At 70.9% G+C, this 42,527-nt stretch carries 39 protein-coding genes; 21 read left to right on the top strand and 18 right to left on the bottom strand.

Annotated features, from left to right (window positions below):
- Positions 1-459: 459 nt before the first annotated feature.
- Positions 460-2,148, top strand: a complete 1,689-nt coding sequence (locus tag Aau02nite_RS43435; protein WP_307857984.1) for an alpha/beta hydrolase — start codon at positions 460-462, stop codon at positions 2,146-2,148.
- An 88-nt stretch (positions 2,149-2,236) separates the two neighbouring features.
- Here Aau02nite_RS43435 and Aau02nite_RS43440 read toward each other — a convergent pair whose 3' ends face one another.
- Both Aau02nite_RS43440 and Aau02nite_RS43445 read right to left on the bottom strand, forming a co-directional pair.
- A complete protein-coding gene (locus tag Aau02nite_RS43440; RefSeq protein ID WP_246595883.1) occupies positions 2,237-3,595 on the bottom strand; it encodes a hypothetical protein in 1,359 nt (452 codons plus the stop codon).
- Positions 3,595-4,641 carry an NAD-dependent epimerase/dehydratase family protein gene (locus Aau02nite_RS43445; RefSeq protein WP_246595877.1) on the bottom strand — a complete coding sequence of 349 codons (1,047 nt, stop codon included), beginning with the start codon at positions 4,639-4,641 and terminating at the stop codon, positions 3,595-3,597. The genes Aau02nite_RS43440 and Aau02nite_RS43445 overlap by 1 nt, the downstream gene beginning before the upstream one ends.
- A 132-nt stretch (positions 4,642-4,773) precedes the next feature.
- Between Aau02nite_RS43445 and Aau02nite_RS43450 the strand changes: the two genes are divergently transcribed.
- From Aau02nite_RS43450 to Aau02nite_RS43490, 9 genes are all read left to right on the top strand, one after another.
- A complete protein-coding gene (locus Aau02nite_RS43450; protein WP_212994539.1) occupies positions 4,774-5,433 on the top strand; it encodes a glycosyltransferase family 2 protein in 660 nt (219 codons plus the stop codon).
- Entirely contained in the window at positions 5,430-6,044 is a 615-nt protein-coding gene (locus Aau02nite_RS43455; protein WP_212994540.1) for a TIGR04282 family arsenosugar biosynthesis glycosyltransferase, read from the top strand. The genes Aau02nite_RS43450 and Aau02nite_RS43455 overlap by 4 nt, the downstream gene beginning before the upstream one ends.
- A complete protein-coding gene (locus tag Aau02nite_RS43460; RefSeq protein WP_212994541.1) occupies positions 6,041-6,709 on the top strand; it encodes a methyltransferase domain-containing protein in 669 nt (222 codons plus the stop codon). The genes Aau02nite_RS43455 and Aau02nite_RS43460 overlap by 4 nt, the downstream gene beginning before the upstream one ends.
- The gene (locus Aau02nite_RS43465) at positions 6,682-7,905 is read left to right on the top strand and encodes a molybdopterin-dependent oxidoreductase (RefSeq protein ID WP_246595878.1); all 1,224 of its coding nucleotides are present in this window, start codon (positions 6,682-6,684) and stop codon (positions 7,903-7,905) included. Before Aau02nite_RS43460 ends, Aau02nite_RS43465 begins: the two co-directional genes overlap by 28 nt.
- Positions 7,902-8,501: a hypothetical protein gene (locus tag Aau02nite_RS43470; protein ID WP_212994542.1), complete on the top strand. Its 600-nt coding sequence runs from the start codon at positions 7,902-7,904 to the stop codon at positions 8,499-8,501. The genes Aau02nite_RS43465 and Aau02nite_RS43470 overlap by 4 nt, the downstream gene beginning before the upstream one ends.
- Before the next feature lie 167 nt (positions 8,502-8,668).
- On the top strand, positions 8,669-9,388 hold the full coding sequence (locus tag Aau02nite_RS43475) for a response regulator transcription factor (protein ID WP_212994543.1): 720 nt from the start codon (positions 8,669-8,671) through the stop codon (positions 9,386-9,388).
- Positions 9,381-10,430, top strand: a complete 1,050-nt coding sequence (locus Aau02nite_RS43480) for a sensor histidine kinase (RefSeq protein WP_212994544.1) — start codon at positions 9,381-9,383, stop codon at positions 10,428-10,430. The genes Aau02nite_RS43475 and Aau02nite_RS43480 overlap by 8 nt, the downstream gene beginning before the upstream one ends.
- Positions 10,431-10,444: 14 nt before the next feature.
- Positions 10,445-10,963 carry a hypothetical protein gene (locus Aau02nite_RS43485; protein ID WP_212994545.1) on the top strand — a complete coding sequence of 173 codons (519 nt, stop codon included), beginning with the start codon at positions 10,445-10,447 and terminating at the stop codon, positions 10,961-10,963.
- Positions 10,960-12,120: an MAB_1171c family putative transporter gene (locus Aau02nite_RS43490; protein ID WP_212994546.1), complete on the top strand. Its 1,161-nt coding sequence runs from the start codon at positions 10,960-10,962 to the stop codon at positions 12,118-12,120. The genes Aau02nite_RS43485 and Aau02nite_RS43490 overlap by 4 nt, the downstream gene beginning before the upstream one ends.
- 160 nt (positions 12,121-12,280) lie before the next feature.
- Here the strand turns inward: Aau02nite_RS43490 and Aau02nite_RS43495 are convergent, their stop codons facing one another.
- Positions 12,281-12,778, bottom strand: coding sequence for a helix-turn-helix domain-containing protein (locus tag Aau02nite_RS43495; protein ID WP_246595879.1), 498 nt, complete (start codon positions 12,776-12,778; stop codon positions 12,281-12,283).
- 129 nt (positions 12,779-12,907) lie between these two features.
- Between Aau02nite_RS43495 and Aau02nite_RS43500 the strand changes: the two genes are divergently transcribed.
- Positions 12,908-14,119 (top strand): cytochrome P450, encoded by a 1,212-nt coding sequence (locus Aau02nite_RS43500; RefSeq protein ID WP_212994547.1) that lies wholly within the window; start codon positions 12,908-12,910, stop codon positions 14,117-14,119.
- A 1,023-nt stretch (positions 14,120-15,142) separates the two neighbouring features.
- Here the strand turns inward: Aau02nite_RS43500 and def are convergent.
- Entirely contained in the window at positions 15,143-15,679 is a 537-nt protein-coding gene (gene def / locus Aau02nite_RS43505) for a peptide deformylase (RefSeq protein WP_212994548.1), read from the bottom strand.
- A gap of 115 nt (positions 15,680-15,794) precedes the next feature.
- The gene (locus Aau02nite_RS43510) at positions 15,795-16,910 is read right to left on the bottom strand and encodes a M48 family metallopeptidase (protein WP_212994549.1); all 1,116 of its coding nucleotides are present in this window, start codon (positions 16,908-16,910) and stop codon (positions 15,795-15,797) included.
- 225 nt (positions 16,911-17,135) lie between these two features.
- Here Aau02nite_RS43510 and Aau02nite_RS43515 point away from each other — a divergent pair, with 225 nt between their 5' ends.
- Positions 17,136-17,969 (top strand): TIM barrel protein, encoded by an 834-nt coding sequence (locus Aau02nite_RS43515; protein ID WP_212994550.1) that lies wholly within the window; start codon positions 17,136-17,138, stop codon positions 17,967-17,969.
- Here the strand turns inward: Aau02nite_RS43515 and Aau02nite_RS43520 are convergent.
- The 4 genes from Aau02nite_RS43520 to Aau02nite_RS43535 form a co-directional block, all read right to left on the bottom strand.
- A complete protein-coding gene (locus Aau02nite_RS43520; RefSeq protein ID WP_212994552.1) occupies positions 17,949-18,467 on the bottom strand; it encodes a pyridoxamine 5'-phosphate oxidase family protein in 519 nt (172 codons plus the stop codon). The genes Aau02nite_RS43515 and Aau02nite_RS43520 overlap by 21 nt on opposite strands.
- Positions 18,464-19,669: an RNA polymerase sigma factor gene (locus Aau02nite_RS43525; protein ID WP_212994553.1), complete on the bottom strand. Its 1,206-nt coding sequence runs from the start codon at positions 19,667-19,669 to the stop codon at positions 18,464-18,466. The genes Aau02nite_RS43520 and Aau02nite_RS43525 overlap by 4 nt, the downstream gene beginning before the upstream one ends.
- Entirely contained in the window at positions 19,670-20,005 is a 336-nt protein-coding gene (locus tag Aau02nite_RS43530; protein WP_212994555.1) for a YciI family protein, read from the bottom strand.
- Positions 20,006-20,086: 81 nt separating this feature from the next.
- Positions 20,087-21,124 carry a LacI family DNA-binding transcriptional regulator gene (locus Aau02nite_RS43535; protein WP_212994556.1) on the bottom strand — a complete coding sequence of 346 codons (1,038 nt, stop codon included), beginning with the start codon at positions 21,122-21,124 and terminating at the stop codon, positions 20,087-20,089.
- A gap of 72 nt (positions 21,125-21,196) precedes the next feature.
- Here Aau02nite_RS43535 and Aau02nite_RS43540 point away from each other — a divergent pair, with 72 nt between their 5' ends.
- The 3 genes from Aau02nite_RS43540 (at position 21,197) to Aau02nite_RS43550 (ending at position 25,697) form a co-directional block, all read left to right on the top strand.
- Positions 21,197-22,312, top strand: coding sequence for a phytanoyl-CoA dioxygenase family protein (locus Aau02nite_RS43540; protein WP_212994557.1), 1,116 nt, complete (start codon positions 21,197-21,199; stop codon positions 22,310-22,312).
- A 176-nt stretch (positions 22,313-22,488) separates the two neighbouring features.
- On the top strand, positions 22,489-23,949 hold the full coding sequence (ahcY, locus tag Aau02nite_RS43545) for an adenosylhomocysteinase (RefSeq protein ID WP_212994558.1): 1,461 nt from the start codon (positions 22,489-22,491) through the stop codon (positions 23,947-23,949).
- Between the two features lie 86 nt (positions 23,950-24,035).
- Entirely contained in the window at positions 24,036-25,697 is a 1,662-nt protein-coding gene (locus Aau02nite_RS43550; RefSeq protein WP_212994559.1) for a Na+/H+ antiporter, read from the top strand.
- Positions 25,698-25,818: 121 nt separating this feature from the next.
- Here the strand turns inward: Aau02nite_RS43550 and Aau02nite_RS43555 are convergent, their stop codons facing one another.
- The 9 genes from Aau02nite_RS43555 to Aau02nite_RS43595 form a co-directional block, all read right to left on the bottom strand.
- On the bottom strand, positions 25,819-26,463 hold the full coding sequence (locus tag Aau02nite_RS43555; protein WP_212994560.1) for an aspartate/glutamate racemase family protein: 645 nt from the start codon (positions 26,461-26,463) through the stop codon (positions 25,819-25,821).
- Between the two features lie 28 nt (positions 26,464-26,491).
- On the bottom strand, positions 26,492-27,358 hold the full coding sequence (locus Aau02nite_RS43560; protein ID WP_212994561.1) for an NmrA family NAD(P)-binding protein: 867 nt from the start codon (positions 27,356-27,358) through the stop codon (positions 26,492-26,494).
- 36 nt (positions 27,359-27,394) lie between these two features.
- On the bottom strand, positions 27,395-28,816 hold the full coding sequence (locus Aau02nite_RS43565) for an L-fucose/L-arabinose isomerase family protein (protein WP_212994562.1): 1,422 nt from the start codon (positions 28,814-28,816) through the stop codon (positions 27,395-27,397).
- Positions 28,813-29,406 (bottom strand): LutC/YkgG family protein, encoded by a 594-nt coding sequence (locus Aau02nite_RS43570; RefSeq protein ID WP_246595880.1) that lies wholly within the window; start codon positions 29,404-29,406, stop codon positions 28,813-28,815. The genes Aau02nite_RS43565 and Aau02nite_RS43570 overlap by 4 nt, the downstream gene beginning before the upstream one ends.
- Complete coding sequence (locus Aau02nite_RS43575; protein WP_212994563.1) at positions 29,403-30,821, bottom strand: lactate utilization protein B; 1,419 nt, start codon at positions 30,819-30,821, stop codon at positions 29,403-29,405. Before Aau02nite_RS43575 ends, Aau02nite_RS43570 begins: the two co-directional genes overlap by 4 nt.
- On the bottom strand, positions 30,818-31,552 hold the full coding sequence (locus tag Aau02nite_RS43580; protein WP_212994564.1) for a (Fe-S)-binding protein: 735 nt from the start codon (positions 31,550-31,552) through the stop codon (positions 30,818-30,820). The genes Aau02nite_RS43575 and Aau02nite_RS43580 overlap by 4 nt, the downstream gene beginning before the upstream one ends.
- Before the next feature lies 1 nt (position 31,553).
- On the bottom strand, positions 31,554-32,966 hold the full coding sequence (locus Aau02nite_RS43585) for a rhamnulokinase (RefSeq protein WP_246595881.1): 1,413 nt from the start codon (positions 32,964-32,966) through the stop codon (positions 31,554-31,556).
- Positions 32,963-34,993, bottom strand: coding sequence for a bifunctional aldolase/short-chain dehydrogenase (locus tag Aau02nite_RS43590; RefSeq protein WP_212994565.1), 2,031 nt, complete (start codon positions 34,991-34,993; stop codon positions 32,963-32,965). Before Aau02nite_RS43590 ends, Aau02nite_RS43585 begins: the two co-directional genes overlap by 4 nt.
- A 114-nt stretch (positions 34,994-35,107) precedes the next feature.
- Entirely contained in the window at positions 35,108-36,142 is a 1,035-nt protein-coding gene (locus Aau02nite_RS43595) for a LacI family DNA-binding transcriptional regulator (protein ID WP_246595882.1), read from the bottom strand.
- Between the two features lie 166 nt (positions 36,143-36,308).
- Here Aau02nite_RS43595 and Aau02nite_RS43600 point away from each other — a divergent pair, with 166 nt between their 5' ends.
- From Aau02nite_RS43600 to rhaI, 6 genes are read left to right on the top strand one after another with little or no spacing between them, the layout of a single operon-like run.
- A complete protein-coding gene (locus tag Aau02nite_RS43600; RefSeq protein ID WP_212994567.1) occupies positions 36,309-37,835 on the top strand; it encodes a sugar ABC transporter ATP-binding protein in 1,527 nt (508 codons plus the stop codon).
- On the top strand, positions 37,832-38,842 hold the full coding sequence (locus Aau02nite_RS43605) for an ABC transporter permease (protein ID WP_212994568.1): 1,011 nt from the start codon (positions 37,832-37,834) through the stop codon (positions 38,840-38,842). The genes Aau02nite_RS43600 and Aau02nite_RS43605 overlap by 4 nt, the downstream gene beginning before the upstream one ends.
- On the top strand, positions 38,835-39,824 hold the full coding sequence (locus Aau02nite_RS43610; protein ID WP_212994569.1) for an ABC transporter permease: 990 nt from the start codon (positions 38,835-38,837) through the stop codon (positions 39,822-39,824). The genes Aau02nite_RS43605 and Aau02nite_RS43610 overlap by 8 nt, the downstream gene beginning before the upstream one ends.
- 27 nt (positions 39,825-39,851) lie before the next feature.
- Positions 39,852-40,925, top strand: coding sequence for a rhamnose ABC transporter substrate-binding protein (gene rhaS / locus Aau02nite_RS43615; protein ID WP_212994570.1), 1,074 nt, complete (start codon positions 39,852-39,854; stop codon positions 40,923-40,925).
- A 4-nt stretch (positions 40,926-40,929) separates the two neighbouring features.
- Positions 40,930-41,256, top strand: a complete 327-nt coding sequence (locus Aau02nite_RS43620; protein ID WP_212994571.1) for an L-rhamnose mutarotase — start codon at positions 40,930-40,932, stop codon at positions 41,254-41,256.
- Positions 41,257-41,261: 5 nt separating this feature from the next.
- Positions 41,262-42,428: an L-rhamnose isomerase gene (gene rhaI / locus Aau02nite_RS43625; RefSeq protein WP_212994572.1), complete on the top strand. Its 1,167-nt coding sequence runs from the start codon at positions 41,262-41,264 to the stop codon at positions 42,426-42,428.
- Positions 42,429-42,527 lie beyond the last annotated feature (99 nt).

Consider the following 42,527-nt stretch of genomic DNA (forward strand, 5'->3'; position numbering starts at 1 on the left):
TTCGGCCGCAGCGGGTTCGGCGGCGGCGGGTTCGGCGGCGGCGGGTTCGGCGGCCGCTGAAGCTAGCGCTCCGGCAGCCCGCCAGGTCACTGACGGCCAGGCCGGCCGTCGTGCTGCGGCCTGCCGGGCCGCGGCCGAAATCGACACGCGCGAGCAGATTTCCGCCGAACTATGAACTGCACGAACGATCCCCGCGCCATTAGCAAGCCTGAATAGACAACGGCCGAATATGAACTGGTGACTACCGGCCGGACCAACGGCAATCGGGCGCACACAAAGGTGGCATCGAGTTCCTACGATCCACCCGACCGCAGCACCCTCGCTGCGGTCACCGTCCGAAAGGCAGTTCGTATGCCCTCTTCTGCCAGTCGTTTGGCGATCGCCGGAATCACCGGCGTTGTCCTTGCAGCCGGTGCCGTGGTGCCCGCAGCGGCCGCCACCCCGTCCACAGTCGCCCCGGTGTCCGCCGTCCTCTCGGCTACGGCCAAGAAGGCCGCGACCACGAGCGCCAAGGAACGCAAGCGAGTCGACAGCGTCAAGACGCCCAAGCTGGGTTGGTACAAGTGTTATACGACAGCGGAGTGCGCCACCGTGCGCCTGCCGCTGGACTATGACAAGCCCAAGGGCCCGACGACCGAGATCGCGGTCCTGCGAGTCAAGGCCCGCGACCAGAAACGCAAGATCGGCAGCCTGTTCCTGAACCCCGGTGGTCCCGGCGGCTCGGGCACGTCCATCGCGCTCAACGCGCCGCTGTTCCTGAGCGACTCGGTGCTCGACCGCTTCGACATCGTCGGCGTCGACCCGCGAGGCATCGCCAGCAGCGAGAACGTCAAATGCTTCAAGTCCACGAAGGACCAGACCCAGGCGTACGCCGGCCTGAACGTCGCTTTCCCGTACGGCAAGGCGGAGGAGCAGGCGTACATCAAGTCGGCCAAGGCCGTGGCGAAGGGCTGCTCGACGACCGGCAAGAAGATCGCCGGCGCCATGTCGACCGCCGAGGTCGTGCGGGACATGGACGTGCTGCGTCGTGCCGTGGGCGACAAGAAGCTGACCTACCTGGGCTTCAGCTACGGCACCGCCATCGGCCAGTACTACGCCAACATGTTCCCGGACCGCTTCCGCGCGCTGGTCGTCGACGGTGTCATCGACCCGGTGTCGTGGACCGGCACCAGCAAGACGAAGAACCAGATCCAGGACGAGCGGATGCACTCGGCCGACGGCGCGTACAAGGCGCTGCGCGAGATCCTCAAGCGCTGCGACAAGGCCGGTGAGAAGTACTGCAGCTTCGCGGCCGGTGACCCGGTCAAGAACTTCGAGACGATCGCGCAGAAGCTGCGGGCGAAGCCGCTCGTCATCACCGACGAGTTCGGCACCTTCACGATCACCTACGCCGACTTCGTCGGCGGCGTCCTCGGCTCGCTCTACGACATGTACGCGGGCGAGGCCGTCACCGATCTGGCGTCCCAGCTGTGGACGCTGCTGGCCGCGCCTGCCGCGACCAACGCCGACAAGGCGACCGCTAAGAAGGCGGTCATCGAGCGGATCAAGGAAGCCCGCGACCGCAGGCCGGCTCGCGACTTCCCGTACAACAACGACTTCGAAGCCTTCAGCGGCGTGATGTGCACCGACGGTCTGCACCCGAAGGACGCGGCCTCCTGGCCGGCGGCGACGGCCAAGGCTGACAAGCGCGCTCCGTATTTCGGCCGCGCCTGGGCCTGGGGCAGCGTGCAGTGTGCCCGTAACTCGTGGACCGTCCGGGACGAGGACGCCTACACCGGCCCGTTCAACCGTCGCTCGGCGGCGCCGGTGCTGGTTGTCGGCAACTACTGGGACCCGGCCACGAATTACCAGGAGGCTGTCTCCTCGGCCAAGCTCCTGCCGAACAGCCGCCTGCTGTCCAGCACGAACTGGGGTCACACCGCCTACGGCACCTCGGCGTGCGCGACCACCGCGATCGACAACTACCTGCTCAAAGCCACGCTGCCCGCCAAGGGCAAGGTGTGTCAGGGTGACGTCCAGCCGTTCACCGAGCCGCTGGTGAGCCCGGACAAGCCCGAGGAGATGTCGACGATGCGCGCGGACCAGTCCAAGCAGCTGCCGCCGGTCGACGACCTGATTCCGGCGTCGGTTCTCAACGGCACCAGGTAATACCGCAGCGGCGCTGCCGCCGGCTGCCGGCTCTTCGGAGCTGCCAGCCGACCGGCAGCGCCGCACCGCGGCCATCATCACGGACCTCCTACCAGCTCGTGAGAAGCAAGTGATTGACCAGGAGCGCCGTCAAGGCCTGCACGACGAGCCAGCCACGGCGACTCCGCAGCGGCAGTAGCGCAGCACCGGCGGCGAACCAGACCGCGAAGGGCAGCCAGATCCGCTCGACCTCGGCCTTACTGAGCCCTGACAAGTCAGCGGCGACGACGGCCACCAGAGCAGCGATCGGAAGCAGCCGCTCCGCAGTGACCGGCCGAGCGAGGACCGCACGCCGCAGGATGGGTGCCACCGCCAGGCCCGCCGAAGCCGACAGCGCCGCGAGATTCGCCCAGACCCAGTAGCCGTACGAGCGGTCGCTCGCCACACCCTGGTAGTACCTCTCCACCACAAGGTGGTAGCCGTCCCACCACCAGAAGCCGGATGCGGTGAAGAGAGCGACGACCACCCCACCGCCGAGCGCCGCGAGAACAAGCGGCCGCCAACGGCGGGCCAGGAAGACGACAGCCAGCACGATCGGGGCCAGCAGCGCGAGACCGTACGAAAGATAGAGCGCGAACGCCAGCAGAACGCCACCGATGAACGCGGCCACCGGCGCGCGCCGGGTCAGCCCCCGCGCCAGCAGCATCACTCCCACCGCGGCCACCCCGGCGAACAAACCGTCGGCGGAGGCGCCCACCCACACCGCTCCCGGAAACAACACGGCGAACGGCACAGCGGCCCGGGCGGCCTCCGTGGCCTCGGAATGCCTGACGGCGGCCAATAGACGCACTGTTTCCGGCACTGCCACCGCCGCGGCCGCACCGACCAGCACGCAAACGACGGCTGCCCATCCCCCGCCGCCGAGCCCGATGCGGTCCAGCCCGACGAAGACGAGAAGCGCGCCCGGCGGATGTCCCGAGACGTGGGTGGTCCAGGATTCCGGCTGGAAGTCGAGGATCCGAGCCGCGAACCCCCGCACCATCTCCGATACGTCAGTGACACCGGACACCTCGTGCAGATACTCCGGCTCGGTGGTGAGGCGACCCGCGAGCCCTCGCTGCCAGCCGTCCACGAGCGCCAGACTCAGCGTCCAGGCGACCGCCGTGCCGTACGCCGCAGCGAGCAGAGAACGCCACGACAACCGTGCAGCCAGCGCCTGCCCGTGCCACACGACGAGGCCGGCGACCGTCAGCGCCAACGGCGTCCCCGGGCCCAGGTGTGGCAACCAGTGGGCGTAGAAGGGCGCGGCGCTCGCCTGCACCGGACGACCCGCCAGATACAGCAGGCCGCCTACCAGGGCCGCGACGCCGATCAGAGCCAGAGCCACCAGAGCCGCTACGATGTCCGCCCGCGAAGCGCTGGACAGCCACCCTCGCGCGCGGGATACCCGGATGCGCTGCAGGGTCATCACGCCCGCAACTCCGCGGCGGCGAAGTCAGCCATCCCGGTCCGCAGGTCGATTCCGGCGGAGAAGCCCAGCTCCCTGGCTGCCCGGTCGGGAGACGCGACGACGTGCCGGACGTCGCCGAGCCGAAACTCCCCGGTCACCACCGGGGCGGGACCGGCCATCACGTCGGCCAACGCCCGCGCCATGTCTCCCACCGTCGCCGGTCGCCCGGACGCGATGTTGTACGCCGAGAAGCCCGGGGTCCCGGTCGCTTCGAGAGCCGCCACGTTGGCCCGGGCCACGTCGGTGACGTGCACGAAGTCGCGGCGCTGTCTGCCGTCCTCGAAGACCCGCGGTGCGCGGCCGGCCTCCAGGGCCGAGCGGAAGATCGCTGCCACTCCGCTGTAGGGGGTGTCGCGGGGCATTCCCGGCCCGTACACGTTGTGGTAGCGCAACGCGACCACCGAACCGCCGCTCTGCCGCGCCCAGGCCGCTGAGAGGTGCTCCTGGGCGAGCTTGGTCGCCGCGTACACACTGCGTGGCTCGAGTCTCGCGTCCTCGCCGATGGTGACCGGGACCAGCGGAACCCGGCACACGGGGCACGGCGGCTCGAACTGGCCGGCCTCGAGATCCACGGTGGTGCGTACCGGCGGGCGCTGCGGCCCGTGATCCGGGCAGGCGTACGAGCCCTCGCCGTAGACGACCATGGAGCTGGCCAGCACGAGGCGACGCACCTGCGCCTGCGCCATCTCGGCAAGCAAGACGGCGGTGGCGAGGTCGTTGCTGCCGACGTAGTCCGGGAGGTCCGCGAGGTCCACGCCCATGCCGACCATGGCAGCCTGATGCACGACGACGTCCACGCCTCGAAGCGCATCGACGACGGCGTCGCGGTCGCGGAGATCCGCGATCCGGACGGTGGCCCCCGCAACGGTCGCCGGTAGTGGCTCCCGGTGCGCCGCGGGATGGCCGCTGTCCAGGATGGTCACCGAGTGGCCCGCCGCGAGCAGCGCAGCGGTCACGTGGGTTCCGATGAAGCCGGCGCCGCCGGTCACAAGCACATGGGTCACGGCGGCCACGTTAGGCCCGCGCGACGGGCTGCGGGGTGGTTCGGCCCGAGGCGTCAGCGGTTCGTAAGAACTGCCCTGGACGTCACGATCTCGTAAGGGTTTCCGCAGCTCTTCCCTCGCTAGTTTGCGGACATGACCGATGTGGTGCTGCCCTGCCTGAACGAAGCGCCCGCCCTGCCGTGGCTGCTCACCCGGCTACCTCCGGGCTACCGGGCGATCGTCGCCGACAACGGCTCGACGGATGGTTCGGCGGATGTCGCACGCGCCCATGGCGCCGAGGTGGTCTCCGTCCCCGAGCCCGGTTACGGCGCCGCCGTGCACGCCGGGCTCCTGGCAACGGACCCGGCCGACGGGGTCGTCTGCATGCTGGATGCCGACGGCTCGTTCGATCCCGCCGACCTGCCCCGGCTGGCCGACCCTGTCCGTGCGGGCACCGCGGAGCTGGTCGTCGGCCGACGTCGGCCGACGACCCGGAACGCGTGGCCGGCGCACGCCCGGCTCGGCAACGCCGTCCTGTCACATCGCCTGCGCCGCACCACCGGGTTGGCCGTGCACGACATCGGTCCGGTTCGTGCCGCGCGCAGAGCCGATCTGCTGGCGCTCGGCTTGCGTGACCGCCGTTTCGGCTACCCCCTCGAGCTGCTGATCGCGGCGGGCCGGGCCGGCTGGCGCGTCGTCGAGATCGACATCGCCTACCACCCGCGCGCCGCGGGCACCCGGTCCAAGGTCACCGGGACCGTCCGGGGCACCGCACGCGCGATCCGGGACATGAGTGCGGTGCTGGCCCGATGACCCGGATTCTCGTCCTGGCGAAGACACCTGTTCCCGGCCGGGTGAAGACGCGACTCTGCCCGCCATGGACGCACGAGCAGGCCGCCGCAGTGGCAGCAGCCGCACTGAACGACACGCTGGAGACCGTGGGCGCGGGAGTGCTGGTGGTGGACGGCGACCACCCCGCACCAACCGGCTGGGACCGGATCGCCCAGCGTGGTGATCAGCTACCGTCCCGGCTGGCCAACGCCTTCGCCGACGCCGGAGCGGGTCCCGCGGTGCTGATCGGCATGGATACCCCGCAAGTGACGCGCGGCCTGCTCGCCGATGCCGCCGCACGGCTCGCGAATGTGGACGCCGTGCTGGGCCGGGCCGAGGACGGCGGGTGGTGGGCACTCGGGTTGCGTGACCCCGCCCATGCCGCGATGCTGCGCGCGATTCCCACCTCGCGTGCTGACACCGGCGCCCGCACGCTTCGGGCGCTTCAAGACCTGGGCCTGCGCGTGGGTCTCCTGCCGGTCCTCCGCGACGTCGACACAGTCGGGGATGCCCGGGCGGTCGCTGCTCTGTGCCCCGATGAGAGTCAGTTCCGGCGTGTCGTGACCACGCTTGATGCAGGGGTGCCGGCATGACCACCACGACCGTTGCCGGCCTCGGGATCCTTGATGTCTACGAGGAGGCGTTGCGCCGAGCCGAGGCCGGCGAGAGTGCCGAGCTCGTCCTGCGCAGCCCGCACGGCACCGAGCGGATCATCGACGCGGCGTCCTGGTGCCGGGCCCGCATCCCCGGCGATTCCGGCCTGCTCAGGCGCTGTTCCGGCCCGACACTCGACATCGGCTGCGGCCCCGGCCGCCTGATCAACGCACTGAACCGCTGGGGTTGTCCCGCTCTCGGCGTCGACATCAGCGCTACCGCTGTTCGCATCGCTCGGGCGCGGGGAGCGACAGTCCTGCGGCGAGACGTCTTCGGGCAGCTGCCGGGACACGGCCGCTGGCGACATCTGCTGCTGGCCGACGGAAACATCGGTATCGGGGGTGATCCGGTGACGCTGCTACGCCGCTGCCGGGAGCTGCTCGGCGCCGATGGGCGCCTGCATGCCGAGCTCTCGGCCGCTGGCACTCGCAGCTGGGCCGGCGCGGCGAGCATCCGCGCCGCCGGCGACCCGGCTGCCGCGACGTTCCGATGGGCGGAAGTGGCGCCGGAAGATCTGGCTGCCCTCGCCGAAGTCTCCGCGCTGCGGGTGACTGAGACCTGGAGGGAGGCAGGACGATGGTTCGCGACCCTCGCCCCGGTCTGACCTCGATGCGACTGCCCAATCTGCTCCGGCAGCCACTCCCTTCGCCTCCGGAGGTGCTACGCCGCGGCCCGTTGCAGGAAGGTGCGTTCCCCTCACCCCTGAGGTCGACGCGACTGACCAGTCAGCTCGGGATCGCCCTCGCGGTCGCCTTCACCATCTGCTTCCTGACCGGGCTGATCAGCCACTTCATCCAGCACCCACCGTCCTGGTTCTGGTGGCCGTCACGCCCCGTCGGGCTGTACAGGTTCACTCAGGGTCTGCACGTGATCACCGGGCTGGCGTCCATCCCCCTGCTGGGAGCGAAGCTCTGGTCCGTCTACCCCCGGCTCTTCGAGTGGCCACCAGCTCGGAGCATCGCGCACGCCATCGAGCGCGGAAGTATCGCGGTCCTCGTCGCTTCTGCTCTGTTCCAGCTGATCGGCGGTGTGCTCAACATCGCCCACTGGTACGGACCCCTGCCGTTCTTCTTCACGACCGGCCACTACTGGGTGGCGTGGCTGACCGTCGGTGCGCTGCTGGTGCACATCGGCGTCAAGCTTCCGGTCGTCCGTGAGGCCTTCGCCCGGCCCGTTCCCGACGTACGTGGTCGAGGACTCAGCCGGCGGGGACTGCTCGGCACAGTCGGTGCCGCGGCCGGCGTGATCACCATCGCTACGGCGGGACAAACCGTTCCCCCGCTGGCGTCGGTCTCCGTGCTGGCGCCGCGACGGCCCACGTCCGGCCCTCAGCACCTTCCGGTCAACAAGACGGCGGCCGGTGCCGGCGTACGGGACCGTGCCCTGGACCCGGCGTATCGACTGGTGGTCGCGGGTCCGACCGGCGAAGTCAGCCTCTCCCTGGACGACCTCGCGGCGCTGGCACAGCACACAGCCGTCCTGCCGATCGCGTGCGTGGAGGGCTGGAGCGCAACGGGCACCTGGACCGGAGTACGGCTCCGGGATCTCATGGCCCTCACCGGCGGCGATCCGGATACCGCATCCGCCGAGGTGGAGTCGCTGGAGCAGGGCGGCCGGTACCGGACGTCGATCGTCGCGTCTCCGCACGTGCGGGACCCCTGGACCCTGATCGCGCTACGGCTCAACGGTGCCCCACTGCATCTCGACCACGGATATCCGGCGAGGCTCATCGCCCCGAACCGACCCGGGGTGCTGCAGACCAAATGGATCGCCCGGATCACCGTTCGGGAGGCGTCATGAGGGGCGCGCTGATCGCGGTGGGCGCCATCCTGATGGGGTACGCGCTGCTCGGTGCGGTTACAGATCCGGATCTCAAGCCCGGCGGCGTCCTGCTCTTCCTGGCTGCGGTTCTCGTGGCGCACGACGCTGTCCTCCTGCCGGTAACGATGGCCGGAGGCGCGCTCCTCGGGCGGTTCGCCCCGCGCTGGGCCCTGCCCAGCATCCGGGCGGCGGGGATCGTCAGCGTCGCCGTGGGGGTGGTGAGTCTCCCGCTCGTGCTCGGCTACGGCCGGTCCGCCGACAACCCGTCGATCCTCCCCCTCGCCTATGGTCGGGGTCTGCTCCTGGTCCTTGCCACGACATGGGCCGCCGCGCTTGCCGCCGCGGTGCTCGTGCGCCGCCGCGCCGAGCCCACCGCGGACTCACCCGCGCTCAGGTCGAAGCCGGCCGAAAGCTCGCGTCCGCTGCCAGCCCCATCGACGGAAAAGCAGCCACGCCCATCGACGGGAGCGATGCCACCCCCGTCGACGGAAGAACAGCCACGCCCATCGACGGGAGGGACGCCACCCCCGTCGACGGAAGAACAGCCACCCTCATCGAGGGAGGGACAGCGATGACTGACGCCGACCGCGAGCGATCCCGCCTCCCGGCAAATCGGACGCGGACCGGAAGGGGCATCGTGACCGGCTCCCACGCCGAGCCGGCTCAACCCCTGCGGCCACAGCCACGACCGGCATCCCGCGGCAACACCGTAAGAGGATTGCAAGGTCTCTCGGCGCCCCGCATGGGTAGCGTCGCAGCCGTGAGCCACCGCGTACTCGTCGTCGATGACGACCCGACCGTCAGCGACGTCGTTCGCCGCTACCTCGAGCAGGAAGGCTGCCAGGTCCGGCTCGTCGGCGACGGCCTTGCCGCCCTCGCCGCCGTGGAGACCGAGATGCCCGACATCGTGGTCCTCGATCTCATGATGCCCGGCATCGACGGCCTCGAGGTCTGCCGGCGCCTGCGCCGAGGGGCACCCGACCTACCTGTCGTGATGCTGACGGCGTTGGGCGAGGAGTCCGACCGGGTGCTGGGCCTCGAGGTCGGCGCCGATGACTACGTCACCAAGCCGTTCTCGCCCCGTGAGCTTGTGTTGCGCATCCGCTCGGTGCTGCGCCGGACGGTGGCACCTGTTCCTCCGGCCGCCTCGGCGACTGTCGTCGACGGCGACCTGACCGCCGACACCGGGCGCAGGATCGCTCGCCTCGGTGGCGAGATCCTGCCGTTGACCACGCGGGAGTTCGACCTGCTGGAGTTCCTCATGCGTCATCCCGCTCGCGCCTGGTCGCGGGCCGAGCTGCTCGACAAGGTGTGGGGCTGGCAGTTCGGCGACCACTCGACGGTGACGGTCCACGTGCGGCGGCTGCGGGAGAAGATCGAGGCTGACCCGGCTTCTCCGCGGCGCATCCTCACCGCTTGGGGCGTCGGCTACCGCTACGAGAGGGTGTCCGGCGATGTCTGATCTGGTCCTGATCGGTGTCTACGCTCTCGGTGCCGGCGCTGTCGTCGGGGTGGTCGGTGAGGTGGCTCTGCGGCTGCTGCGGAAGCGGTCGATCATTCTGCACGTCTGCGTGCTGTTGACGATCACCGTCGCGTCTGTCGTCGCCGGCGTCGCCGCCGTTGCCCACGCCATGTTCCTTTCGGCGCATGACCTCCAGGTCGTCCTGATCACCGTGGGCGCCTCGGCCGCGGTCAGTCTGGGAGTGGGCGCCACCTTCGGGCACCGGCTCGCCACCGCCTCGGTGTGGGCCACCCAGGCCCGCGAACGGGAACGCCAGTTGGAAGCCGGCCGGCGCGACCTGGTGGCCTGGGTGTCGCACGACCTGCGCACCCCGCTCGCCGGTCTGCGGGCGATGGCCGAGGCTCTCGAGGACAACATCGTCCAGGACCCGGCGACCGTGGCGGAGTATCACCGGCGGATCCGCATCGAGACGGACCGGATGGCCTATCTCGTGGACGACCTGTTCGAGCTGTCCCGGATCAACGCCGGCGCATTGCGGCTGGCGCTGTCCAGCGTGCCTCTCGGCGATGTGGTCTCGGATGCCATCGCCACCACCGCACCGCTCGCCGCTATGCGGGGAGTGCGGATCCTCGCCCGTGAGTCCGGCTGGCCGATCGTGACGGCGGGCGAACCGGAGCTGAGCCGGGTGGTGGCCAACCTGCTGGTCAACTCGGTGCGCTACACCCCGCCCGACGGCACCGTGGTGGTCGACGCCGGGGCCGAGCGCGGCGAGGTCTGGCTGGCCGTGTCCGACACCTGCGGCGGCATCCCCGAGGCTGACCTGCCCCGGGTCTTCGACGTTGCTTTCCGCGGCGAGCGTTCCCGGACACCCCAGCCTCAGGACGGTGGTCCGGGCAACGCGGCGGCCGGCGGAGGTCTCGGCCTGGCCATCGTGCGAGGGCTGGTCGAGGCGCACGGTGGACATGTCGGCGTGCGCAACACCGATAACGGCTGTCGGTTCGAAGTACGGATACCTGCGAGTAGCCTGGGCAGTCGGACCTAGACCGGGGGGAACAGGTGAGCCGGCTGCGTCGGCGCTGCGAGCGCCGCCTCGAGAACATTTCCATTCCGAATCCGTTCGATCTGGACATTTTCTGCGCGGTGATGGCCGCTCATCGGGGACGCACGCTCTCCCTGCGGCCGATGCCGGGGCTCAGCGCGGGCGCACCGTGCGGGTTGTGGATCTCCGTCCAGAGCGCGGACTACGTGTTCTACGACCCCGAGACGTCGCGACTGCACGCCGAGCACATTGTTTTGCATGAGTTGAGTCACATGCTCAGCGGCCACACCACCGGCATCAACGCCGGCCGCGACGGTGGCAGCAGCGTGGCTGGTGGCATCGGCCGGCTGGTGCCCGACCTCGACCCTCGGACGATCGACACCATCCTCGGCCGCACCAGCTACACCACCGCCCAGGAGCGCGAGGCCGAGATGCTGGCTTCGCTGATCCGGGCCCGCTCAGCCCTCGGCGCGGCAGCTGGCCCCCGGCCCCGGGACACGCTGGGCCGGGTCGCCGACGTCCTGAATCCCTCTTGAACGGCGCCCTCACCGGCATCGTCCTCACGCTGCTGTGGGGCACGGTCGTGGCGCGCCTGCCCACTCTCTGGCGCGACGCTCAGCAACGAGCCGTATGGGCGACGCTGTTGTCGCTGTCCCTGGCGAAAACGGTGGCGACGTCCGGAGTCAGCGAGACGATCGACGAGTGGGTCCCGCAATCGCAGATCATTCCCCACGTGCTCGCCGTGGCCAGTGCGTTCTTTCTGCTGCGCTTCGTCTCCCTGATCACCGACTACGACACGAAGCACCGGCACGCGGCCCACTATCAGCTCCTGGTCGCCGCCTCGGTCCTTGCCGGGCTGATGATCCTGACCATCGTGACGCCCGGCGGCATCAGGACCACGGCCGCCGAGGTGGCGAGTACGGCCATACCACCGACAGCAGCGGCCTACTGGGTGGTACTCAACGGATACCTGGGCACAGTCCTCGCCATCACCACGGCGTTGTTCTGGCGCACCGGCCGCTCGGCCCCGGCCGGCCCGCTGCGCAACGGACTGCGTGCGATGGCGACCGGCACCTCCCTCGTCGTCCTGTACGCGGTGCTGAAAACCGCGGCGATCCTCGCGCACGCCTTCGGTGTGGCGATGCCGGTCGAGCGGGCCGAGCCGGCGGCCAACGCCCTGCGCACCATCGGGATCATCATCTGCCTCGTCGGCGTGTCCGTGCCCGCCAGCGGCAAACTGCGCTCCGTCGTCTACGCCTACCGCTCGCTCTGGGCGTTACGTCCACTGTGGGGTGTGATGCGCCGGACGTTCCCCGACGTCATTCTCTTCCCCCGGCGGCGGGCGCTGGTCGAACTGGCCGGGGTGGATGAGGTCCAGTTGCGGCTCTACCGCCGGGTGATCGAGATCCGGGACGGCATGCTCACTCTGCGGGATTACCTGCCGGCGGGTGCGCTCGCCGAGGCACGGGAGTACGTCGGCGACGACCCGGCCCTGGTCGAGGCCTGCGGCATCGCCCTGGCATTGCGACGGCATCGCTGCGGTGCGGCGCCGACTGAGAACGGGGACCGCTGGGCGGACATCGGCGGCGAACTCGCCGACGAGGTGGCCTGGCTCAGCGCCGTCAGCGCCGCCTTCCGCCGCGACGAACCGGCAGCCTTCGCCGCCCGCCGAACCGAAACCGCAGCCCTCTGAAACTCGAACCGCAAACCAGGAGTAGGCCGCGCACGGAACCGGGCGGTCAGGTGCGTGGAGGGAACGGTAGTCGAGGCGCCGGGACTAGGCGGTCCACACATGCGGTCCTCTGACAACCGGAACCCCCGGCGACAACTCCGACAAGCAGGCCTGCAGCCCCTCAGGCCTCAGGCTTGCCTCGGTCGCGTTCCAGCTCCCACACCTTCCGGACCAGCTCGCCGATCGTGTCGCGGCTGCTCGGCGACACGTCAGCCGCCCGCAGTGCGATCTCTTTCACCTTGGCGTCGCGCAGCGTGCCGAGCAGGGCCAGCTGACTGTCGATCTTCCTGGCCTCGTCATCGTCCAGGAAGTACGCGACCGGGACGCCGAAGAAAGTGGCCAAACCCTTCAGGTGCTGCACCGTCGGATTGGTGCGGCGGCCGGTGCGCAGCTGCCAGATGTACGTGTGGGAGATCTGGATGCCCTGCTGCGCCCGGATGGCCTCGGCCACCGCCATGTAACTGATCTCACCCTGGCCGGCGGACCGGACCTGGGTGAAGAGGCGGTCCAGTTTTTCGGCGATGGAGAACTCGCTGGGCACCGCACTCCCCTCGTCGCCGGGCCAAGATGGGACATGCGGATCATACCGACGAAAACCGGTCGCTGCATCGACGCCCATGAGCAGCCTAGGCTGCACATCCCCCGATGTAGGGGCGTCGCTGAACGACCGTAAACTCAGATTGATGACGCTCGGGCCGAGCGTAAACGATGCACCCCGCCCGCTCAAGCCACCGGTATCCTTTTCACCGTGACGGACATTGTGGAGAGTCCAGAAGTATCGATGTTGTTGGATGAGCTGACCCGCCTGACCGGCCGCGAGGATCCGTACCCCCGCTATCAGCGACTCCGCGAGATCTCCCCCGTCGTCCGCGCCGACGACGGCGCGCTCGTCGTCACCCGGCACGCCGACTGCGTCGCGGTCACCCGGCACCCGCAGCTCGGGCACATGCCGTCACACATGCTGGAGTTCGTGCGCGCCGACTGGGCCGACCACCCCGCGCTGCACCAGCTCTTCACCAGCATCCTGGCGATCAACCCGCCGGACCACACCCGGCTGCGCCGGCTGGTCAGTTCCTCCTTCACCGCCCGCCGGGTCCAGGCGCTGCAGCCGCGGATCTCCGAGATGGTCGAGGATCTTCTGGTACGCATGAACGGCGACGTCGACTTCATCGCGGCGTTCGCGTTCCCGCTCCCCGTCAACGTCATCGGCGAGCTGCTCGGCATCCCCGAAGAGGACCGCGCGCAGTTCCAGGGGCTGGTCCGGGACTGGACCCAGGTGCTCGAGGTGATCACCCCGGAGGTGCTGGCCACCGCGGATCCGGCGGCGGCCACCATTCGGGCGTATCTCGCCGGCCTGGCTGCGGAGCGCCGCCGCAAGCCGGGCGACGACCTGATCAGTGCGCTGGTGGCAGCCGAGGAGGACGGCGAAAAACTCACCGAGGACGAGCTGCTCACGATGGCGGCGCTGCTGTTCGCGGCCGGCTTCGAGACCACCACCAACCTGCTGGCGAACAGCGTCGTCGCCCTGCTGCACCACCCCGACCAGCTGGAATCGCTGCGCCGGGAGCCCGGACTGGCGGCTTCGGCGGTCGAGGAGCTGCTGCGCTTCGACGCCCCGGTCCAGCTGCTCAGCCGGGTGGCGTGGGACGACGTGGAGATCGCAGGCGTGCCGGTGTCGGGCGGCGAACGGATCGTGGCCTACCTGGGGGCGGGCAACCGCGACCCGGAACGCTTCACCGAACCGGACCGGCTCGACCTCACCCGCGCGGACAACGCACCCCTGTCCTTCGGCGGCGGCATCCACTACTGCTTCGGCGCGCCGCTGGCCCGCCTCGAAGCGCAGATCGCCATCCCGGCGCTGCTCACCCGCTTCCCGAATCTCGCCCTCACCGGCAACCCGGGCCGCCGCGACAGCCTGGCGATCCGCGGCTACACCAGCCTGCCGATCTCCGTCGGCTGAGAGCGGCGTCGGCCGCCTGATCAGGTACGCGCGGACGGACGCCGCCCCGCCGAGCGCAACGGGGTCTCGGAGGACCCTGGGCCGGGCCATGGTGAAGGCGGACGGACATCGGCTGGGCGAGCGAGACGGCCGATCCCGTCATATCGCTGGCTTCTCCCGGCCGAGCCCGAAAACAGCTGGGCAGGCGTGAAGGCGACTGGGCGGTCGGCCCGGGGTGGCGTGTAGGTGGTCGGGCGGCCGACTCGGGCCCGAAGAAAAGGAAGCGGCGGCCAGCCCAAGGTTAGGCGGCCCGGACGGGCGCGAAGCGGGCCGGGCCAGACCCGGACGGGCCGGACCGGGGCCGAACCGGGAAGAGCCGGGCCGTGCTCGGCTAGGCCACAGAGGCCGGACCCGGACAAGCCGGGCTGAACCGAGCCGCACAAGCCGACCGAACTGGATCGCGTAGCAGGAGCCCGGCTGGACTGGATCGGGTGCACGAGCCGGGCCGGGGCGGATCGGGACGACCCGGACCAGCGTCCGGAAGCCGCTCACCCGCAGAAGGCACGCGGAGCGTCCACACCGGCTTTAGCACAACACCGGCACTGAACACAACGGCCGGCCCACGGCCATGATCACTCCGCCGGCACCCGGCCACGACCCCCGAAGGGCCGGAAATAGGAGCGCCGCTGCGAATTCCACGGGGGAAGAACTCGCAACGGCGTCGTAGGAAAGAGTATCGACCGCGGCGGTTATTGTCCATCCGTACCGTCGATCATCGCCGAATGGCCGAATCTCCGATGGCCCACTCTCCGGTCAGCAGGACCGGGTCGGCGGAAGCGGCGGCCCGCCGGGCCGTCGCGACGGCCGCGGCCTCCGGTCGGCGGACGCCGGCCCGCCGCCCGGACCACACCCGCCCCGGCTCGGCCGATTCCGGCGGATCGACGCGCATGATCAGCGGCCGGATCAGCCGCTTCACCAGCGATCTACCAGCATGAATGCGCCGCGACCGCGGAGCAGGACGGTGGGCCGACAACGGCTACCGGGCTACTCGGTGACCCCCACGCTCGGCGCCTCCGCACTCTCCGCGAGCAGCCGCTTACGCTTCTTTCCCGGCAGCCGGTCGACGTAGAGCAGGCCGTCGAGGTGATCGGTCTCGTGCTGCAGGCAGCGGGCCAGCAACCCGGTCCCGTCGATGCGCACCGGCCGGCCGGTCATGTCGACGCCCGTCACGTAGGCGGTGGCGGGCCGGCCGACGTCCGCGCGGACGCCCGGCACCGACAGGCAGCCTTCGCTGTCGATCTCCAGGTCGCGGGCGTCGGGCACGTGCAGGACCGGGTTGACCACGTGGGCCACCACGTTCGTGCCGGTCGCGTCGGGGCAGTCGACGACGAAGATGCGGGCGTCGACACCGATCTGGTTCGCCGCCAGGCCCACCCCTTCGGCCGCGGCCATCGAGGCGAACATGTCGGCGACGAGCTGCTGCAGCTCCTCGTCGAACACGGTCACGTCGGCGCATCGCCGATGCAGGACGGGGTTCCCGTAGCGGGTGATGGGTCGTGGGGTTCCGGCACGCGTCTGCACGGCTCGATTTTATGACGGCCCCGCACAGGCGGACGTCCGCTTGCGCGAGGGACCGCCCGCGCCGGGGGTGGGGTACCGGAGGCGCGGGCGGTCCCGGTCCACGAGGACCGGCGGGTCAGACCGGCGGGGTGTCGCCGGCCGGCGGGTCGGCGGGACGGCTCTCGCGGCGCGCCGCCCGGCCGGCCGCGTCCGCCGCCGTGCTCGCCCACGCCCGGGCCTTGCCCGCCTGGGTGCCGGCCCAGTCGCCGAGGTCCGCCGCTCCGCCGGTCACCCGGCGGGCCAGCGTCACCAGCGGGTCCTGGGAGTTCTCGAACGACTCGCGGTAGTGGCTCGCCGCCGCCTTCACGTCGCCGGTCACCGAGGCGTTGCCGTCGGAGTCGCGGCGCGGGTAGTCGCCGCCGATGATGCGGCTGTACTCGCCCGAGTCGACCCAGCGGCGCAGTTCCGCCGCGCGGGCAACCGGGACCGGGTGGCTGCTCCACGCCGTCATGCTGATCTTGTGGATGCTGTCCCGCAGGTCGCCGCCGCCCTGGTACTCGGCCGCCTGCTCCAGGAACGCCGCCGTGTCGATCTGGGAGAGGTCGCCGCCGCCGGCCAGTTTCATCAGCAGGCGGATCGACGCGGCCGGGTCCTGGCCGGCGAGCAGGCCCGCGCGGTCGGCCGACAGTTCCGCCTTGCGCCACCACTCGTACATCGCCGCGATGATGGCGCGCAGGGCGATCGCGCCGATCGGGAGCCAGCTGACGTTGGTCGCCCACTTGGTCAGGATCATCATGATCGTCTTGTAGACGGCGTGGCCGCTGCGCACGTGGCCGATCTCGTGGCCCAGCAGGGCGCGCAGCTCGTCGTCGTCCAGCTTCTCGACGGCCGCGGTCGTGATCACGATGAACGGCTTGTCCATGCCGATCGCCTGGCCGTGGATCATCGGTGACTGGCTGACGAACAGCTCCGGCAGCTCGGCCACGTCGAGGGTGGTCGCCGCCTCGGTGAAGCGCTGGTACACCCGGGGGTACTGGCGGTGGTCGACCCGGATCGAGCCGGCCAGGTACTGCAGGCGGAAGCCGCGTTCGTTCCACATGCCGAAGAACGCCTTCACCACGTCGTCGAAGCCGCGCAGTTCACGCAGGGCGGTGAGGGCGCCCCGGTCGGCGGGATGTTCCCACGCCCGGGAGCTGATGTCGGTCAGCGTGACCCGCTGCCGGGCCGGCCGATTCTCGTCGTCGATCGTCATGGTGGTCCTTCCGCGCCTCGTCTGGAGATCCGAGATGAGCTTCGCCAATGCGGCAGCCCGGCGCATCGGCTCCGAGCGGGACTTCCCCGATCAGGGATCAGACTTTCGGCCGACCCGGCCCGCTCGCCGGCCGGTCCCGCGCTGAGGTGTTTTTGATGGACCCGGCCGCTTGTTCCGGACTCGCCACCAGCCCATCCTCAGCGTGAGCGACGTGAGGAGCGCAGCATGAAGATCGCCGGAGCGCCCATCTCCTGGGGTGTCTGCGAGGTGCCGGGCTGGGGACACCAGCTGAGCCCGGAACGGGTCCTGCGGGAGATGCGCGAGGTCGGCCTGACCGCGACGGAGTTCGGCCCGGACGGCTTCCTGCCCTCCGACGAGCTCCTGCGGGAGCTGGGCCTGCGGGCGGTGGGCGGGTTCGTACCGGTGATCCTGCACGATCCGGCGCACGAGCCGGTGCTGGACCTCGACCGGTTCGTGGCGGCCGGGGCCGACACCGTGGTGCTGGCCGCGGCCACCGGCCAGGAGGGTTACGACGCCCGCCCGGACCTGGACGCCGAGGGCTGGCAGCGGCTGCTGGCCAACCTCGACAAGCTCGACGCCCAGGCCCGGGAACGCGACCTCACGGCCGTGCTGCACCCGCACGTCGGCACGCTGGTCGAGCAGACCGCCGAGGTGCAACGGGTGCTGGACGGCAGCGGCATCGGGCTCTGCCTGGACACCGGGCATCTGCTGATCGGCGGCACCGATCCGGTGGCGCTGGCCCGGTCCGCCGGTGACCGGATCGCCCACGTGCACGCCAAGGACGTCGACGACAGCATCGCCACGCAGGTCCGGTCCGGGCACCGCACGTACACCGATGCGGTGGACGCGGGGATGTACCGGGCGATCGGCGACGGGGACGTCGACTTCGCCGCCGTCGCGGCGGCGCTGCGGCGCCACGACTACGACGGCTGGTGGGTGCTCGAGCAGGACACGATCCTGCGGGCCGAGCCGGTGGGCGAGGGCCCGGTCGCCGACGTACGCCGCAGCGCCGACCGGCTACGCGAGATCCTCGGCTGAGGGGAAGCGGTACCGGGTCTGCGTGTACGGCCCCTTGCCGAAGGAGAGCACCTTCGCGGGCCGGACCCCGTAGACCAGACCGTTGCGCCCGGCCGGGTCCCGGAAGGCGTCCTCGCCCACCCCGAAGTCCCAGTCCAGCTTGGACTTCCACAGCGCCGCCAGCTCCCGCAGCCGGGCCGGCTCGGTGATCCGGACGGCGACGCCCTCGACCACCACGTCCAGCCCGCCGTGCAACGCACTGGTGCCGGTGGACAGCACGCAGGACGGGTTACGAGCCAGATTCTTCGCCTTCTGCTCCTGGTCACCGGTGCAGATGTGCAGCACGCCCCCGTCCCAGACGGCCGGCAGCGGAGTCACGTGCGGGCGGCCGTCGGCGCGGACGGTCGACAGGAAGAACATCTCCGACGTCGTCAGCACCCGCTCGACGTCGGCCCACGGCACCGCGGGTGCGCCCGGCTCGCTGAAGTCACCGTTGAATTCGACGATCGGTGTGGTCATGGTTCCTCGTTTCGGGAGAGTTCCTCGGCGCGGGTCAGCAGAGCCCGGCGCACCGGTCCGGCCGGGGCGGCCGCGGCGGCCTGCTCGAAGAGCGTGACCGCGCGACCGGTGTCCCCGGCCCGGGCGGTCAGGTCGGCCTCCGCGGCGATGGCGTACGGGTACCCGTCCAGCGCCCCACCGGCTCCCGCCTCGGCCAGCAGCCGCAGCCCGGCCGCCGGCTCGTACGCGTACCCGTGGGCCACCGCCCGGTTGAGGGCGACCACCGGCGTCGGCAGCAGCGAGAACAACTGGTCGTAGAGGACGGCGACGGCCGGCCAGTCGGTCGGCGTCGTGGTGTGGCAGGCGGCGATGCGGGCCTGCAGCGCGTACGGGCCGGTGGTCGCCGGCAGCAGGGCGAGTGCCTCGGCGATCGCGGCGTGGTCCCAGAGCGACCGGTCCTGCTGGTCCAATGTACGCAGGTTGCCGTCGTCGTCCCGGCGCGCGGCCCGCCGGGAGTGCTGCAACAGGCACAACGCCAGCAGCCCGGTGATCTCCGGCTCCCCGGGCATCAGCTCGGCGAGCAGCCGGGTCAGCCGGATCGCCTCCGCCGCGAAGGCCGGCTCCCCGTCGGCGTCGTAGCCCCGGGTGAACAGCAGATACAGCACCGCCAGGACGCCGGGCAGCCGCTCGGCCAGCGCCGGCCCGACCGGCACCCGGTATGGGATGCCGGCCGTGGCGATCTTGGCCTTGGCCCGGGTCAGCCGGCGCGTCATGGTCGACTCGGTGACCAGGAAGGCGCTCGCGATGTCCGCGGCCGGCACCCCGGCGACGGTCCGCAGGGTCAGCGCCACCCGGGCCTCCAGCGCCAGCGCGGGATGGCAACAGGTGAAGATCAGCCGCAGCCGGTCGTCCACGACTTCCTCCCCCTCCTCGTCCTCCCGCGTGACGGGCTCGTTCAGCAGAGCCAGTTCCTGGAGCTTGCGGCGTTCGACGGTCGCGCGCCGCAGCACGTCCAGCGCACGGTTACGCGCGACCGTCATCAGCCATCCACCCGGGTTCGCCGGCACCCCGTCCTGCGGCCAGCGTTCGAGGGCCATCGTCAGCGCCTCCTGGGCACAGTCCTCGGCCAGGGTCCAGTCGCCGGTGATCCGGATCAGCGCGGCGACGATCCGGGGGTACGAGTCCGCACCCGCGTCGGCGACGGCCTGCCCGAGGTCCGGCATTCAGTCGGCCAGATCCACGAACGGTCGCAGTTCCAGCCGGCCGTTGTAGGCCATCGGGTGCTTGCGGGCGACCTCGACGGCCTCGTCCAGGTCGGCGCACTCGAGGATGTCGAAGCCCACGATGACCTCCTTCGTCTCGGCGAACGGGCCGTCGGAGACGAGCAGGTCGCCGCCGCGTACCCGGACTGTCGTGGCCGCCGCGGGCGAGCCGAGCACGCTGCCCTCCACCCGCCGGCCGGCGGCGTCGTTCTCCGCCACCCAGGTCTCGATGTCGGGTACCAGCGACTCGTCGGTCTCGGGCTCGGTGTCGGTGCAGACGAACATCATGAACTTCATCTCGGGACTCTCCTCTTCTTCGTGATCTCACCACCGTGACGAACGGGCATCACCGTTCCGGACAGCCGGACGAAGAAAACTTCAGAATTCTGCGGGCGGGGCGTTGTGCGGGGTTATCACCTGGATCGCGGACGGGTTCGAGCGCACCGGGCCGGGCAGCGCCCCCTGCGCCTGCATCACCACCTGGCACGCCCGGCGCAGGTCCTGGCGCAGATCGTGGTGCAGCACGGCGGAGAGCCGGCCCTCGCGCAGCAACGCGGTGTTCTCCCCGTCGAGGTCGTGCGCGACGAAGACGTCGTAGGGACGCCGCTGCCGGTCGAAGGCGTCGACCACCGCGGCGTTGCCGCCGGCGCCGGCATAGAGCGAATACACCGCGCGGATCGCCGGGTTGGCGGCGAGGACCGCCCGGGTGCCGATGTGTACGGCGTCAGCCCGGTCCTCCTCGTCCACGACCTCCAGCAGCCGGCGCCCCGCGTTACGCGCGCGCATCTCGGCCCGGAAGCCCACCTCCCGCTCGTCCTCGCCCCGGAACGAGCCGTGCCCGCGGACCACCAGCACGTCCCCGGACCGGTCCGCCAGCCATTGCTGCACCAGATAGGCGGCCGTCGCACCGGCCGCGCGGTTGTCGATGCCCACGTACGCGGCCCGCGCGCTGGCCGGCAGGTCCGTCATCAGGGTCACGACCGGCGTGCCGCGTCCGGTCAGCCGGGTCACCGCGGCCACCACCTCGGGCACGTCCGGAGCCTTGAGGATGACGCCGTGCGAGCCCTTGCGGATCACCCGGTCGAGTACGCCGACAAGATTGCCGACCGACGGGCTGTCCAGGAAGTGGAAGCGGGACCGGATCACGGCGGGGCGCAGCGCGGGCAGCTCGGCCTCGAGGGCGGCGCGCACCGCGGTGCAGAAGCGCTGCGGAGCCTGCACGACGACGTCGACCATGAACGTGCGGCCGCCGAGGCGCAGCTGCGACTGCTGCCGGTCCAGGTCGGCGATGGCCTGCTCGACCTCGCGGACCGTGCTCGCCCGGACCCCGCCGCGGGCGTGCAGCACCCGGTCGACCGTGGCCGGGCTCAGACCGGACTGGGCGGCGATCTCGCGGATCCGGTACGGGTGCTTCATCCGTACACGATGAGGGCTTTTTGAGGGGTTCTCAAGGGCCTTCGCGGGGGCTCACGGGCCTAGCCTGCCCGTATGACTACCTGGTTCTCGGCGGCCGACTGCCGCCTCGCCGACTTCCGGGCCCTGGTCGAGCAGGAGACCGTCCGGGCCGACTACCCGCACGCCGCCGAGGTACGGCAGAACGTGCTGATCTACGAGCCGGACGGGCCCGCCACCAACCGCCGCGAGGTGCAGGCCGAACTGGCCCGCGCACTGCTCGACGGCCCGGGCATCGTGGTCTTCCGAGGCGCGTTCGACCCGGCCGTGGTGGACCGCGCCACCGGCGTCTTCACCGCGATGATCGAGGAGCAGAAGGCGGCCGGGGTGGTCGGCGGCGACCACTTCGCCAAGCCGGGCGCCAACGACCGGGTCTGGGGCGCGCTGGACAAGTTCGCGCTGCGGGATCCGGCGGCGTTCGCCGACTACTACGCCAACGACATCCTGGCGCTGGTCTCGTCGGCCTGGCTGGGTCGCGGCTACCAGGTCACCTCCCAGATCAACGTGGTGAATCCGGGCGGGACGGCCCAGGTCGCCCACCGCGACTACCACCTCGGCTTCATGAGCCGGGAGCAGGCCGAGAGCTACCCGGCGCACATCCACCGGCTCTCCCCAGCGCTGACGTTGCAGGGTGCGGTCGCGCACGTCGACATGCCGGTGGAAACGGGCCCGACGCTGTACCTGCCGCACTCGCAGAAGTACCCGGCCGGCTATGTCGCCTTCCACCTCGAGGAGTTCACCGCCTACTTCGAGGCCGACTACGTGCAGCTGCCGCTGGCGAAGGGCGACGCGGTGTTCTTCAACCCGGCACTGTTCCACGGCGCGGGCACCAACCGCAGTGCGGACGTGCGCCGGATGGCGAACCTGCTGCAGGTCTCCTCGGCATTCGGCCGGGCCATGGAGACCGTCGACCGCACAGCCATGTGCCGGGCGCTCTACCCGGTGCTGCGCGGTTTCACCGGCAACGTGGCCAACGTGGTCGCGGCGGCCGCCGAGGGCTACGCGTTCCCCACGAACCTGGACCGTGACCAGCCCATCGGCGGGCTCGCCCCGCAGACCCAGGCCGACCTGCTGAGGAAGGCGCTGACCGAACAGTGGGACACGCCACAATTTGAGAAGGCCCTGCTTGACCAGCAGGAACGCCGGAGCTGAGAAATCGGCCGCAGCAGCGATCTTGGGGCTTGGACGCTATGGTGGAACGAGCGCCCGAAAGCGGCGCGAGCCCCGGGTCGAGAGGCGCTGCGACGGAGTCCACGGACATCCGCCACGCTCGGCCCCTCGGGTCACAGACGCAAGGGCGCCTCCCGATGAGGGGGGTGCCCTTCTTCATGAACAATCGTCTCCAGCAGCGCAACGGCCTCGACTTCGCCGTTGCCGACCTGTCGCTGGCCGGCTTCGGCCGCCACCAGATGCGCCTGGCCGAGCACGAGATGCCGGGCCTGATGTCGATCCGCGCGGAATACGCCGACACCAAGCCGCTGCGCGGCGCGCGCATCGCCGGCTCGCTGCACATGACCATCCAGACGGCCGTGCTCATCGAGACCCTCGTGGCTCTCGGCGCCGACGTCCGCTGGGTCTCCTGCAACATCTTCTCGACCCAGGACGAGGCCGCCGCGGCCGTCGTCGTGGGCCCCGAGGGCACCGTCGAGGCGCCCACCGGCACCCCGGTCTTCGCCTGGAAGGGCGAGACGCTGGAGGAGTACTGGTGGTGCACCGAGCAGCTGTTCACCTTCGGTGACGGCCTCGGCCCGAACATGATCCTCGACGACGGCGGCGACGCCACCCTGCTGGTGCACAAGGGCCGGGAGTTCGAGCTGGCCGGTGCGGTACCGGCGACCACCGACGAGGACTCCCACGAGTACACGATCATCCTCGACACCCTGCGCCGCAGCCTGGCGTCGGACTCCCAGCGGTTCACCAAGATCGCCGAGGGGATCAAGGGCGTCACCGAGGAGACCACCACCGGCGTCGCCCGGCTCTACAAGTTCGCCAAGACCGGCGAGCTGCTCTTCCCGGCGATCAACGTCAACGACTCGGTCACCAAGAGCAAGTTCGACAACAAGTACGGCATCCGGCACTCGCTGGTCGACGGCCTCAACCGCGCCACCGACGTCATGCTCGGCGGCAAGCTCGCCGTGGTCTGCGGCTACGGCGACGTCGGCAAGGGCTCGGCCGAGACGCTGCGCGGCCAGGGTGCCCGGGTCGTCGTCACCGAGATCGACCCGATCTGCGCGCTGCAGGCGGCCATGGACGGCATGCAGGTCGTCCGCATCGAGGACGTCGTCTCGCAGGCCGACCTGTTCATCACCACCACCGGTGGCCAGGACATCATCACGCCCGAGCACATGGCGCAGATGAAGCACAACGCGATCGTCGGCAACGTCGGTCACTTCGACGACGAGATCGACATGGCCGGCCTGGCCAAGGTGCCGGGCATCGAGAAGGTCGAGATCAAGCCGCAGGTCCACGAGTGGCGCTTCCCGGACGGTCACGCCGTGATCGTGCTCTCCGAGGGCCGCCTGATGAACCTGGGCAACGCCACCGGGCACCCGAGCTTCGTGATGTCGAACTCCTTCACCAACCAGGTGATGGCCCAGATCGAGCTCTGGACCAAGCCGGAGGCGTACGACAAGCAGGTCTACGTGCTGCCCAAGCACCTGGACGAGAAGGTCGCCCGGCTGCACCTGGACGCGCTCGGCGTCCGCCTCACCACGCTCACCAAGAAGCAGGCGGAGTACCTCGGCATCGACGTCGAGGGCCCGTACAAGCCGGACCACTACCGGTACTGATCGATCGACGGCCCGGGTCTCCGCGCTCGCCGGGAGACCCGGGCCACTGTCGATCATGAGCGCGCGATCGACCGCCGTCCGGGAGAATGTGCCGGGTGAAAGTCGAGACGACGTTGCTGTTCATCCTGGCCGGTGTCGCCGTGGTGGTCGCGATGCGCTGGGTCGCCGGGAAGTCCGGTCTGCCAGCCGCCGCTCTGCTGACGGTCATCGGCATTGTCTACGCCGTCCTACCCGGTCCCAACATCGAGCTGGACCCCCATCTGGTCCTGACTCTCATCCTGCCGCCGCTGCTCTACAGCGCGGCGCTGGACTCCTCGCTGGTCGACATCCGGCGCAATCTGCGCACAGTGATCAGCCTCTCCGTGGTGCTGGTCCTGCTCACTGCCCTGCTCATCGGCTACGGCTTCAGCCTGTTCGTGGCCGGCGCCACGCTCGCCGCCGGGGTCGCCGTGGGCGCCGCGGTGGCGCCGCCCGATCCGGTGGCCGCGCTCGCGATCGGCAAGCGGATCGGCCTGCCCCGCAACATCGTCACCCTGATCCAGGGTGAGGGCCTGCTCAACGACGCCACCGCGCTGACCCTGCTCAGCGTCGCGCTGGCCGCCGCCGCCAACGGCAGCTTCTCCATCACCTCCGCGGTGGGCGAGTTCGTCATCAAGGCGGTCGGTGGGGTCATCGCCGGGATTCTGGTCGCCTACGGCGTCCGGACCGCCCGGCGGCTCATGCAGGACCCGCTGATCGCCAACGCCATCTCGCTCGGCACGCCGTTCGTGGCGTACCTGCTGGCCGAGCGGGTGCACGTCTCCGGGGTGCTGGCCGTGGTGGTGGCCGGGCTGATCGTCGGGCACGACATGCCCAGGATGAGCTCGGGCGCCAGCCGGCTGCAGGTCAGCGCGGTCTGGCGGCTGGTCGACTTCCTGCTGGAGGGCCTGGTCTTCCTGATGATCGGCCAGCAGCTGCCGGCCGTGGTCCGGGGCCTGTCGCAGTACGAGACCTCCACGATCGTCGTCGCGGTGTCCATCTCCGTCGGCGTGGTGCTGCTGTTGCGCCCGCTGTTCCTGGTGCTGACCCAGATGCTCCCCATCTCGCTGCACACGCGGCTCGGCGGCACCAGCGACGAGACCGAGCAGCGCGGCCGGGACCGCGAACGCCGGCTCAACGGCAAGGAGATCACCGCGCTGAGCTGGGCCGGCACCCGTGGGGTCATCACCCTGGCGGCCATCTTCACCGTGCCGCTGACCACCGACAGCGGCGCGCCGTTCCCGGACCGGGACCTGCTGTTGTTCTGCGCGTTCGTGGTGGTGCTGGTGACGCTGGTCGGCCAGGGCGTCACCTTCGCCCCGCTGGTGCGGATGCTGGGGCTGCGCGCCAACGAGGCCGACAAGGTACGGCTGCGCAACGAGGCCCGCTCGGCGTCGGTGCAGGCGGCGCTGGACCGGCTGGACGAGATCGACCACGAGAAGCACGACGACATCGAGGACCAGGTCATCGAGACGGTACGCAAGCAGCTCGGTCACCGGATGGAGCGCTACCGCCGCCGGCTGGACCTGCTCGACCAGTCCGACTCGGACGAGGTGCCGGTGTCCCCGCAGTACGAGGCCGGGCTGCGGGTGCGCCGAGCGGTGATCGACGCGCAGCGCGAGGAGCTGCTGCGCTGGCGCGATGCCGACCGGCTCTCCGACGAGGGTCTGCGGGTGCTGGAACGGGAGCTCGACTTCGAGGAACGCCTGCTCCCCGACCGGCCCCGCTGACGACCCCGGCGGAACGCGGATCAGGGGTGGGCACGTCGCGGCGCCGGAACCCGGCCAGCCCGGCGGCGCCCACCACCACCGCGACCAGCATCAGCACCGCGAAGGGCCGGGGCGCAGTCATCTAACGCGGCAGATCAGGATCCTTTCCGGCGTTCCCGACGGCTATCGCCTCGTCCACCGCCGCACGCGGGCTGCTGAGCACCGGAACCGGCAGGTCGGCGAGCAGGTCCGCGGCCGGTGCCATGCTGGCCTGGGCCAGCACGATCACGTCGGCGTCCAGCGTGCGGACGTGAGCCGCGATCGCCCGGAGATAGCCGGTCAGGTCGCCGGCCTCGAACAGCGCCCAGGCGTCCAGGCAGGGCGCCATCACCAGCTCCGCGCCGGCCCCGCACTCCAGCAGCAGCTCCCGGGTCGGCGTCAGAGTGGACTCCACCGCCGCGACCACCGCGATGCGACCGCCGACCGCCACGGCCCGCTCGGCCATCGGCCGGTCGATCCGCAGCACCGGCACGGCGACCTTGATCCGCTCGGCGTAGCCACTGAGGGTCGAGCACGTGCACACGATGACGTCCGGGCCCCGGCCGGCCAGCTCCTGCAGCCGCTCGGCCAGGCGCTGCTCGAGGGCGGCGTCCACGCCGTGCTCCCGGGCGTCGGCCAGCAGCGTGGGGTCGACGAGGTGCAGGTCGTGGTGGCCGCGCTCGGCCACCAGGGCGCGGAACGTCGCGACGTGGACATCGGCGGTGTGCAGGAACCCGATGGTGGTCATGGCCCGAGCATGCCAAGGCCCGGGACACTCACGGCCGGCGCAGGTGCTCCGCCGCCCAGGCCGCCAGCGTGGTGGGGGTCGTGCTGACGAAGCTGCGCGGCTGCTCCGGGGTGAAGTCGTCCCGCAACCCGGCCGTCATCCCGACGATCCCTTCGATGACGCCCGGCGTCAGCCCGGCACCGCCCAGTGCGCCGCGCAACTCGTCATCGGTGATCACCTGCACCGCGACCTCGCGCCCGAGCGCGGCACCGACGATGCCGGCGACCTCGTGCCAGCTCAGGTCGGCCGGCCCGTGCACCGCCTGCACGAAGGAGGACGACCACTGCCCGGTCAGCAACCGGGCGGCAGCGACCTCACCGACGTCCCGCGGATCGACCCACGGCATCGGCGCGTCCGCCGGCCGGGTGGTGGTGAGCGTGCCGGCCCGCATCTCCTCCAGGCTGCCGAGCAGATTGGTGAAGTAGTAGCCGCAGCGCAGCGTGCACACCGGTCCCGCACCGGTGAGCAGTTCCTCGGCGCGGGCCAGTCCGTCGATCATCCCGGCGCCGTGCCGTCGTTCCGCGCCGACGCTGCTGATCAGCACGGTGCGGCCGATGCCGTTGGCGGTGATGGCGGCGGCACCGTTGGCCGCGATCCCGGCCATCTCCGTGACGGGGTCCTCGGCGGTGAAGGACTCGGGCACGATCCAGAGCAGAGCGTCGACACCTCGGGTGGCCTCGGTGACGTAGGCGGCGTCGCGCAGGTCGCCCGGGGCCACGTCGACGAGGTCGCGGACCGCGGCGGGCAGCTTGGCGGGATCCCGGATCAGCACGGTGGGGCGCACCCCGGCCTGGATCAGCACCTGCACGGCGCGGGAGCCGACATGACCGGTTGCGGCAGTCACAGCGATAGTCATCCCGGCACCATAAGCACCGGGTACGACAGTTCCCGCTCAGACCTGGCGGAAGTCGATGCCGAGCAGGCTCGCCGCCGCTCTGTAGTCCGCGGCCCGGTGATCCAGCGACAGCGACCAGTGGTGACCCACGCCGGACGCGCTCCACTCGTCGACCCACTCGCCCGGGTCCCGGCCGAAGTCGACCCGGCTCGTCGTGTTGCCGATCGCCAGCAACGGACCCGGCACCACGGTCCCCTCGGCGGCGATGAACGACAGCGAACCGTCCCGGTCCTGGCCCAGGCCGAGCAGCGTGACCGGTCCGGGCCGCACGTCGAACTCCACGCTGACGCCCCAGCCGCGTTTGCCGTGGTAGACGCCCAGGCCGCGCAGCAACGGGTCGCGGGCGCCGACCGCCAGGTGCGCCGGACCGTCGTGGCCCATCTCCACCACGTTGTCCTCGAAGTTCAGCGCCTGCAGCTCGCAGAAGGAGCCGCCGGCCCCGACCGCCTGGGTGGCCAGCTGGGCCACGGTCGTACGCAGCTCGTACTCGCCGGTCGCCGGGATGCCGCGGGCGGTCAGCAGGGAGGCGCCCAGGATCATGCCGGCGCCGAGCCGTTCGTGCTGCTCGCCGTCGAGGCCGCGGTGGTAGTACGCGAGGCTGTCCAGCTCGAAGTCGTCGACGAGCCGGTCCAGCGCCACGGAGACGGTCGCGCCCCAGGCGAAGTCCTCCTCGCGCACCGTGTCGTCCAGCGTGAAGATCTCCCGGGCCAGGTCCATCCGCTGCCTGGTCTCGGCCTCGGTGACCTTCTCGACGCGCTGGCGCAGGTCGTCGAACTCCAGCACCTCGACGTGCGAGCCGAACGTCACCGGCAGCAGCGTCAGGTCGGTCGAGACATCGAGCATGCCCGGGTAGAGGTGGCCCATCAGGCCGTGCCGGGCGTGCCGCAGCGCCGCGCGGACGTGCGCGGCCCGGATCCACTGGCCGATCCGCCGCCAGGCCGACTCCTGCCGCAGCCAGCCGGAGACCGACCGGAACGGGATCCCGGCCCGGCGGAACGTGTTGCCCATCTCCGGCACCGGGCACTGCCCGCAGTACGCCAGCCAGGCCCCGGTATCGAAGGACGCGTGGTCCATCTTCTCGGTCGGCTGCAGGTCGATGACCAGCACCGGGGTGTTGGCCCGCTGCGCGATCGGCAGCACCATCGAGGCGGTCAGGTACGTCGTCAGGAACAGCACGATCAGATCGCAGTCGGCCCGGCGCAGCTGCTCGGCGGCGGCCGCCCCCTCCTGCGCGTCGGAGATGAAGCCGACGTCGGTGACCTCGGCGTCCATGTCCTGGAACCGCTGCGACACGTACCGCGCCGACTCCTGCAACTGCGGCAGCAGGTCCGGAAACTGCGGCCAGTACGTGCCCAGGCCACCCGCGACCAGGCCGATCCGGGTCTTGCGCCGCTGCTTGGCCGGGAGGAGATCGGTCATGACAGAGCCTCCGTGAGGATGACGTGCAGGCGGCGCGGGCCGTGGACGCCCTCGACGCGGTTGAGTTCGATGTCGCTGGTGGCCGACGGACCGCTGATCCAGGTGAGCGGACGGCCCGGGTCGAGCCGGGTCAGCGCCTCGGGCACCGACGCGACCACCTGGTCCGCGCGGACCACGCAGATGTGCAGGTCCGGCAGCAGGGAGATGATCCGGCGGCCCTGGTCGGGCGAGCCGTCGAGCACGATGGTCCCGGTCTCCGCGACGGCGACCGTGGCCGCGGTCAGCACTCCCCCGGCGACCGCCAGCGTGTCGGCGCTCAGCCCCTCGTCGGGCAGCACCTTGACACCGTCCGGCAGCCACGCGGGATCGATGCCGGGCGGCACCACCAGCGGCGCGGGAGCGAGGGCGGCGACGGTCTCCGCGATCGGGACGCCGCGGTGCACGACCGCCCTGTAGTCCTCCAGCCGGTGCACCAGCAGGTCGAGGTCGGCCACCCGGTCGCCGCGGTAGTCGCGCGGGATCCCGGCCGGTGGTGCGGTGTCGCCGAGCGCGGCCCGGATCCGGCCCAGCATCAGGTCCTTGCTGCTCACCGCTTCGCCCACCAGTCGCGGAAGGTCTCCGGCGGCGGCTCCGGCAGATCCCGGCTCGCGGTCCAGCCGTTGAACGGCGGCGGCAACCGCCGGCCGGAGAATCTGCTGAGCTTGGCGGCATGCTGCGCGGCCGCGTACAGCTTCGGGTGGTCCATCGTGTACGCCGCCGACGCCATCACCGCCTGCTCGGCGCGCGGATGCGGGACCTCGTTGCGCAGGTGCACCAGGATCGAGGGGATGTCGATCTTCACCGGGCAGGCGTCGAAACAGGCACCGCAGAGCGACGACGCGTACGGCAGCGAAGCGTTGTCCTCCACCCCGGTGAGCTGCGGCGACAGCACCGCCCCGATCGGCCCCGGATAGACCGACCCGTACGCGTGCCCACCGGTCCGCTCGTACACCGGGCACACGTTGAGGCACGCCGAGCAGCGGATGCAGTGCAGCGCCTGGCGGCCCACCTCGTCGGCCAGCACCGCACTGCGCCCGTTGTCCAGCAGCACCAGGTGGAAGTTCTGCGGCCCGTCTCCGGGCGTCACCCCGGTCCACATCGACGTGTACGGGTTCATCCGCTCCCCGGTCGACGCCCGTGGCAGCAGTTGCAGGAACACCTCGAGGTCCTGCCACGTCGGCACGAGCTTCTCGATGCCCATGACCGTGATCAGCGTTTCCGGCAGGGTCAGGCACATCCGGCCGTTGCCCTCGGACTCCAGCACCGCCAGCGTCCCGGTCTCGGCGATCGCGAAGTTGGCCCCGGACACCGCGACCTTGGTGCTCAGGAACGTCTCGCGCAGGTAGCGCCGGGCGGCTCCGGCCAGGATCACCGGCTCGTCGGTCAGCGCCGGGTCGACGCCGGGCATCTCCCGCAGGAAGATCTCGCGGATCTCGGCGCGGTTGCGGTGGATCGCCGGCACCAGGATGTGGCTGGGCTTGTCGTGCCCGAGCTGGACGATGAGCTCGGCCAGGTCGGTCTCGACCGGCTCGATGCCGGCCGCCTCCAGCGCCTCGTTGAGGCCGATCTCCTGGGTGGCCATCGACTTGACCTTGATGACCCGGTCGTGGCCGGTGGCCTGCACCAGCTCCGTGACGATCCGGTTGGCCTCGTTGGCGTCGGCGGCCCAGTGCACGACCCCGCCGGCCGCGGTGACCTTCTCCTCCAGCTGCACCAGCAGCTCCGGGAGCCGGGCCATGGTGTCGGCCTTGAGGGCCGAGCCGGCCGTGCGCAGCTCCTGCCAGTCGGGCAGCTCGCCGATGACCGCACCGGACTTGGCCCGGATCGTCGTGGTGGCATGGCCCAGGTTGCGGCGCAGCTGGGCGTTGCCCAGAGCCTTGCGGGCGGCGGCCGGGAACGGCTCGTCGCCGCGCAGGTTCCCCACTCCGCGCGGTGCGGTCGTGGGCATACCCAGGAACGTGGTCATGCGGCCTCCGTCGCGGCGAGGATCTCGGCGAGATGCACCGTCCGGACACCCGCGTCGAGCCGGGACAGGCCGCCGCCGATGTGCATCAGGCAGGACGAGTCACCGGCTGTGCAGACCTCCGCGCCGGTGCCGAGCACGTGGCGCATCTTGTCGGCCAGCATCGCGGTCGACGTGTCGGCGTTCTTCAGCGCGAAGGTGCCGCCGAAACCGCAGCACTGCTCGGCCGCGGGCAGCTCGACCAGCTCCAGCCCGCGGACGTGGCGCAGCAGCCGCTGCGGCTTGTCACCGACCCGGATCATCCGCAGCGAGTGGCAGGTCGGGTGGTACGTCACCCGGTGCGGGTAGTACGCCCCGACGTCCTCCACCCCGAGCACGTCCACCAGCAGCTCGGACAGCTCGTACGTCCGGCCGGCGACGTCCTCGGCCCGCGCGGCCAGGCCCTCGTCACCCGCCGCCCGGGCCACCATCGCGTGCTGGTGACGCACCGACCCGACACAGGATCCGGAGGGCGCGACCACCACGTCGTACGGCGCGAACGTGCGCACGTGCCGGCGGACCAGCGGCAGCGCGTCCTTCTGGTAGCCGGTGTTGATGTGCATCTGGCCGCAGCAGGTCTGCCCCGCGGGAAAGACCACCTCGTGGCCCAGCCGCTCCAGCAGCCGCACGGTCGCCTTGGCCGCGGCCGGGAACATGGTGTCGGCCAGGCAGGTCACGAACAAGGCGATGCGCATGTCAGCCCTCCAGCCGGCGCTCGGCCGCTCGCCACGCGGCCGCGTCGCCGCGTGGCTCGTAGCGCACGATCTGCTGAGTCTCCCGCAGCAGAGCCCGCAGTGCCGAGAGGTCACCGCTGATCGTTTCCGCGGCCCGGGCCTGCACGAGCACGTTGCCGAGCGCGGTCGCCTCGACCGGGCCGGCCAGCACGGGCAGGCCGCAGGCGTCGGCGGTGAGCTGGCAGAGCAGCTCGTTGCGGGCGCCACCGCCGACGATGTGCACCGCGTCGACGTGCCGCCCGGACAGCTCCTGGGCCTGGCGCACCGCACGACGATGGGCGAGCGCCAGGCTGTCCAGGATGCACCGCACCACCGCGGCGGGCGAGCCGAAGGAGCTGCGGCCGCTCGCCGTCGTGAGCCGGGCGACCATGTCGCCCGGCGGCAGGAAGACCGGATCGTCGAGATCAACGACGGACTGGAAGGCCGGCACGGCGGCGGCCTCGCGCAGCAGTACGGGCAGGTCGGGCGCACCCCATTCGCGCAGGCACTCCTGCAACGGCCAGAGCCCCATCACGTTGCGCAGATAGCGCACCGTGCCGTCGACGCCGCCCTCGTTGGTGAAGTTGGCCAGCCGGGACGCCTCGGTCAGCACCGGCGCGTCGAGCTCGACGCCGACCAGCGACCACGTCCCGCAGGAGATGTAGGCGAAGTGGTCACCGCCCGCCGGGACGCCCACCACAGCCGAGGCCGTGTCGTGCGAGCCGACCGCGATGACGTCCGGCGTGCCGATACCCAGCTCGGGGCGCACCGGGCCGATGACCGTGCCGGGGGCGCGCAGGGGCGGGAAGAGAGTGGGCCGGATCCCGAGCGCGGTCATCAGTTCTCCGGCCCACCCCCCTGAGCCTAGATCGAGAAGCTGGGTGGTGGAAGCGTTGGTGAATTCTGCTCCCGTTTCGCCGGTCAGCCAGTACGCCAGCAGGTCCGGGATCATCAGCAGCTGCCGGGCCGCTTCGAGCTGCGGGGTGCCCGCCGCCGCCACCAGCTGATAGATCGTGTTGAACGGCAGCTTCTGCAGGCCGGTCAGCGCGTACAGCTGGTCCTCGCCGACGACCGCGGCGACCTTGGCCGCCGCGCCCTCGGTGCGGGTGTCCCGGTAGTGCACCGGGTTGCCGAGCAGCGTCCCGGTCGCGTCGAGCAGCCCGTAGTCCACCGCCCACGAGTCGATGCCGATCCCGTCGACCGGCCCGGCGAGCCGCAGACCCTCCAGGACTCCGCGGTAGAGCGCGAGGATGTCCCAGTACAGCGTCCCGCCGGCGCGTACCGGCTCGTTGGCGAAGCGGTTGACGGCGTCCAGCGACAGGGACCCCGGGCCGACCCGGCCGACCATGACCCGCCCGCTGGACGCGCCGAGGTCGACCGCCGCGAACGTGTTCACCGCAGGAAGGCTGCCGCCACCCCGGCGTCCACCGGGATGTGCAGGCCGGTCGTGTGCGACAGCTCGCCGCCGGTCAGCACGAACACCGCGTTCGCGACGTGCTCCGGGAGCACCTCGCGCTTGAGCAGCGTGCGCTGGGCGTAGTAGGCGCCGAGCTCGGATTCCGGTACGCCGTACACGGCGGCCCGCTGGGCGCCCCAGCCACCGGCGAAGATGCCGGAGCCGCGGACCACGCCGTCGGGGTTGATGCCGTTGACCCGGATGCCGTGCCCGCCCAGTTCGGCGGCGAGCAGCCGGACCTGGTGGGCCTGGTCGGCCTTGGCCGCGCCGTACGCGACGTTGTTCGGGCCCGCGAACAGCGAGTTCTTGCTGGAGATGTAGACGATGTCGCCGCCCAGCCCCTGCCCGATCATGACCCCGGCGGCCGCCTTGGCGACCAGGAACGAGCCCTTGGCCATGACGTCGTGCTGCAGGTCCCAGTCGGCCTCGGTGGTCTCCAGCAGTGGCTTGGAGATGGACAGCCCGGCGTTGTTCACCACCAGGTCCACCCCGCCGAAGGCCAGCACCGCGTCCCGCAGCGCGGTCGCGACCTGCGCTTCAGAGGTCACGTCGGCGGCCACCGCCACGGCGACGTCCGGGCCGCCGATCTCGGCCGCGACGCCCTCGGCGGCGGCGAAGTCCCGGTCCGCCACGACGACGCAGGCGCCCTCGGCGGCCAGCCGCAGTGCGATCGCCCTGCCGATGCCCGAGCCGCCGCCGGTCACGAACGCGATCCGGCTGGCCAGCGGCTTCGCCCTGGGCATCCGCTGCAGCTTGGCCTCTTCCAGGGCCCAGTACTCGATCCGGAACTTCTCCGACTCGCCGATCGGCGCGTAGGTCGAGACCGACTCGGCGCCGTGCATCACGTTGATCGCGTTGACGTAGAACTCGCCGGCCACCCGCGCGGTCTGCTTGGCGGCCCCGAAGCTGAACATGCCGACCCCGGGGACGAGCACGATCGCCGGGTCGGCGCCGCGCATCGCCGGGCTGTCCGGGCCGGCGTGCCGCTCGTAGTACGCGCGGTAGTCCTCGCGGTAGGCGGCGTGCAGCTCCTTGAGCCGCGCCTCGACCTCCCCCAGCGGAGCGTCCGGCGCGGTGTCCAGCACCAGCGGCTTGACCTTGGTCCGCAGGAAGTGGTCCGGGCAGGAGGTGCCCAGCGCGGCCAGCTCGGGCATCCGCTCGCGGCGGACGAAGTCGAGCACGACCTCGCTGTCGGTGTAGTGGCCCACCTGCGGACGGTCGGTGGAGGCGAGACCGCGCACGATCGGGAACAGGGCGGCCGCGCGCTCCCGGCGTACCTCATCGGGCAGGGCCTCGTGCACCAGCGGGCCGAACGGCGCCTCGCGGCCGTGCCCGGCGATCCACGCCGCGGCGGTGTTGATGATCTCCAGCGAGTTGGCCTCGCACTCGGCGCTGGTGGCGCCCCACGCGGTGATCCCGTGCCCGCCCAGCACGACGCCGATGGCCTGGGGATGGGCCCGCTGCACGGCGGCGATGTCGAGGCCGAGCTGGAAGCCGGGCCGGCGCCACGGCACCCACAGCACCCGGTCGCCGAAGATCTCCTTGGTCAGCGCCGGGCCGTCGGCCGCGGTCGCCAGCGCGATGCCGGCGTCCGGGTGCAGGTGGTCGACGTGCGGCGCGTCCACCAGGCCGTGCATGGCCGTGTCGATCGACGGAGCGGCGCCGCCGCGGCCGTGCAGGCAGTAGTCGAACGCGGCCACCATCTCGTCCTCGCGCTCGACGCCGGGGAAGACGCCGGCCAGCGCGCGGAGCCGGTCGAGCCGCAGCACCGCGAGGCCGGACTCCTTCAGCGTGCCCAGGTCGCCGCCTGAGCCCTTGACCCAGACCAGCTCGGTCGGCGCCGCGGTGACGGGGTCGATCTCCGTCCCCTTGGCCGAGGTGTTGCCGCCGGCGTAGTTGGTGTTGCGCGGGTCGGCGCCGAGGCGGTTACTGCGGGCCAGGAGGTCGCTGACTGCGGGGTTCGACATGAGCATCCTTCGCAGGCGGGGCCATGAAACGTTTCATACGTTGCGTGCAGGTTACGGGCCGACCGGCGCCGGGGTCAATACATCGCGCCCGATCCGCCGCCCGGCTGAACGTTGTCAGTAGGAGCGGGAACGGACGACCGTGGAGGCCCGCGCGACCAGCTCCGGGACGAACAACGGCTGCTGGTGCACGTGGTCGGGATTGGTCGCCTCGTCCAGCACGAGCTGCGCCGCGGCCCGGCCCAGCTCCTGACGGGGCTGGCGCACCGAGGTCAGCGGCACGGCGGCCGCGGCGGCGAACTCGATGTCGTCGAAGCCCACGATGGCCAGCTCCTCCGGCACCCGCAGGCCCGCGCCGATGCTCTGCTGCAGCAGGCCGAGCGCGAGCAGGTCGTTGGCGCAGAAAGCGGCGGTCGGGCGGCGCCGCGCCGGGATGCCGGCGAGCCGCTCACCGGCCGAGCGGCCCTCGGCGACGGTCAGCCCGGCCGTCGGCAGGTAGGTCAGATCCTCCGGCGGCAGGCCCAGCTCGGCCCAGATCTGCCGGGCCCCCTCGACGCGCTCGCGGACCTGTCCGATCGACTCCGGCCCGCCGACCACGGCGACCCGGGTGTGCCCCTGCTCGGCCAGGTGCTCGACCGCGATCCGGCCGCCCAGCACGTCATCCACGGCCACCGAGCAGAAGAGACCGCCCGCACCGACCCGGTCGACGATGACCACCGGGATGCCCCGGCGGCTGATCTCGGCGAGGTGCGGCGCGTCCGGATTGACCGGGGTGATCAGGATGCCCTGGACCCGCTGCTGCATGAGGCGGTCGAGAAGGACCTCCTCCCGCTCGGACCGGCCGTTGCTGTTGCAGATGAACAGCGAGAGGTCGGCCTCCTCGGCGGCGAGCTCGATGCCCTGCGAGACGTCGTGGAAGAAGGGGTTGCTGCCGTCCAGCATCACGTACGCCAGGGTGCGGCTGGTGCCGGCCCGCAGCTGCCGGGCCGACTCGTTGCGCACGAAGCCCAGCTCCACCATGGCCCGCTCGACCCGCTCACGGGTCGTCGGGCTGACCACCTCGGGGCGGTTCATCACGTTGGAGACCGTGCCCAGGGAGACCCCGGCCGAGCGGGCGACGTCCTTGACGGACGGTGTCCTGCCGTTGACCACGGCTCCCCCTTTTGAAACGTAGAAGCGCCATCGTACGGGATAACTCGTACCACCCGGCCGCGCGTTTCGAGAAGGTTTCACGAAGGTCCTTGACACCTGTGATCGGCGCCACCTACGTTCGTGACACGCCGTATGAAACATTTCAAACATCCTGCGGAGGTGGCCCGTGACGGCAACGCCCGGCGAGTCGCGGCCCGGTCCGGCCCTGCTCGAAGTGCGCGAGGTGACCAAGTCCTTCGGCGCGGTGGCGGCCGTGCAGGGCGTCAGCTTCCCCCTGTACGCGGGCGAGGCGCACGCCCTGGTCGGGGAGAACGGCGCGGGCAAGTCCACCATCGTCAAGATGCTCGCCGGCGTGCACCGGCCGGACACCGGCGCGCTCGCCGTCCACGGCACGGAGGTCGAGTTCACCGGCCCCGGTGACGCGAAGGCAGCCGGCATCGCGGTCATCTACCAGGAGCCGACGCTCTTCCCCGATCTGTCCGTCGCCGAGAACATCGCGATGGGCAACCAGCCGCTGACCCGCCTGCGGCAGATCGACCGCCGGGCGATGCACGACAACGCGGCCCGGCTCTTCACCCGCCTCGGCGTGCACATCGACCCCGACCGCCCGGCGCGCGGGCTCTCCATCGCCGACCAGCAGCTCGTCGAGATCGCCAAGGCGCTCTCCAGCGAGGCCCGGGTCCTGATCATGGATGAGCCGACCGCCGCGCTCAGCGGGGTCGAGGTCGACCGGCTCTTCGCGGTCACCCGGGCGCTGCGCGACGAGGGCGCCGCGATCATGTTCATCTCGCACCGCTTCGAGGAGATCACCGCGCTCTGCCAGCGGGTCACGATCATGCGCGACGGCCGGCACGTGTGCACCGAGCTGGTCGCCGACCTCAGCGTCGACGACATGATCCGGCGGATGGTCGGGCGCGACCTGAGCACGCTGTTCCCGAAGCAGGACACCGAGATCGGCGAGACCGTGCTCGAAGTGGAGGGTCTCGGCCGCGAGGGCGTCTTCCGCGACATCAGCTTCTCGGTCCGGGCCGGCGAGATCGTCGCCCTGGCCGGGCTGGTCGGCGCGGGCCGTTCCGAGGTCATGCAGGCGGTGTTCGGCGTCGACCGGTACGACACCGGGTCGGTCCGGTTCCTCGGCAAGCCGCTCAAGCCGGGCTCACCCCGCGCGGCCATGGCGGCCGGCATGGCGCTGGTCCCCGAGGACCGCCGCCAGCAGGGCCTGATCATGGAGCTGTCGGTCGAGCGCAACGTGACCCTGCCGCGCAGCCGTGCGCTGGCCAGACTTGGGCTGCTTTTCGGCGCGGCCGAACGCCGCGAGGCGACCAGCTGGACCGGTCAGCTGCAAACCAAGCTGGGCCGGCTGTCCGACCCGGTGGGCACGCTGTCCGGCGGCAACCAGCAGAAGGTGGTGCTGGCCAAGTGGCTGGCCACCGACCCGAAGCTGCTGATCGTCGACGAGCCCACCCGCGGCATCGACGTCGGCACCAAGGCCGAGGTGCACCGGCTGATGTCGGCGCTGGCGGCCCGCGGGCTCGCCGTCGTCATGGTCTCGTCCGAGCTGCCCGAGGTGCTGGGCATGGCGGACCGGATCATCGTCCTGCGCGAGGGGCACGTGGCCGCCCGGCTCACCCGCGCCGAAGCCACCGAGGAGAGCGTCATGTACGCGGCAATGGGCCAGCAGGTGACCACATGACCGCGGCGGTGGCGGCGCCCCGCCGGATCTTCTCCGGGCTGGTCAAGGTCCGTGAGCTGGGGATCATCCTGGCTCTGGTGGTGCTGGTCGGCTACACCGCCGCGAGCAACCCGCGGTTCCTGTCCGGACAGAGCATCCGCGACATCCTGCTGAACACGGCGATCCTCGCGGTGATGGCCGCCGGCCAGGCCGTCGTGGTGATCACCCGCAACATCGACCTCTCCGTCGGGTCGGTGCTCAGCCTCAGCGCCTTCACCGTGGCCACCCTGATGAGCGACAATCCCGGCCTGCCGATGGTCGCCGCGATCGCGGTGGGCCTCGTCGTCGGCGGCGCGGCCGGGCTGCTCAACGGCGTGCTGGTCCGGTACGGCCGGGTGCCCGCCCTGGTGGTCACGCTGGGCACGCTCTACATGTTCCGCGGCATCACCTACTCGTGGGCCGGCGGCCAGCAGGTCAACGCCGACGAACTGCCGCGGCACTTCCTGACCTTCGCCAACGACTCCATCCTGGGCGTCCCCTGGCTGGTGCTGATCGCGCTGGTCGTGGTCGGCGGTGTCTCGCTGCTGATGCGCAACTACCGGATGGGCCGCGAGCTGTACGCCATGGGCTCCAGCCCGCAGGCCGCCGAGCTCGCCGGCATCAAGGTGGCCCGCAACCTGCTGGGCGCGTTCATCCTGAGCGGCGCCCTGGCCGGGCTCGCCGGGGTGCTCTTCGCGGCCCGGTTCGGCACGGTCGACGCGGCCGCCGGCACCGGGCTGGAGCTCAACGTCGTCGCGGCCGTGGTCGTCGGCGGGGTGGCGGTCTTCGGTGGCAGCGGCACGGTCTGGGGCGCGGGCCTCGGCGCCCTGCTGCTGACCGTGATCGGCAGCGCCCTGACCGTGCTGGACATCAACCAGTTCTGGCAGCAGGCCATCGTCGGCGCCCTGATCATCCTGGCCATCTGCGCCGACCGCCTGGTCGCGGTCCGGATCGCCCGCTCCCTGCGGAAGAAGGACAGCCATGTCTGAGCTCCGGAAGAGACTCGCTTCCTGGGACAGCATCATCGTCCTGCTGACCGTCTTCGTGCTGGTGGTGGCGTCCTTCTCGGTGACCAACTTCGGGACCAGCCGCAACTTCACCTTCCTGATCCTGGACCTGCTGCCGATCATGCTGGTCGCGCTGCCGATGACCTTCATCATCGTCACCGGCGAGATCGACCTGTCGGTGGCCAGCACGCTGGGGCTGGCCAGCTCGATCATGGGCTACCTGTGGAACCAGGGCCTGTCCATCGAGTCGATCATCCCGATCTGCATCATCGCCGGTGCGATCCTCGGCGCGATCAACGGCTTCCTGGTCACCGGCCTGGGCCTGCCGTCGCTGGCGGTCACCATCGGCACGCTGGCCCTCTACCGCGGGCTGGCGCTCGTGGTGCTCGGTGACGGCGCGGTCGCGGACTTCCCGTTCAGCTACACGGGCTGGGTCACCGGCACGATCGGCGGCGGCCCCGTGCCCAACGTGCTCATCCTGATCGTCGTCCTGGCCGCGGTCTTCGGGGTGATCCTGCACGCGACCCCGTTCGGCCGCTCGCTGTACGCGATCGGCGCGAACGCCCAGGCCGCGCACTTCTCCGGCATCCGGGTGGCCCGCACCAAGTTCTGGCTGTACGTGGTCAGCGGCGCGGTCGCCGGCCTCGTCGGAGTGCTGTGGACCCTGCGCTACTCCAGCGCCCGGGCCGACAACGGCGCCGGGCTCGAGCTCGCCGTGGTCGCCGCGGTCCTGCTCGGCGGCGTCTCCATCTTCGGCGGCAAGGGCAGCCTCCCCGGCGTCCTGGCCGGCGTGGTCCTGCTCGCCGCTCTGCAGAACGCCCTGCGCTTGCAGGACGTGTCGGGCCAGGCGCTGAACATCGTCACCGGCGCCCTGCTCGTGCTCTCCGTACTGCTGCCCAACGTCGCGACCTCGATCCGCACCACCTGGCAACGGCGGAGACTCCGCCGCGCCGCCACTGTTTGAGACCCTCCGCCCTCCAAGGAGTACGCCATGCTTCGTTCCCGCCGACGCCTACTCTCCGCAGGCGCCGCTTCACTCATGGTCCTCGGTGTCGCCGCCTGTGGCGGCACCACCAAGGACAGCGCCGACAATTCCGGCCCCGCCGCCGCGCAGTCCGCCGCCGCCGACCCGAACGCGAAGCTCAAGGAGGGCCTGAAGATCGCCTTCCTGCCCAAGCAGCTCAACAACCCGTACACCGACGTCGAGGTGGGTGGCGGCAAGGTCGCCGCGGGCGAGCTCAAGGGCGAGTACAAGCTGGTCGGCCCGAACGACGCCAGTGCCTCCTCCCAGGTCAGCTACATCAACACGCTGATCCAGCAGCAGCAGGACGTGATCGGCATCGCGGCCAACGACCCGAACGCGGTCTGCCCGTCGCTGAACCAGGCCCGCCAGGCCGGCATCAAGATCGTGGCCTTCGACTCCGACGCCTCCAAGGACTGCCGGGACGTCTTCATCAACCAGGCCTCCACCCAGGGCATCGGCGAGAGCCTGGTCAAGATGGCGAGCGAGCTGGCCGGCGGCTCCGGTGAGATCGCGATCCTGTCGGCGACCCCGAACGCGACCAACCAGAACGCCTGGATCGAGGTCATGAAGACCGAGCTGGCCAAGCCGGAGAACGCCAAGCTCAAGCTGGTCAAGACCGCGTACGGCAACGACGACGACCAGAAGTCCTTCCAGGAGGCCCAGGGCCTGCTGCAGTCGTACCCGAACCTGAAGGTCATCGTCTCGCCGACCACCGTGGGCATCGCCGCGGCCTCGCGCTACGTCAGCTCCTCGAACTACAAGGGCAAGGTGGCGATCACCGGCCTGGGCCTGCCCAACCAGATGCGGGAGTACGTCAAGGACGGCACCGTGAAGAAGTTCGCGCTGTGGAACCCGGCCGACATCGGCTACCTGGCCGCGTACGCGGGTGCGGCGCTGGCCTCGGGCCAGATCACCGGCAAGGAGGGCGAGAAGTTCAAGGCCGGCAAGCTCGGCGAGTACACCGTCGGCGCGGCCGGCGAGATCGTGCTCGGCCCGCCGACCGAGTTCACCGCCGAGAACATCGACAAGTTCAACTTCTGAGCCCATGAGGTACTGCTTCAACCTCCAGGTCCGCCCCGAGCGGATGGCCGAGTACGTGGAGCGGCACCAGGCCGTGTGGCCCGAGATGCAGGACGCATTGCGGGCCACCGGCTGGCGCAACTACTCCCTGTTCCTGCGCTCCGACGGGCTGCTGGTCGGCTACGTCGAGACCGACGACCTCGCGGCGGCCCAGGCGGCAATAGCGCGGACCGAGGTGAACGCCCGCTGGCAGGCGGAGATGGCCGAGTTCTTCACCGGCATCGACGGCCGCCCACCGGACGAGAGCTTTGTGCTGCTGACCGAGGTCTTCCACCTATCAGAAGAGAAGTGATCCCCATGGCTGATCTGGCCGCCGTCAAGCGGGCCCTCGCCGCCCAGCGGATCGAGACCCCGTCCTGGGCCTTCGGCAACTCCGGCACCCGGTTCAAGGTCTTCGCCCAGGCCGGTGTGCCCCGCAACCCGCAGGAGAAGATCGCCGACGCCGCCACCGTGCACCGGTTCACCGGGGTGGCGCCGACGGTCGCGCTGCACATCCCCTGGGACAAGGTGGACGACTACGCCGAGCTGCGCTCCTACGCCGAGTCGCTGGGGGTGGGGATCGGCGCCGTCAACACCAACGTCTTCCAGGACGACGCCTACAAGCTGGGCTCGGTCACCAACCCGGACGCCGGCGTACGCCGCAAGGCCACCGATCACCTCCTCGAGGCGATCGCCATCATGGACGCGACCGGCTCGCGGGACCTGAAGCTGTGGTTCGCCGACGGCATCAACTACCCGGGCCAGGACGACCTGCGCAACCGCCAGGACCGGCTGGCGGCGGCGCTGCGCGAGACGTACGACCGGCTCGGCGCCGACCAGCGCATCCTGCTGGAGTACAAGCTCTTCGAGCCGGCCTTCTACGCGACCGACGTCCCGGACTGGGGCACTTCGTACGCGCATTGCATCGAGCTGGGCGAGAAGGCGACGGTGTGCATCGACACCGGCCACCACGCCCCGGGCACGAACATCGAGTTCATCGTGGCGTTCCTGCTGCGCCAGAACAAGCTGGGTGCCTTCGACTTCAACAGCCGCTTCTACGCCGACGACGACCTGATGGCCGGCGCGGCGGACCCGTTCCAGCTGTTCCGGATCATGTACGAGATCGTCCGCGGCGGCGCGCTGGACCCGGCCTACGGCATCAACTTCATGCTGGACCAGTGCCACAACATCGAGACGAAGATCCCCGCGATCATCCGCTCGGTGATGAACATCCAGGAGGCGACGGCCAAGGCGCTGCTGGTCGACCGGGACGCGCTGAGCCGGGCCCAGAACGACGGCGACGTGCTGGAGGCCAATGCGGTGCTGATGGACGCCTACAACACCGACGTCCGGCCGCTGCTCGCCGAGGTCCGCGCGGATGCGGGCCTGGACCCGAACCCGGTCGCGGCCTACCGGCGCAGCGGCTACCAGGAGCGGATCGTCCAGGACCGGGTCGGCGGCCAGCAGGCCGGCTGGGGCGCCTGACCGAGCCGCTCGATTCGACTGCCCGCCTGGCCCGCCCGAGCCAGGCGGGCCAGGCCGGGCGGGCCAGGCGGGCCAGGCCGGGCCAGGCAGCCGGGCCGG

It is taken from the genome of Actinoplanes auranticolor (assembly GCF_018332655.1).
GTDB lineage: Bacteria > Actinomycetota > Actinomycetes > Mycobacteriales > Micromonosporaceae > Actinoplanes > Actinoplanes auranticolor.

What these genes read in the sequence shown, in the direction of transcription:
- Aau02nite_RS43565 (WP_212994562.1), bottom strand. Translation starts at nt 28,816, where the DNA reads ATGACCGATCTCCTCCCGGCCAAGCAGCGGCGCAAGACCCGGATCGGC.
- ahcY (WP_212994558.1), top strand. Translation starts at nt 22,489, where the DNA reads ATGAACAATCGTCTCCAGCAGCGCAACGGCCTCGACTTCGCCGTTGCC.
- rhaS (WP_212994570.1), top strand. Translation starts at nt 39,852, where the DNA reads ATGCTTCGTTCCCGCCGACGCCTACTCTCCGCAGGCGCCGCTTCACTC.
- Aau02nite_RS43535 (WP_212994556.1), bottom strand. Translation starts at nt 21,124, where the DNA reads ATGAAGCACCCGTACCGGATCCGCGAGATCGCCGCCCAGTCCGGTCTG.
- Aau02nite_RS43580 (WP_212994564.1), bottom strand. Translation starts at nt 31,552, where the DNA reads ATGCGCATCGCCTTGTTCGTGACCTGCCTGGCCGACACCATGTTCCCG.
- Aau02nite_RS43540 (WP_212994557.1), top strand. Translation starts at nt 21,197, where the DNA reads ATGACTACCTGGTTCTCGGCGGCCGACTGCCGCCTCGCCGACTTCCGG.
- Aau02nite_RS43605 (WP_212994568.1), top strand. Translation starts at nt 37,832, where the DNA reads ATGACCGCGGCGGTGGCGGCGCCCCGCCGGATCTTCTCCGGGCTGGTC.
- Aau02nite_RS43620 (WP_212994571.1), top strand. Translation starts at nt 40,930, where the DNA reads ATGAGGTACTGCTTCAACCTCCAGGTCCGCCCCGAGCGGATGGCCGAG.
- Aau02nite_RS43470 (WP_212994542.1), top strand. Translation starts at nt 7,902, where the DNA reads ATGAGGGGCGCGCTGATCGCGGTGGGCGCCATCCTGATGGGGTACGCG.
- Aau02nite_RS43455 (WP_212994540.1), top strand. Translation starts at nt 5,430, where the DNA reads ATGACCCGGATTCTCGTCCTGGCGAAGACACCTGTTCCCGGCCGGGTG.
- Aau02nite_RS43440 (WP_246595883.1), bottom strand. Translation starts at nt 3,595, where the DNA reads ATGACCCTGCAGCGCATCCGGGTATCCCGCGCGCGAGGGTGGCTGTCC.
- Aau02nite_RS43460 (WP_212994541.1), top strand. Translation starts at nt 6,041, where the DNA reads ATGACCACCACGACCGTTGCCGGCCTCGGGATCCTTGATGTCTACGAG.
- rhaI (WP_212994572.1), top strand. Translation starts at nt 41,262, where the DNA reads ATGGCTGATCTGGCCGCCGTCAAGCGGGCCCTCGCCGCCCAGCGGATC.
- Aau02nite_RS43510 (WP_212994549.1), bottom strand. Translation starts at nt 16,910, where the DNA reads ATGACGATCGACGACGAGAATCGGCCGGCCCGGCAGCGGGTCACGCTG.
- Aau02nite_RS43555 (WP_212994560.1), bottom strand. Translation starts at nt 26,463, where the DNA reads ATGACCACCATCGGGTTCCTGCACACCGCCGATGTCCACGTCGCGACG.
- Aau02nite_RS43465 (WP_246595878.1), top strand. Translation starts at nt 6,682, where the DNA reads ATGGTTCGCGACCCTCGCCCCGGTCTGACCTCGATGCGACTGCCCAAT.
- Aau02nite_RS43550 (WP_212994559.1), top strand. Translation starts at nt 24,036, where the DNA reads ATGTGCCGGGTGAAAGTCGAGACGACGTTGCTGTTCATCCTGGCCGGT.
- Aau02nite_RS43475 (WP_212994543.1), top strand. Translation starts at nt 8,669, where the DNA reads ATGGGTAGCGTCGCAGCCGTGAGCCACCGCGTACTCGTCGTCGATGAC.
- Aau02nite_RS43530 (WP_212994555.1), bottom strand. Translation starts at nt 20,005, where the DNA reads ATGAAGTTCATGATGTTCGTCTGCACCGACACCGAGCCCGAGACCGAC.
- Aau02nite_RS43520 (WP_212994552.1), bottom strand. Translation starts at nt 18,467, where the DNA reads ATGACCACACCGATCGTCGAATTCAACGGTGACTTCAGCGAGCCGGGC.
- Aau02nite_RS43480 (WP_212994544.1), top strand. Translation starts at nt 9,381, where the DNA reads ATGTCTGATCTGGTCCTGATCGGTGTCTACGCTCTCGGTGCCGGCGCT.
- Aau02nite_RS43495 (WP_246595879.1), bottom strand. Translation starts at nt 12,778, where the DNA reads ATGGGCGTCGATGCAGCGACCGGTTTTCGTCGGTATGATCCGCATGTC.
- Aau02nite_RS43450 (WP_212994539.1), top strand. Translation starts at nt 4,774, where the DNA reads ATGACCGATGTGGTGCTGCCCTGCCTGAACGAAGCGCCCGCCCTGCCG.
- Aau02nite_RS43590 (WP_212994565.1), bottom strand. Translation starts at nt 34,993, where the DNA reads ATGTCGAACCCCGCAGTCAGCGACCTCCTGGCCCGCAGTAACCGCCTC.
- Aau02nite_RS43525 (WP_212994553.1), bottom strand. Translation starts at nt 19,669, where the DNA reads ATGCCGGACCTCGGGCAGGCCGTCGCCGACGCGGGTGCGGACTCGTAC.
- Aau02nite_RS43610 (WP_212994569.1), top strand. Translation starts at nt 38,835, where the DNA reads ATGTCTGAGCTCCGGAAGAGACTCGCTTCCTGGGACAGCATCATCGTC.
- Aau02nite_RS43515 (WP_212994550.1), top strand. Translation starts at nt 17,136, where the DNA reads ATGAAGATCGCCGGAGCGCCCATCTCCTGGGGTGTCTGCGAGGTGCCG.
- Aau02nite_RS43575 (WP_212994563.1), bottom strand. Translation starts at nt 30,821, where the DNA reads ATGACCACGTTCCTGGGTATGCCCACGACCGCACCGCGCGGAGTGGGG.
- Aau02nite_RS43560 (WP_212994561.1), bottom strand. Translation starts at nt 27,358, where the DNA reads ATGACTATCGCTGTGACTGCCGCAACCGGTCATGTCGGCTCCCGCGCC.